Below are 55,492 nucleotides of genomic sequence, written 5' to 3' on the forward strand. Positions count from 1 at the left end.
GTCGTTGCGGCCCACGCGCAGGTTCTGCAGGCCGCTGGCAAAGCCGCTCACCTTGGCATCGCCGTCGAGCTGGCCCACGTAGAGGCCGGCGCGCCAGTTGGGCGTGGCCAGCAGGTCGGTGCCGGCCTGCACGCCGGTCAGGCGTCCCTTGCTGGTGGGCGAGACGGTGCCGCCCTGCTGGATGTCGATGTCGGTGGAGAGCACGCGGGCCCAGGCGCGGCGGCCGGATCCGCCGGCCGGCATGGCGGCCGTGCCTTTCACGTCGTCGTCGCCCACGCGCTTGCGCAGGTCGCCCAGCATCGCGAGGCTGCCCTGGCGCAGCTGGCTCGGCAGCGCGGCATAGAGCGAGGCCTCGGCGCGGTAGGTGGGAACGACCACGGGTGGCGTGGCCGGAGGCGTCACGGGAGTCACGGGAGTCACGGGAGTCACGGGATCGACTGGCGGGACCACGTTCGTGGTCGAGCGCAGGTACCAGTTCTCCCCTGCCCCGTTCGCGTCGGCGGCATGCAGGCGGTACTCGTAGGCGCCCGCATCCACATGGCTGCCCGCGAGCGAGAAGGCGCTCTTCGTGGTCTGTGCGGTGGTGGTGGCGCCGTTGCGTGCGCTGATCACCTCGATGCCGTTGCCGCTGGTGAGCGCCCCCAGTCCGCTCAAGTTGACGATCTGCACCGTGGTGCTGCCGCTGGCGATGGCGGTGGACCCATCGAGTACCAGCCGGTCGCTCGCGCTGCCATCGGCGCCCAGCGCGGTGCCCAGGCGCAGCACGCCGTTGTTGCCGGCGTAAGGTCCGTTGACGGTCAAGGTGGTGCCCGGCGTGGTGCCGATGAGCGAGACAGTGCCGCTGTTGGCGAGCGAGGCCACGGTCTGGCTGAAGCCCGCGAGGTCCAGCGTGGCGCCGGCCGCCACGCTGTGCGCGGAACTCGCGCTGAAGGTGTTGGCCGCACCGGCGCGCAAGGTGCCCTGGGCCACGTTGGTGGCGCCGGTGTAGGTGTTGGCGCCGGTCAGCGTGAGCGTGCCGCTGCCCTGCTTGGTGATGAAGCCGCCGCCCGTGATGGCGCCGCTGAGCGTTTCGCTGAACGCGCCGGTGTCGATGACGGGGTCGTTGCTCCCGGTCAGCTCGATGGCGTTGGCGATGGTCAGTCCGTCGGCGCTGAAGCCGAGCGTGGTGCCGTCGTCCATCGCCAGCGTGCCGGTGCCCAGCGCCTGGCTGTGGCCCAGGTCGAGGCGGCCCTGCTTCAGCGCGGTGCCGCCGGTGTAAGTGTTGGCGCCGGACAGCGTCAGCGTGCCGGTGCCGACCTTCACCAGCGAGCCGCCGGTGCCGCCGTTCTCGCCGCCGTCCTCGACCGTACCGGCAAACTGCGAATCGCGTCCGCCTGCACCGAGCGAGACTGCATTCGCGCCCAGCAGCAGCCGTCCCTGGCCCGACAACGCCCCGATGCTCAGCGCACCCGTGTGGTAGGACGCATCGACGCGGCCATTGCCGTCGTTCACCAGGGTGGCGCTGTCTGCGCTGCTGCTGCCGATGAAATAGGTGACGCCGCCGGAGCGGTTCGTGATGGTGGCGGATCCGGCCGTGCTGCTGTCGTAGAAGCGTGCCTGCCCGCCGTTGTTGTCGATGACGGCGTTGCCCGCCGAGCCGTTCTGGATGAAGAAGGTGGCCGCGCCGCCGCCGTTGTTCACGATGTGTGCGTCGGCCGAGCTGGTCGTTTCGCGAAAGTACGTGAACCCGCTCTGGTTGTTGATGATTGTGGATGTGCCGCCGCTGCTCGTGCCGTAGAAATCCGTGCCGCTGGCATTGTTGTTGGTAATGAGCGATTGCCCCGCCGTGCTCGCGCCTCGGAAGGTCGTGAAGCCATTCTGGTTCGTGATGGCCAGTGCCTGCGCATCGACCCCGTCCAGGAACTCCAGCGCGGCATTGACCGTGACCGCGCCGCTGCCGAGCGCGCCGGTTGTCGCCGCCTGCAGGAGTCCCGCGCTCACCAGCGTGCCGCCGCTGTAGTTGTTGACGCCGCCGAGCACCAGCGTGCCGGCCCCGGTCTTTTGCAGGCTGCCGCTGCCGGAAAGCACGCCGTTGAGCGTCAGCGCCTGCGCAGAAACCACCTCGAAAGCCGCACCGCCCGATCCCAGCGTGACATTGCGCGTACCGGTGGTCGTTCCGGTGGCGCGCAAGGTGCCGCCGTCCAGCGTGAGCGTGCCGGCCGAGTTGCCGAGGGCGCCGTCGTCGGCAATCGCGAGCGTGCCGCCGAGCACGTTCCAGGGCGTCAGCTCGGTGGTGGTGCCGGTCAATGTCCAGGTGCTGGTGCCTGTCTTCTCGTAGCGGTCGAAGCCGCGGTAGGTGGCAGCGGCGAGCGACGTGGTGGCGCCGCCCAGTGCACCGGACAGGCGCAGCAGATTGCCAATGCCGTTCGCCACCAGCGTCCCGCTGACCACCGAGCCGCTCTGCAGTTCGATCGAGTTGTCGTTGCCGGTGATGCGCACCGCATCGCCGGGCGTGCTGCCGTCGCCGCCGGAGCCGCCGATCAGGGCGCCGGTGTTGACGATGGTGTTCGCGTTGCCGCGGATGCGCAGGCCTGCGCCTCCCACACCGTTGACCGCGCTGCTTCCGCCGGCACCGCCCGCACCTCCCACCAACGCGCCGGTATTGAGCACCGAGTTGCCGCTGGACTCCAGCGCCAGGCCGGCACCGCCTTCGCCGCCACCCCCGTGTAAGCCGGCAAAGGAGGTGCCGCCATCGCCGCCCCGCCCGCCGGTAGCGGTGCCGCTGTTCGTGACCGTGGCGCCCCCGCTCTGCAGCACCATGCCATCGCCGCCACCGCCGCCGCCGCCAGCCCATTGGCCCGGGCTCCCCGCCCCTCCTTGGCCGCCCGTCATCTGTCCCGCGTTGCTGACCGTGGCATTGGCCGCCACCGACTGCAGGCCCGCGCCGCCGCCGCCACCGCCGCCCGACAGGCGCCCGGCGCCCCCGTTGCCGCCATTGCCACCCAGGAGAATGGTGCCGGACGTTGCCGTGATCGCGGTGTCGCTGGTGTACACCGCGGCCCCACCTCCTCCGCCGCCACCGGCCCCGTAGACCGGATCGGGGTCGGCCACGCCGTCGGTTCCCGACGCTCCGCTGACCGAGCCGGTGACGCTGGTCGCGCCCACCGCGCCCCCCGTACCGCCAGCCCCGGCCGCTCCGTTGCCGCCGGCACCGCCGGTTCCTGCCGTCGGGGCCTGTCCATTGCTGGTGGGGTACATGCCGATATTGCCGCCCCCCGCCCCGCCGCCATTCCCCACGCCGCCGCGGCCGCCGGTGCCTCCTCCCACCATGGCCGCGCCGCCGCCGGCGGCCTGCGCCCAGGCGCTTCCCGGAAGGTTGGCCAGCGCCAGCAGGCAGGTCGCCGCCGCGACCGTCGAAGAAGCACTCCGCCCGTGCCGGCGTGAAAGCTCCGAAACGGCCACCCAGGTACCCAGCGCAGCGTTCCAGACGCTGCAATGAATTTTGTTCATGCCCTCGATCCTCGTGTTGATTGGTATTCGCTATGCGGAACCTGTGGCGAAGATCGCGTCAATGCCAAGCCCTAGGAGAGCCCCTCGACGGAAAAACGCCGAGGCTATTGAAACAATAGTTGACATATGAAGACACTTCTTCACAACTCCAGGCTTTATGCCAGAGTGCGTGTCTTCTTTCAACTGGGGGCGGCAAGGCGCAGGCGTGCGCCGCCGGCATCGTGGAGCCGGCGGCGCGACGGAGGAAAAGGGGACGCCGAGACCTATCGCTTGGCGTCGGGGTCGCGGCCTTCCTGGGCCTTGTCCTGCGGGGCCTTCGGGAGCTTGACCTTGGTCACGGTGACGGACACCGGGTCGCTCGCGGGAAAGGATTCCTCGACCCCGCTGTCCAGGGCCTCCTCGCTCGGCGCCTGTTCGGTCGGCTTGGCAGGTTCGGCGGGCGGTTTGCCGTGGTTCTTGGAGGTGGGAAAGGGAAAGGCTTTTTCCGAAGAAGTCATCTTGGGCTCCTCAGCCATCCAAGCGCTCAGGGCTTGGACGGCTCCTGGTTGGTCTTGGGCCGGAGGTCTTCCCGCAGCCCGAAGGCTGCGGAATCGTCGTGGCGCGAGGCTTGCGCGTCCTTGCGCTTGCGCGCCATGCCTTCGGCTGGCGCCGGTGCCGAGTCCGGCTCGCCGGCGGCCGAGGAACTGCCCGCGAACTTTTCGCCCGCGCCGATGTTGTCCACGCCGCCATCCGTGGTGGGCCGCGATCCGTCGCCTGAACCGAGGCTTCCGGGTGCTCTGGTCATGTGGATCGACTCCTCTCTGTTCGCCTTGGGGCGCCTTGGGAACACAAGCTGGTACGAACCCATTCTGGGAGGTACCCCGGTCCCGCACGTAGGACGAGGCCAGCGTCCCTTAGTCGGAAGCTTCCTCGCCCCGGCACCGCCGTTGCATTGTTGAATGTTGCTGAAGTGTTTCGTTAAAGGCGCAACACCTTGTCGGCGGCGCTCGAATGGATCAGCATCGAATGCCCACTATTCACATTTGTATGTGATAAATTCACATAAATAACATCGTGAAACATTGATGGCCAGCTGAATGAAAAAGCACTCGTTCCCGCGCAAACGCAATGGCTTCACATTGATCGAATTGATGATCACGGTGGCGGTCATTGCCATCCTGGCGTCCATCGCGTATCCCAGCTATCAGCAATACATCATCCGGTCCAAGCGCTCGGCGGCGCAGGCGCAGATGATGGACATCGCCAATCGCCAGCAGCAGTTCCTGCTGGCCAACCGCAGCTACGCCACCAAGGACGCCCTCACGACCAGCGGCTACACGCTGCCCGCGGAGGTTGCGGCCAACTACGGCTACACCATCACGCTGCAGGACGCCAGCACAGCGGTGCCCAGCTTTCTCCTGACCTTCAGTCCTACGTCCACGGGAAGCCAGAGGGGAGATGGCGACCTCACCCTCGACAACCAGGGCGTCAAGACGCCGGCGGGCAAATGGTGAAGCGCCGCTCACCCGCCGCATCCCACGCACGCGCCCAGCGCGGTGCCACGCTGCTCGAGGTGCTGGTCACGCTGCTGATCGTCTCGTTCGGGCTTTTCGGGCTCGTGGGCCTGCAGGCGCGGCTCCAGTCGTCGGAGATGGAGTCCTACCAGCGCTCGCAGGCGCTGATCCTGCTCAACGACATGGCCAGCCGCATCGAGACCAACCGCCGCATGGCCTCCAGCTACGTCACGACCGCGCCGCTGGGCGCGGGAGCCACTTGCCCGACAGCCACCGCCACGCGCTTGCAAGTCGACGTGAAGGAGTGGTGTAACAGCCTGCAGGGCGCGGCCGAAACGTCGAGCGGCACCAAGCTCGGCGCGATGATCGGCGGCCGCGGCTGCGTGCAGGACCTGGGCAACAACGAGTACCTGATCACGGTCGCCTGGCAAGGCCTCGTGCCTACTGCCGCGCCGCCCGAGGGCGTGCCCTGCGGCAAGGACATGTACGACGCGGCCGCCCCGGCCTCGGCCAGCGAACCGGCGCTTGCCTGTTCCAGCGACAGGTGCCGCAGGACCGTGACGACGCTGGTGCGCATCGGGAATCTCTCATGAGCCGGGCCTGCTTCGCGACCGCGGTTCAGCGCCCTGCCCGGCTTGCGCGCGTCTCGCTGCGCCAGCGGGGGCTGACGCTGATCGAGCTGATGGTGGCGATCACCATCATGCTGATCGTCGTGGCTGCGCTGCTTGCGCTGTTCCTCAACGTGAACAACACCCAGCGCGAAATGGTCAGGGTCAATCGCCAGATGGAGAGCGGCCGCCTCAGCATCTTCGTGCTGGAGAACGAGATCTCGCACGCCGGCTTCTGGGAAAACTACATGCCCGAGTTCGACGACCTCACGGTCACCACGGTGCCCCAGAAAGTGCCCACGGGCACGGCGCCCGATCCGTGCCTGGCCTACACGGCGGCCAACTGGACCGACGACTACAAGCGCAGCCTGCTCGACATGCCCGTGCAGGCCTATGACGCGGTGCCAGCCTCTTGCGCGACGCTGCTCGCGAACCAGAAGGCCGGCACCGACGTGCTGGTGGTGCGCCATGCCGAGACCTGCCTGCCGGGCGCACCGAACTGCGAAGCCGACACGCTCGGCAAGCTGTACTTCCAGTCGTCGTTCTGCGGCACGCAGAAGCCTTCTGACTTCGACCTCAGCACGGCCGGCTTCGCCACCATGCTGGCCAAGAACTGCACCGCGCCGGCGCCCAAGCGGAAGTTCATCTCCGACATCTACTACGTGCGCACCTACGCCGAGACCGTGGGCGATGGTATTCCGACCTTGGCGCGCTCGCGCTTCGACCTCTCAGCCACCGGCCTGGCGCAGCAGCCGCCGGTGCCGCTGATCGAGGGCATCGAAGGCTTCCGCGTGGAACTGGGCCTGGACACCGCGAGCAAGACCGGCGCGCTGGTGAACTACGCCCAGGCCATCAACTGGGCCGACTCGGCCAATAGGTCCACGCCCACCAATCGCGGCGACGGAAGCCCCGACGGCGACTTCGTGCACTGCAGCACGGCCTCGCCCTGCACGGCCGACCAGCTGATCAACGTGGCGGCAGTCAAGCTCTACGTGGTCGCCCGCAGCCTGGAGATTTCGCCGGGCCACACGGACACGCGCACCTACAACCTGGGAAGCGGAACGCTCGGCCCCTTCAACGACCATTACAAGCGGCATGCGTTCACCACCGCGATCCGCATGACCAATGTGACAGGCCGCAGGGAAACGCCGTGAAGATGCCATCGACACATTCCGTGCGCCGGCAGGCCGGCGCGGCACTGATCGTCGGGCTGATCATGCTGCTTCTGATCACGCTGGCTGTGACGGCGGGGTTCACGCTCAGCAACACCAACCTCAAGTCGGTGGGCAACATGCAGAACCGCAACGAGGCCGTGGCCGCTTCGAACCGGGCGATCGAGGAAGTGGCCGCCTCGCTGCTGCTGCCGGGCGTCGATGGCTCGCCTTCGCTTACGGCGCCCCAGGGCACCGTGAGCCTGGTGGACATCAACAACGACGGCACGATCGACTATCGGGTGCAGATTGCACCACCCACCTGCGTGCGCGCCACCAAGTCGACCGGCACCGGCGGCGGCGGCGCCGTCGGGCCTGGCGGCATCGGCGGCGGGGCATCCACTACCGGCTCGGGGCTCAACGCCGTGCCCGACCAATACAACTCGGTGTGGGACATCAGCACCAGCGTGACGGATGCCGCCAGCGGCACGGTCACTTCGGTTCGCCAGGGCGTGCGCGCGTTGCTGAGCAAGGAACAGTTCCTGGCGCTGTGCTCCTAGCAAAGCGCCTCCCCCGAATGATCACGACGATGAACGGATCGCCACCATGAAAAAGAACTTCTTCCGATCGCTTTGCGCCACTGCGATGCTGATGCTCGGCCTGGGCTCGGCCCAGGCGGAAGACATCGATCTGTTCGTCGGCTACAACCAGACCACGACATCCGCGCCGAACGTGCTGTTCGTGGTGGACAACACGGCCAACTGGACGCCGCTATTTGCCGCCGAGATGAACGCGCTGGCCAGTGCCTTCGAGAGCCTGCCCACGAGCAAGTTCAGGGTGGGCGTGATGATGTTCAGTGAAACGGGCGGAGGCAACTCGAACATCGACGGCGCCTACCTGCGCGCGGGCGTGCGCCTTCTGAACGATGCCAACAAGCTCAATTACGGCGCGCTGATTCGCAGCTTCAATGTGAATGACGACAAATCCAATGGCGGCAAGGCCGGCAAGATGATGGCGGAGGTGTACCGCTACCTGAGCAGCGGCGCGCCCTTGGGCGGCAACAACAAGGCAAAGGCCGACTACGCGGGCAATGTCTTCGGAACCGCTGCATCCAAGGCGATCTACGCGTTGCCTGGCAACCCTCTGGCAGCAATCAACAGCAGCACCTATCTCGGTCCGAGCACCGCCAATTGCGCCAGAACCTATGTCATCTACATCAGCAACGGGGCCGCGCAGGACAACAGCAGCGACACCACGATTTCCCTCAATGCATTGCGCACCGCCGGGGGCGACACGAGCACAATCACGCTGAACCCGAGCGGCTCGCAGGACAACATGGCCGACGAATGGGCCAGGTTCCTGAAGACCAGCATGGGCGTCAACGTCTACACCATCGAAGCGGCCACGGCCACGGGAGGCCAGGGACCGGGCTGGACCGCCTTGCTCCAGAGCATGGCCAAGGTCAGTGAAGGCGGGTACTACGACGTCCATGCGGAGGCCAATCTGGGCACAGCGCTGGCTGGCGCCTTCGACGACATCTTCAGCAAGATCCAGTCCGTCAACAGCGTGTTCTCGTCGGTGAGCCTGCCCGTGAGCGTGAATACACAGGGAACCTACCTGAACCAGGTGTTCGTCGGCATGTTCCGCCCTGACGATTCCGCCTATCCCCGCTGGAACGGCAATCTCAAGCAGTACAAGCTCGGGGTGGACGCCCAGACCAAGCAACTGGTCCTGCAGGACGCGGACAGCGTTGATGCTGTCAACAAGGAAACCGGCTTCATCACGCCGTGCGCACGAAGTTTCTGGACTCCGACCCAGCTCAACGACTATTGGAGTTTCAATCCTTCCGGCGACTGCATACGCACCGACCCGATCACCAACCTGCCCGTCAGCGGACTTGCAGCTTCGGACACTCCCGACGGCAACGTGGTCGAAAAAGGCGCGCAGGGCTACATGCTGCGGCAGGTGCTCACCGCCGACCGCAACGTCAAGACCTGTACGCCGGGCGCCTGCACGGCCCTGACAAACTTCGTTGACGGTAACACGGCGGATATCACGTCGACGGCCCTGGGCGTACAGACCACCACCGAGCGAACTGCGCTCATCAACTGGCTTCGCGGCCTGAACAACAGGGGCGACGAGACGAAAGACACCGCCGGAAAATTCACGACCTCCACCACCGCCATGCGCCCCTCGGTGCACGGCGACGTGGTGCATTCGCGGCCGGTGGCGATCAACTACGGCACCGACGCAGCGCCACAGGTGGTGGTGTTCTACGGTGCCAACGACGGCGTACTGCGCGCAGTCAACGGCAACCAGGCCGGTTCGATCGGATCGGCGGCGCCTGGCAGCGAGCTATGGTCCTTCGTGCCGCCGGAGTTCTATGGCAGCATCAAGCGGCTCTACGACAACACGACGCGCATCAATTTCCCCGGCGTGCCCGTCAGCGTGGGCGCCACCGCACCCAAGCCCTACGGCATGGACGGCCCGATGGCAGCCTACCGCCAAGGCACCTCGGCCTGGCTCTATGCGAGCATGCGCCGCGGCGGCCGCCTGATCTATGCTTTTGACGTGTCCAACCCGGCGGCACCCAGCCTCAAGTGGCGCCGCGGCTGCCCCAACCAGGACAACGACACCGACTGCGACACCGGCATGAGCGGCATCGGCCAGACCTGGTCCGCGCCGAAGATCGTGAAGGCCAGCGGCTACGGCGCCGGCAGCACGCCCATCGTGATGTTCGGCGGCGGCTACGACAAGTGCGAGGACGTCGACGCCACCACGGCGGCCAGTGCCTGCGGCACGGCCACCAAGGGCAACAAGATCTATGTGCTCGACGCGAGCACGGGCGACGTCCTGAAGACCTTCGACACCGTGCGCGCAGTCAGCGGCGAGGTCACCATCGTGAACGACGGCACCGGCCTCGCCAAGTTCGCCTATGCGGCCGACCTGGGCGGCAACGTCTACCGGATCACCATCGGAGCCAGTGCACCCGCCGGCTGGGAGCTGGCCAAGATCGCTTCGCTCGGGTGCGACGACCCCGCGACCTCCTGCACGCCCAACCGCAAGTTCATGTTCGGCCCCGACGTGGTCGAGGACAACGGCATGTACGTGCTGCTGCTGGGCTCGGGCGACCGCGAGAAGCCGCTGCGCTCCTACGCTGCCGCACTCAGCGTTGCCAACCGCTTCTACATGCTGGTGGACAAGCCATCAGATACCACCTGGCTCACCACCGAAGCCACCCGTTGCAACGGCATCTCCGTGCTGTGCCACGGCTCCCTGTTCGCCATCACGGGCAACACGACGCCGTCGGCGACCGAGCTCGCGGCCAAGAAGGGCTGGTACCTCGCGCTTGCGGCCGGCGAGCAGGTGGTGACTTCATCGGTCACAGCCTATGGCACCACGACATTCAACACCCACACGCCGACCGACTCCAGCGTGACCCAGTCGTGCCGAGCGAACCTGGGCACTGCGAACGTGTACAACCTCTCGTATCTCGACGCGACGGGGCAGAACGGCGCGCGCTTCCAGAACGTGGTTGGGGGCGGCCTCGCGCCCTCGCCCGTGGTCGGCCGTGTGATGGTGGGCGACACCTTCCGCGACGTGGTGATCGGCGCCAACCCCGATTCGTTCCTGAGCCCGAAGGGCGCCACGGTCAAGGCCGCCTTCAAGCAGCCCAAGGGCCGGGTCTACTGGTTCATCCAGAAGTAAAAAAGGAAAAAGGGATGGCCATGCCCGGCACGCGCGCCCGCGGTTTCACGCTCATCGAGCTGATGGTCACCCTCGTGGTGCTGATCGTGCTGGTGTCGGTGGCGGTTCCCTCGTTCGATTACATACGGCTTTCGACCCGGCTGAATTCCTACGCAACCGATCTCGTCGCCGGCAGCCAGCTTGCGCGCAGCGAGGCCATCAAGCGCAACGCGCCCGTCACGCTGTGCGCTTCGTCCAACGGCACCAGCTGCGCCACCGACGGGCAATGGGAGGCCGGCTGGATCGTCATCAGCAGCGGTGCGACGCCCACGGTGATCCAGAAGCAGCCCGCGGCCGCCAGCGGCTACCGCATCCGCGACAGCGGCGGCCTCAGCGCGCTCGCCTTCGAGGGCACCGGCGTCGGCGCCACCGCGGCCAACTTCACGATCTGCCGGGCCACCCCCCTGGGTACCCCGAAGCGGCTGGTCAAGATCAGCGCCACCGGCCGTTCCTCGGTCACGCGGACCGATGCAGGAAGCTGCGCCGCATGAATGAGGTCTTTTTTGTGCGATCCTCGGCGACGCGGACAATAGTGCACTGATCGGTGGCCCCGGGGCCCTTCAGTCCCTGCCGCCGCACCGCAATCGCATCAGAAGAAACGCTTCATTTTCATGGAACACCAGCTCGACTGGGCACTGGCCGCCTGCGCCCGCATCCTGCGGCCGGTGGTCAGGCTCGCCCTGGCGATGGGGGTCAAGCACCCGCACCTGGAAGTCCTGCTGCGCGACCTGCTGCTCGAGGAGGCCAAGCGCTCCTGGCGCCAGCAGGGGGTGGCAAAGCCCAACATCAGCCAGCTGTCGGTCACCACCGGGCTCAACCGCAAGGCCGTGACGGCCAAGGTCCGCGACACCGTGGACGCCCTGCCCCACACCGAGATCTCCGCCGCTGCCAAGACCTTCACGCTGTGGCTGCAGATGGTGTCGGAGAACCAGTCCTTCCAGCGCTTGCCGATCACCTCCGAGGGCGACGATGCGCCCTCCTTCGAAACCGTGGCCAGGCTCGGCAGCCGCGGCAACGTGCACCATCGGACCATCCTCGACGAGCTGGTGCGCCTGAACATGGTGGCCGAACAGGACGGCTACGCCGAACTCAAGGCCAACGGCTTCGTGCCGGTGGATGACCTGCAGTCGATGCTGGCATTCCTTGGAGACAACGGCCGCGACCACCTGCTGGCGGCGGTGTCCAACACGCTGGGCGAAGAGCCCCGCATGCTCGAACGCTCCGTATATGCGCGCGGCCTCGGCCTGCAGGATTGCGAAAATATCCACCAGGTGGTGCGCGACCGCTGGGCGGCCCTGCACCTGGAACTGGCGGGCGAGATGAACCGCGCGGTCGACCGGGCGCCCGAAGGCGCCAAGGGGCGCATGCGCGTCGGGATCTATACCTACTATGAAGACGAGGCGGCGCCGGGCGCGCCTCCCGTCCCCGCCCAGCGGGACAAAGGAACACGATGAAGAACCACTACCGATGGATGCGCGGCATCCTCTTTGCCGGGGCCATGGCCTTGCTGCTCTCGTGCGGGGGCGGCGGCAGTGGCGGTGGCGGTTCGGCAGGCAGCCTGGGCGGCATCGCCGGTAGCGGCGCGACGGGCTCTGGGAGCGATGGCGCGGGCACGGGAGGCGGTGGAACCGGTGGGTCCGGCAGTAGTACGGGCGGCACGGGTAGCTCGGGCGGCTCCGACGGCACGAGCACCGCCGGCAACGGCAGCGACGACGGTTCTGGCGTGGGCTCGGGCGGCACGGGCGTGAGCACCGCCGACGCCACCGGCATCGGCTCCGTCGGCGGGCTGGGCAGCATCATCCTGAATGGCGTGCGCTACAACACGGACGCCGCGGCCTTCAGCGTCGAGGACGCCACGAGCGCCAGTGCCAATCCCGCTGAACTCCTGCAGATCGGCATGAGCGTGCGCATTGCCGGCAAGATCGACAGCGAATTCACCGCAGCCACGGCGCAGCAGGTCGAATCGGCGGCCGAGCTGCGCGGCGCCGTGTCGGCCATCGATGCCGGGGCCGGCAGCTTCGCCGTGATGGGCACCACGGTCACTATCGACAACGCCACCATCTGGAGCGGAGCGAACAGCCTGGCCCAGATCGCGATCGGCAGCGTGGTGCAGGTCTGGGGCCTGCCCTCGGCGCCGGGCACCTTGCGCGCCACGCGCGTCGAACTGAAGCCGGTGTCGGGCGAGCCGCTGGTGACCGGCGTGGTGCAGAACCTGGACCGGACCGGGCAACAGTTCATGCTGGGCCAGCTCACGGTCCGGTACGGCAGCGCCGCGTTCTCGGGCGGCATCGACGCCTCCACGCTGGCCGATGGCGCCATCGTCCGCGTGCGCGGCAGCGCCATGCCGGTGCTTGGCACTCTCAATGCAACCAAGGTGCAGGGCTGGTACGCGGTGCCAACGCAGAACGCCGCCGCAGTGCAACTGGCGGGTGTCATCACAAACTACGGCGGGCTCAATGCCTTCAAGGTGCTGGGCACGGCCGTCGATGCGTCCAATGCCATCGTCACGGGCGGCCCGGTGAGTTCGATCGGCGACGGCGTCAAGGTGGAACTCGACGGCTTCATGACCAACGGCGTGCTGGTGGTGAAGAAGCTGCGCATCCGCTATATCCCCGGCACGGGCGGGCCGGTCGCCTTCACGCTGATCGGCGCCATCGGCGACTACGTGTCGCCCTCTAGTTTCGTGGTGAAGGGCCAGAAGGTGAACGCCAGCAGCCCCGCGACGGTCTTCGAGAACGGCAGCGCCGCCGACCTGGCCAACGGCCGCCGCGTCACGGTGGTCGGCAACGCGGTGGTGGATGGCGTGCTGACTGCGCAGACCGTCACGTTCCTGACGCCCTGAACAGGCCGCCCCGGGGCCGCACACCCCGGGAACTCGCGCAGGCCTCCGGGGTACCAACCTGCCAGGGCCGGCGCAGCTCGCCTGCCCTGGCAGGTATGAAAGAAGCGGGAGCACAAAAGAGCACGGGCGCCAGGCTGCGCCGCATCGCCCGGGCGCTCGTCTTTGCGGCGCTTGCAGTCGCGCTTGCCACCTGCTGGGCCGATCCGGCGCGGCTGCGCCAGGCTTTCACGGAACAGGTCGATCGCCGCCTCGAGCCGCCGCCGGAAGAAGCGCAGCGTTACGGCCATCTCGCGCGCGATGAACTCCAGCGCGCAGGCATTGCCGAGGAGCCCTCCCAGTACGCGCTGCTGGTGGACCGCAGCGCCTCGGTCCAGGCCATCTTCGTCTTCTGGCTGCCGGCCGGTGCTGCGCCGGTGCTGGTCGGTGCAGCGCCGGTATCGACCGGGCGCCCCGGCGGATTCGAATACTTCGAGACGCCGCTCGGCGTGTTCGAGCACTCGGTGACAAACCACGATTTCCGCGCGGAGGGCTCGCGCAACGAATTCGGCATTCGCGGCTATGGCGAAAAGGGAATGCGCGTGTTCGATTTCGGCTGGCAGCAGGCACGGCGCCTGTGGGGCCGGGGCGGCACGAGCACGATGCGGCTGCAGATGCATGCCACCGATCCCGACCGGCTCGAACCGCGGCTGGGCAGCGTGCAGTCGAAGGGCTGCATCCGCATTCCGGCCAGCCTGAACCGCTTCCTCGACCGCCTGGGCGTGCTCGATGCCGACTACCTCAGGGCCAAGGCCGAGGGCAGCGCACCGTGGGTGCTGCCGCCGGACCAGGCGCCGGCCGAAGGCGCTGGGCGCTATCTCATCGTGGTCGACAGCGGCCGCTCCGAACGGCCCGCCTGGTCGCCGCCGCCGAAGCCCGGCACACCGCCCGCCGGCGCGGACTCCGCGCCCTAGGCCGTGGGGCCCAGCCCGATCGGCGCCGGCACGATGTTCACGATGCGGGTGAAGAGCGACTCGTACTCCCGCTCCGGCCGGTAGCCGGTGAGCGGATCGCGGTTGCGGCCGAACGCCTCGTCGAGTTCGCGCCAGTCCTCGGGGGTCAGCACCTTCTCGGCGAGCGGAAGGATCTCGCGCTCCTCGATCGCCATGTGGTTGAGGTAGAAGTCGACGTATTGCTCCATCGCGCTTTCGAAGGCCGCCCGCCGCGAGTCGCCCAGCATCTCGAAGGCCAGCATTGCGTGCTCCACGTTGCGGATCTTCCGCTCGCCCCAGGCATGGTCGTTGTCGAGCCGGTCCATCAGTTCGCGCGAGATCGGCGTGCGGGCGCGCAGCTTGGGGAACAGCAGCTCGCTCTCCTTGCGGTGGTGCCGCTTTTCCGGGAATTCGTCCACGTAGAACAGCATGGCGCGCAAGGCCGCGAAGTCGGGCGGGGTTCCCTTGCGGCGGTGCTGTTCGAGCAGCATGATGATGGAGCGCAGCATGGCGGCGAGCGCCGCATGCTCCTGGCGAATGATGCGAACGGTGGCGTGGGTCATGGAATGGCTCCTGTGCGTACCCGAGGATCGCGGGTCCGGGCCCGCACAGGGTTGCTGCAGATCAAATGCCGTGCATGCCGTTCGATGCCTTTCGCCTGCGACGACGCTTTCGCTTGATCCGCATCAAGCCGCGCCTCGCACCGGCCCGGACACTGGCCGCATACCCACCTCAAAGCAAAGCGAGGACACCATGTACCAGCGAATTCTTGTTCCTGTCGATGGAAGTTCGACATCCAGCCACGGCCTGGGCGAAGCGATTCGCCTGGCCAAGGTCACCGCGGGGCGCCTGCGCCTGATCCACGTCATCGACGAGCTCTCCTTTGCCCTGGCGATGGACGCCTACTCGGGCCGGACGGGCGACTGGCTCAACGAGTTGCGCGCAGCCGCCACCAAGCTGCTCGAGGAAGGCAAGGCAAGGGCCGCCGCCGAAGGCGTCGAGGCCGACTCGGTGCTTTGCGACAACTTCAGGGGGGCCGTTCCGGACCGGGTCACGGCCGAGGCGGCTTCATGGCCCGCCGACCTGATCGTGCTCGGCACGCACGGCCGGCGCGGCCTCGGCCGCATGGTGATGGGCAGCAGCGCGGAGCAGATCCTGCGCAGCGCGAGCGTTCCGGTGCTGCTGGTGCGCGCGCCCGAATCGCACGCCAAGGCGGAAGCGGCGCGCTTCACGATGCCGAGCGGCGTTTTGGCGAGCCAGTAACCCGGCCGGCCGCGCTGCGCGGCCTACCCGTCAAGCGGCACGCCGCCGCCGAAACGGCTGGTCCACTGGTCCAGCAGTTCCTGCTGGACGGCCTTGGCCGACTGCTGCCAGGCGGCCAGCATTCCCCACTGGATCTGCTGCGCCTGCAGCACGCTTGCGCCGCAGGCCGCCTGCCAGTCGAGCAGAGAGCGAAAGTAGGCATCGGTCCATGCCGATGCCGGAGTCGCGGAAAGCTTGCTGTCCATGCTGTTCTCCTGTGTTGTCGGGAAACGAAATCGTGCGGGTCGGGCCGGGTCAGGCGTAGGAACGCAGGCGCTTCGAGAATTCGGCCAGGGGCGCGATGCCGCTGGCCTCCGCGCGCTGGCACCAGTCCTGCAATTGCCTGACAAGCTGTTCGCCCGTTGCGGCGGAACGGCCCCACAGCGCCGTCAGCTCGCTGCGCATCGAGTACATCGTATCGAGCGCGCGCGATCCGCGCAAAGCCAGCGCAAGCCGCATGCGCCGCGATTCATCGAGCATGCGCTCGTCCTTGGCCAGCCAGTGCCTCACGGCCCGCAGCGAATGAGCCTCGCTCGGCGACAGGCGGCGCAGCCGGCCGAACTCTTCGGCATAGGCCTGCTTCAGGGAACGCGCATAGCTCGAGAGCACGTCGTAGTGGCACCGGATGACCGCCTGCACGGTTTCCAGGTCGACGGCCGGCTTGGGCGCCGCAAGCCGCGGCGTCGGCGCCAGATGCTTCACGGTGGCAAGGCCGAGCGCCTGCAGCGCGCGGATGTACAGCCAGCCCACATCGAATTCGTACCACTTGCACGACAGCCTGGCCGAAGTGGGAAAAGCGTGATGGTTGTTGTGAAGCTCCTCCCCGCCGATCAGGATGCCGATCGGCGAGATGTTCGTGCTCGCGTCCGGCGCTGGCCAGTTGCGATAGCCCCAGTAGTGGCCGATGCCGTTGACCACGCCGGCGGCCCAGAACGGGATCCACGCGATCTGCGCGAGAAGAATCAACCCACCCGGCACCACGCCGAAGAGCACCATGTCCACGATGCCCATCAGCACGATGCCGAGAATCTTGTGGCGCGAATACAGCCTGCGCTCGATCCAGTCGTCCGGCGTGCCGTGGCCGTAGCGCGCGATGGTTTCCGGCTTGTCGCTCTCGCGGATGTAGAGGAAGACACCGCCCCATAGCACCCGGTTGATGCCCAGCACCTGCGGGCTGTGCGGGTCTTCGGGGGTGTCGCACTTGGCGTGGTGCTTGCGGTGCACGGCGGCCCATTCCTTCGTCACCATGCCCGTGGTCAGCCAGAGCCAGAAGCGGAAGAAATGGCTCGCCGCGGGATGCAGCTCGAGCGCGCGATGCGCCTGGTGGCGGTGCAGGAAGATGGTGACCGAGGCGATGGTGACGTGGGTCAGCGCGAGCGCCACGAGCACGGCGCCCCACCATGGAAGATCGAAGACGCCGGAGAAGAGTACGGACTGCTGCATTTGCACCTCATGGACAACCGCGGCATTCTGCAAAGCGCCCGATGCCCGGGCCTTGATCTGGCGCAAGCCGGCCGCGGCCGCGCGGCCGAAGAATCGTAGCGTTCGGTGCCGGCGTAAGAGATGTGAAAGAACGCGACCGTCGGGGCCCGCTCCCGCTTCGCGCAAAAGACCTGCGGAAAACATTGGAATTGCAGCGCGCAGGCAAGGTGCAAACTGTGCGCGCCGATAGTGTCGGCAAGGAGCGCGTTGCGAATCACGCTGCGGACGCCGCGGCAAGAAGCCCCCTCTTCCTCGAAAGGTTTGAAATGAACCCCGATATTCAACTCAGGCACGAGGTCTTCGCCCAGCTGAACTGGGACCCGGCGGTGTGCAGTTGCGACGTCGACGTGCGCGTGGCCGACGGCGTGGTCACCCTGCAGGGCCGGCTGGCCAGCGAGGATCTGAAGAGCGCCGTCGAGCGCGCCGTGCGCCGCGCCGAAGGCGTCAAGCGGATCATCAACCAGCTGACCACCGCGGAATGCGCAAACAATGGCTGAACACGACGACTTCGCACTGCTGGACGCCTGGTGGCGCGCGGCCAATTACCTGTCCGTGGGCCAGATCTACCTGATGGACAACCCGCTGCTGCGCGAGAAGCTGAGCCTTTCGCACATCAAGCCGCGGCTGCTCGGCCACTGGGGCACGACGCCGGGCCTGAACTTCATCTACGCGCACATGAACCGCGCCATCGCGGCGCGCGAACTCGACGCCATCTTCATTGCGGGTCCCGGCCACGGCGGCCCGGGCGTGGTCGCCAATACCTATCTCGAGGGCACCTACAGCGAGGTCTACCCCGCCATCGGCCGGGATGCGGAAGGCATGAAGCGGCTCTTCACGCAGTTCTCGTTCCCGGGCGGCATTCCGAGCCACGTGGCGCCCGAAACGCCGGGTTCGATCCATGAAGGCGGCGAACTCGGCTATTCGCTGCTGCACGCCTATGGCGCGGTGTTCGACAACCCCGCCCTGCTCGCCTGCTGCGTGATCGGCGACGGCGAGGCCGAAACCGGCGCGCTGGCCGCAAGCTGGCATTCCAACAAGTTCCTGAACCCCGAGAGCGACGGCGCCGTGCTGCCGATCCTGCACTTGAACGGCTACAAGATCGCCGGCCCCACGGTGCTCGCGCGCATTCCGGACGAAGAGCTGGCGCAGCTGCTGCGGGGCTACGGACACGAGCCGTATTTCGTTGCCGGGCACGAACCCGCGCAGATGCACCGGCTCATGGCGGCCGCGCTCGACAAGGCGCTCGACGATATCCACGCCATCCAGGCCAGCGCCCGCAAGAGCGGCTTCCGCGAGCGGCCGCGCTGGCCGATGATCGTGCTGCGCTCGCCCAAGGGCTGGACCGGGCCGCGGCAGGTGGACGGCGTGCCGGTCGAGGGCACCTTCCGCGCGCACCAGGTGCCGCTCACCGGCTTTTCCGCCAAGCCGGAGCATGTGGGCCTGCTCGAAGACTGGATGCGCAGCTATCGGCCCGAAGAACTTTTCGATGCGGCCGGCGCGCTGCGTCCCGAGATCGCGGCGCTCGCGCCCAAGGGAACGAGGCGCATGAGCGCCAATCCGCATGCCAACGGCGGCCTGCTGCTCCGCGACCTGGCCATGCCGCCCTTCCGCGAGCACGCCGTCACGGTCACGGCGCCGGGCGCCGCGGATGCGGAGGCCACGCGCATCGCCGGCCGGTTCCTGCGCGATGTGATGCGCCGCAACGAGGCGGCGCGCAACTTCCGCGTCATGGGGCCGGACGAAACCACGTCGAACCGCCTGGACGCGCTGTTCGAGGTCACGGCGCGGAATTCCACCGCCGAGATCCTTGCCGGCGACGACCATGTGTCGCCCGAAGGCCGCGTGATGGAGGTGCTCAGCGAGCACCTTTGCCAGGGCTGGCTCGAAGGCTACCTGCTCACCGGACGCCATGGCTTCTTCTCGTGCTACGAGGCCTTCATCCACATCGTCGATTCGATGTTCAACCAGCACGCCAAGTGGCTCAAGGTGGCGCGCGGCATCGGCTGGCGGCGCCCGATCGCCTCGCTCAACTACCTGCTCACCAGCCATGTCTGGCGGCAGGACCACAACGGCTTCAGCCACCAGGACCCGGGCTTTCTCGACCACGTGGTGAACAAGAAGGCCGAGGTGGTGCGCGTGTACCTGCCGCCCGACGCCAACACGCTGCTGTCGGTGGTCGACCATTGCCTGCGCAGCCGCAACTACGTGAACGTGATCGTCGCGGGCAAGCAGCCGGGCCCGCAGTGGCTGGACATCGAATCCGCGGTGCGCCATTGCACCGTGGGCCTGGGCATCTGGACCTGGGCCAGCAACGACGAAGACGCCGCGCCGGACGTGGTGATGGCCTGCGCCGGCGACGTGCCCACGCTCGAGACGCTGGCCGCGGTCGACCTGCTGCGCAGGATGCTGCCCGAACTGAAGGTGCGCGTGGTGAACGTGGTCGACCTGATGGCGCTGCAATCGCCAGATGCGCATCCGCACGGGCTGCCCGACGCGGAGTTCAACGCCGTCTTCACCACCGACCGCCCGGTGATCTTCGCGTTCCACGGCTATCCCTCGCTGGTCCACCGGCTCACCTACAAGCGCACCAACCACGACAGCTTCCATGTCCACGGCTATTGCGAGGAAGGCACCACCACCACGCCCTTCGACATGACCGTGCTCAACCGGCTGGACCGGTTCCACCTGGCCAGCGACGCCATCGCACGGGTCGAGCGCTTTCGCAACAGCGCGGGCCATGTACAGCAGCATCTGCGCGACAAGCTGCTGGAGCACCGCGCCTACATCACCGTTCACGGCAAGGACATGCCGGAGATAGAGGACTGGCGCTGGGCGAACTGAGCACGCGGCGGCAGGACCCGGCGCGCGCCGCTCAGCGGCACCAGTCCGCGATCCGATGGCCGAGATCCGACCAGAGCGCCTGCAGCGCCACGGCCGCCAGCAAGACGCCGGCAAGACGCGCGCCCCAGGCCTGGGGCCGCCCGGAGCCGCTCCACCGCAACCGCTGCCACAGCCACGGCGCCAGCACCAGGGAGATGCCGCTGCCCATGGCGAACAGCACCATCGCCAGGCCGCCCTGCAGCGGGCCATTGCCCAGGCTGGCCAGCAACAGCGCCGAATAGAGCAGCCCGCAAGGCATGGCCACCCAGAGCGCGCCCGCCGCCAGCACGCCCAGCGGCGTGCCTCCGGCAAGCGGCCGAAGGCGCGCTTCGAGCGTGCGGCCGATGCGCTGCGCCCACACTGGCTGCCGGCCCGCGACGGCCAGCATGGCACCCCACGCAAACACGAACACGTGCAGCAGCATCCAGAGCGGCCTGAGGGCGGCGATCTGCGTGCTGGCCTGGGCCAGGCTGTCCGCGCTTGCGGCTGCAATGGCGCCTGCCGCGGCGTAGCTCGCGATGCGGCCCAGGTGAAAGGCCGCCGGGGCCGCGAACGCAGCGCCACCGCCGGTGCGGGCGCCCGCCGGCACGGCGACCGGCACGATGCGGATCACCGCCGCCGAGGCCGCGCCGCACATGGCCACGCAGTGCGGGCCGCCTGCGAGGCCCATCAGCAAGGCGGCGCCGGCCAATGCGGTCTGCATGCCCGGACCTCAGACCACGCGCGAAAAGCGGGTGCGGTTCTCGCGGCAGTAGCGATCGAACACCATGGCAATGGCGCGCACCACGAACCAGCCCTGCGCCGTGACCTCGATGTCGTGATCGCTGACCCGCACCAGCCCCTGGGCCGCGAGCGGCCCGAGCGCCGCGAACTCGGCCGCGAAGTAGTGCCGGAAGTCGATGCGGTGCGCCTCGCCGATGGCGTCGAACACCACCCGCCCCCTGCACATCACCGCCATGATGACCGCGCGCCGCAGCACGTCGTCGCGCGACAGCGCAAGGCCGCGGACCACGGGCAGGCGGCCCTGGTCGAGCAGGTCGTAGTAGCTGTCCAGCGTCTTGGCGTTCTGGCTGTAGGTGGCGCCGATGCGCCCGATGGCGGAAACACCGAGCGCCACCAGGTCGCCCTCCGGCTGCGTGCTGTAGCCCTGGAAGTCGCGCTGCAGCCGCCCCTGCCGCTTGGCCACCGCGAGCGGATCGTCCGGCAGCGCGAAGTGGTCCATGCCGATGTAGACGTAGCCGGCATCGCTGAGCGTGGCAATGGCGCTGGAGAGCATCCGCACCCGCGCCGCGGCGTCGGGCAGCTCCTCCGCGGCAATGCGCCGCTGCGGCTTGAAGCGCTCGGGCAGGTGCGCATAGGCATAGAGCGCGATGCGGTCGGGCCGAAGCTCGCAGACCTGGGCCATCGTGCGCTCGAAGGAGGCGTCGTTCTGGCGCGGCAGCCCGTAGATCAGGTCGGCATTGATCGACTTGAAGCCCAGCGCGCGCGCATCGGCCATCAAGCCGAACACCTGGTGCGCGGGCTGGATGCGGTGCACGGCCTTCTGCACCTCGGGGTCGAAGTCCTGCACGCCGAAGCTCAGCCGGTTGAAGCCCAGCGCCGCCAGGCTGGCGAGCCGTGCGGCATCGACGGTGCGCGGATCGATCTCGATGGACCATTCGCCGCCGGCTATGAAGTCGAAGGATTCGCGCAGCATGGCCAGGAGTTCACCGAGCTGCGCGTCGCTCAGGAAGGTGGGCGTGCCGCCGCCCAGGTGCAGCTGGCTCACGGCGGCGCGGCGGCCGAGCTGCGCGGCCTGCAGCCGGGTCTCGCGCGCCAGGTAGGCCAGGTACTGGGTGGCCCGCTCGCGGTGCCGCGTCACCACCTTGTTGCATGCGCAGTAGTAGCACAGCGATTCGCAGAACGGAATGTGCACATAGAGCGACAGCGGCGGCGCCGAAGCGCCCGCATCGCGCCGCTCGCGCAGCGCCGCCGCGTACTCGTCCGCGCCAAAGGCCTCGATGAACCGGTCGGCCGTGGGATACGAGGTGTAGCGCGGGCCGGCGACGTCGAACTGCCGCAGCACGGCGGCGGACAAGGGGGCGGCAAGGGGCGCCTCGATGGAGGCGGTGCAGGGCTGTGTCATTGCGCGGGCTCGGCAGGGTCGCGGGACGGCGGCATGGCCAGCAGCGCGGTGAACGCGCTCGAAGCCGCCGCCATGCCCCAAAAAACGAAGAAGGCCACGGTGTAGACGCCCTGGCGCGACATCCGCAGCGCCTCGCCGCCCCAGTGCAGGTCGGAAGGATCGACCATCGCGAAGACCAGGATTTCGATGGCGCAGGCCAGCAGGAACGCGGGCCACAGGATGCCGATCAGCTGGCGCGGCCCGCTCATGGCGCGGCCCCGCGGCGCGGTCCCGGCACGGCCTCGGCCGGCGTCGCCGCATGGTTGCGGCCGTTGACCGCGGGCATCAATGCCTTGTCCGCCAGGGTCTTGTTGATCTCGACGCCGCGGCGGTAGTAGTCCTCGGACACCAGCGGGTCGGGGCTGTCCCAGGCGTACCAGAGGGTCACGAAGCTCGCGACCACCACCAGCGCGGGGCCGGCGATCACCATCCAGAGCAGCGGATGCCGCCACCACGCGTCGCGTGGGGCCGGCGGCGGGCTTGTTGTCGTTGCGTTCATCGTCTCGGCTCCTTCAGCGCGGCACTAGAAAGGCCGCTTTTTCCGACACCTGGACACCGCTGCGCTCGTCCCGGATGTCGAAATGCACCGTGTGCGAACCCGCGGGCACCACGCCGTAGGGCACCTGCAGCCGCACCGCGACCCAGCGCGACTGCGCCGCACCGATCGTGACCGGTTCGCCCGGCGAGACGGTCAGGCCCTCGAGGCCGTGGGCGGCAATGCGGTAATCGCGCGCCTCCTCGGTGGCGTTCATGATCTGCAGCCGGTAGACGTTCTCGAGCCGGCCGTCCTCGACGATGCGGGCCAGCGATGCGCGGTCGCGCACCACGTCCACCTTCAGCGGCATGCGCGTGACGAGGCTCGCGAGCAGCCCGATGACCAGCAGCGCCAGGATCGCGGTGTAGACCAGCACGCGCGGGCGCAGCACGCGGCGCAGCAGCTGGCCGCGCGTCCATCCGGCCTCCATGCCGTTCTGCGTGTCGTAGCGGATCAGCCGCGGCGCATAGGCCATCTTCTGCATCACGGTGTCGCAGGCGTCCACGCACAGGCCGCAGCCGATGCACTCGTACTGCAGCCCCTTGCGGATGTCGATGCCCGTCGGGCACACCTGCACGCAGAGCCCGCAGTCGATGCAGTCGCCGAGCGCCATGCTGTGCGGGTCGACGCCTTTGCGCCGGGGCGCACGCGGCTCGCCGCGCTCCGGATCGTAGGTGACGATGAGCGTGTCGCGGTCGAACATGGCGCTCTGGAAGCGTGCATAGGGGCACATGTACTTGCAGACCTGCTCGCGCATGAAACCGGCATTGCCATAGGTCGCGAAGCCGTAGAAGAAGACCCAGAACACTTCCCACGAACCCATGCGGGTCTGCAGGAAGGCCAGCCCCAGGTCGCGGATCGGCGTGAAGTAGCCCACGAAGGTGAAGCCGGTCCACAGCGCGATGCCGATCCACACCAGGTGCTTGAACCATTTCTTCACCAACTTCTCGAGTGACATCGATTCGGCGTCCAGCCGCATGCGCGCCGTGCGGTTGCCTTCGATCCTGTGCTCCACCCACATGAAGATCTCGGTGTAGACGGTCTGCGGGCAGGCATAGCCGCACCACAGCCGCCCGGCCACCGCGGTGAAGAGGAAGAGCGCCAGCGCGCTGACCACCAGCAGTCCCGAAAGGTAGATCAGGTCCTGCGGATACAGCACCAGCCCGAAGATGTAGAAGCGGCGTGCAGCCAGGTCGAACAGCACCAGCTGCCGCTCGCCCCACTCGGCCCACGGCAGGCCGTAGAACACCAGCTGGGTCAGAAAGACCATCGCCCAGCGCCAGCGCGCGAACATGCCGCGCACGGTGCGCGGATAGATCTTCTTCGAGGCCTCGTACAGGCCCACCGAGTCACTCTCGACCGGAACGATGGGAATGGTCTTGCGCGCGCCGGGGCTGGCCGGTGTCGATGCAGAGGAGGAAACGGGGGCGGATGAGTCCATGACGGCCGGTCGGTGTCAGGGCCCGGTGGCAGGGTTGGAGAAACCCCAGACATAGGACGCGAGCAGCTTGATCTGGGCCTCCGTGAGCCGACCCTCCTGCGCGGGCATCTCGCTGTGCTTGCCGGCGTTGACCATCTGCACGATGGCGGCCTCGCCGTAGCCGTGCAGCCAGATCTTGTCGCTGAGGTTGGGGGCGCCCACGGCCTGGTTGCCCACGCCGCCGATGCCGTGGCAGGCAGCGCACACCGTGAACTTCGACTTGCCGAGGCCGGCGCGCACCGAGTCGTGCGGCGCGCCCGAAAGGCTCAGCACATAGTTCGCCAGGTTCTTGACGTCGTCCTGCGAGCCCACCGCCGCCGCCATCGGCGGCATCGTGCCGACGCGGCCCTTGGTGATGGTCTCGACGATCTTCTCGGGCGTGCCGCCGTGCAGCCAGTCCTTGTCGGTCAGGTTGGGAAATCCCTTGCTGCCGCGCGCATCGGAGCCATGGCACTGGGAACAGTTGTTCATGAACAGGCGCTCGCCGATGGCCATGGCCTTGGGCTCGCGCGCAATGTCCTCCAGCGGCATGGCGGCGTAGCCCGCATAGACGGGCGCCAGCGCCTTGGTGGCCTTGGCGACGTCCTCGTCGTACTCGGTCCTGGTGCTCCAGTTCGCCTGGCCGGCGAAGCTGCCCAGGCCGGGAAAGACCACCAGGTAGCCCACCGCGAAGAAGATGGTGAGCACGAAGAGGCCGATCCACCACATGGGCAGCGGATTGTTGGCTTCGCGCAGGTCCTCGTCCCAGACGTGGCCGGTGGTGTTGTCCGCATCGGACGGCACGCGCTTGCGGGCCGTGAGCCACAGCAGCAGCATGCATCCGAGGATGCTCAGCACCGTGCCGGCGGCAATGTAGTTGGACCAGAAGTTGTTGACGAAATCGCTCATCGTGGGCCCCTTTTGTTCTTCAGTCCTGCTCGAACGGCAGCTGCGCGGCTTCCTCGAAGCGCGGCGCATTGCGGCGGGCATAGGCCCAGGCCACGATGCCGAGGAAAAGCACAAAGCAGGAAACGGTGGCGGCGACGCGCAAGGTGGTGATGTCGATCATGGTTCGGTGCTCCCTACTTGAGCGCGAGGCCCAGCGATTGCAGGTACGCCACGGTGGCGTCCATCTCGGTCTTGCCGCGCACGTCGTCGGCGGAACGGGCGATCTCCTCGTCCGTGTACGGCACGCCGACCTGGCGCAGCGCGCGCATGCGGCGCGGAATGGCGTCGGCATCGACCTGGGTCCTGTCCAGCCAGGCATAGGCCGGCATGTTCGATTCGGGCACCAGGTCGCGCGGGTTGTTCAGGTGGATGCGGTGCCACTCGTCGCTGTACTTGCCGCCCACGCGGTGCAGGTCGGGGCCGGTGCGCTTGCTGCCCCACTGGAACGGATGGTCATAGACGAACTCGCCGGCCACCGAGTAGTGGCCGTAGCGCAGCGTCTCCGAGCGGAACGGCCGGATCATCTGCGAATGGCAGTTGTAGCAGCCCTCGCGCAGGTAGACGTCGCGGCCGGCCAGCTGCAGCGCGGTGATCGGCTTCAGGCCCTGGATCGGCTCGGTGGTCGACTTCTGGAAGAACAGCGGCACGATCTCGACCATGCCGCCGATGGCGACCACCACGAGAATCAGCACGATCATCAGCAGGTTGTTGGTCTCCACCTTTTCATGGGTGAAGCCGCTTTGGGAGGGGGTCTTCTGCGTCATGGCGCTTCCTCAGGCGTGGGCAATGGCAACGGGCGGGATGGCGGCCCTCACGGAGCGCCCGGAGATGACGGTCATCCACACGTTCCACGCCATCACCAGCATCCCTGCCAAGTACAGCAGGCCGCCGGACAGCCGCACCACGTAGAACGGGAAGGTGGCCTTCACGCTCTCCACGAAGGTGTAGGTGAGCGTGCCGTCGGGGTTCACGGCGCGCCACATCAGGCCCTGCATCACGCCGGCGATCCACATGGCGGCGATGTACAGCACGATGCCGATGGTGGCCATCCAGAAGTGCGCCTCGATGGCCTTCACGCTGTACATGGCAGTGCGGCCGTACATGCGCGGAATCAGGTAGTAGAGCGAGCCCATCGTGATGAAGCCCACCCAGCCCAGCGCGCCGGAGTGCACGTGGCCGACGGTCCAGTCGGTGTAGTGGCTCAGGGCATTGACGGTTTTGATCGACATCATCGGGCCCTCGAAGGTCGACATGCCGTAGAACGACAGCGCCACGATCAGGAAGCGCAGGATCGGATCGGTGCGCAGCTTGTGCCAGGCGCCCGAGAGCGTCATCACGCCGTTGATCATGCCGCCCCAGCTCGGCGCGAGCAGGATCAGCGAGAACACCATGCCCAGCGACTGCGTCCAGTCCGGCAGCGCCGTGTAGTGCAGGTGGTGCGGGCCGGCCCACATGTAGGTGAAGATCAGCGCCCAGAAGTGGACGATCGAGAGCCGGTACGAATACACCGGCCGGCCGGCCTGCTTGGGGATGTAGTAGTACATCATTCCGAGGAAACCCGCGGTGAGAAAGAAGCCCACCGCGTTGTGGCCGTACCACCACTGCACCATCGCGTCCTGCACGCCGGCATAGGCCGAGTAGCTCTTCATCCAGCCCGCCGGAATCTCGGCGCTGTTGACGATGTGCAGCAGCGCCACCGCGATGATGAAGGCGCCGTAGAACCAGTTGGCCACGTAGATGTGGCGCACCTTCCGGATCCCGATGGTGCCGAAGAACACCACCGCGTAGGCCACCCACACCACCGCAATCAGGATGTCGATGGGCCATTCGAGCTCGGCGTATTCCTTGCCCGTGGTGTAGCCCAGCGGCAGGCTGATGGCGGCGGCCACGATCACGGCCTGCCAGCCCCAGACCACGAACGACGCGAGCGCCGGCGCGAACAGCCGGACCTGGCAGGTGCGCTGCACCACGTGGAAGCTGGTGGCCATGAGCGCGCAGCCGCCGAACGCAAAGATCACCGCGTTGGTGTGCAGCGGCCGCAGCCGCCCATAGCTGAGCCACGGAATGCCGAGGCTGAATTCGGGCCAGGCGAGCTCGGTGGCGATGATCACGCCGACCAGCATGCCGACCACGCCCCAGACCACGGACATGAGGGCGAGCTGCCGTACGGCGGTGTCGTCGTAGACCGCTGCGGGAGGATTGGGTTCTTGCATCGTGGTGCCTCTTGATGGACTGCGGGCAGTGTCCCCGCGCCCTCCTCCCGAGGGTTTGATGCAGATCAATCGCCGCGCAGGATGCGGTCGCCCTCGATCTCGATGTCTTCGAACTGGCCGCGCTCGATCGCCCACCAGAGGCCGCCGAGGATGGCGAGCACCAGCACGACCGACAGCGGGATCAGCAGGAAGAGGATGTCCATCAGCGCACCGCCCTGCCCGCGGCGGGGGCCGCGAGCCGCGCCGCGTTGAGCACCACCACCAGCGAACTCGCCGCCATGCCCAGCCCGGCCAGCCAGGCGGGCAGCCAGCCCATGACGGCCAGCGGCACGCACAGCGCGTTGTAGCCGGCCGCCCACGCGAGGTTCTGCCGCACCACGCGCAGCGTTCGCCGCGCCTGCGCGATGGTGCGCGGAATGGCCGCGAGCGCATCGCCCGGCACCACGAAGTCGGCCCGCGCGCGCGACAGCGGCACGGCGCGCCCGAAGGCGAAGGAGGCGTTCGCGCGCGCCAGCGAAGGCCCGTCGTTCAGGCCGTCGCCCACCATCGCCACCTGCCGGCCTTCGGCCTGCAGGCGCCACAGGACCTCGAGCTTGTCTTCGGGCGTGCAGCCGCCCTGCGCAAATTCGATGCCGGCGCGCGCGGCGATCTCGCGTGCGGCGCTGTCGCGGTCGCCCGACAGCAGGCGCACCGTGACGCCTTCGGCCTGCAGTGCCGCCACCGCGGCGGCCGCGTCCGGACGCAGTTCCTCGGCCAGCACGAAGCTCGCGATCCAGCCCTGCTCGTCGCTGAGGTGCACCTGCGGCGCCTCGACCTGCAGCGGTGCCACATTGCAATGGCTCGCCGAGCCCAGCCGAACGCGCCGCGCAGGCCCGCCCGCATCGCCGCTTCGGCGCAGCAGGCCTTCGAGCCCGAGTCCGGCCAGCTCGGCCGGCTGCGCCACTTCCCAGGCGGGCGGCGAGCGGAATTGCGCATTCCACGCATTCACGAGAGCCCGCGCGCCCGGATGCAGCGAGTGCGCGCCCAGCGCGGCGCCGATCTCCAGCGCGTCGCCGGGGCGCAAGCCCTGGCGGCAGTACACGCGTTCGAGGCGCGGCGTCTCGCCGGTCAGCGTGCCCGTCTTGTCGAAGATCACCGTGTCGACCGAGGCCAGCGCCTCCAGCGCCTGCAGGTTGGACGTCAGCACGCCGCCGCGCGCCAGTGCGCCCGCGCTCGCGAGCATGGCGGCCGGCGTTGCGAGCGACAGCGCGCACGGGCAGGTCACGATCAGCACCGCCACCGCCACCATCAATGCCTTGCCAGGATCGACCGGCCACCAGAAGGCCGCGGCGCTGCCGGCCGACAGCAGCACCAGCACGAGGAACGGCCGTGCGATCCGGTCGGCCAGCCGAGCCAGCCGTGGCTTGCCCAGCGCGGCGCTTTCCATCAGCCGAACGATCTGCGCAAAGCGCGTGCCCTCGCCCACCGATTCGATGCGCACCTGCACCGTGGCCGACAGGTTGTGGCTGCCCGCCAGTACGCGCTCGCCGCGCGCCCGCGCCACCGGGCGGGATTCGCCAGTCAGCAGCGCTTCGTCGGTGCTGGTGCCGCCGTCGATCAGCATGCCGTCGGCCGGAAAGGCCTCGCCCGGCCGCACCCGCACCACGTCGCCCGCGGCCAGGCGCCGCACCGCCACACGCTCCCAGCCGCCCGCGGCATCCAGGCGCTCGATGCTGTCGGGCAGGCGGTTCATCACGGCCTCGAGTGAGCCGGCCGTGCGGTCGCGCAGCCGCGCTTCAAGCCAGCGGCCCGTGAGCAGGAAGAACACGAACATGGTGAGCGAGTCGAAATAGACCTCGTGCCCCAGCGCGCCTGCGCTGTCGAAGGTGGCCGCGGTGCTGACCGCGAATGCGATGGCGATGCCGAAGGCAACCGGCACGTCCATGCCGATGCGTGCATGGCGAAGATCGCGCCACGCACTGCGAAAGAACGGCCCGCAGGAGAAGAACAGCACCGGCAGCGTCAGCACCCAGGAGGCCCAGCGAAGCAGCTGCGCGGCGTCCGGCGTCATTTCGCCGGGCTGCGCGATGTAGGCCGGGTAGGCATACATCATCACCTGCATCATGCAGAAGCCCGACACCAGCCAGCGCCAGAGCGCGAGCCGCAACTCGCGCGAACGGCGCTCGCGCGCGGAGCTGTCCGCGGCGGGCACCAGCCGGTAGCCGGCAGCTTCGCAGGCCTCGAACCAGCGCGAAGGCCGCGTCTGCGCGGCGGACCAGACCACGCGGGCGCGCTGGCTCGCGGCGTTCACCTGGACCTCGAGCACGCCTGCCACGCGCAGCAGCGCCGCCTCCACGGCGAGGCCGCAGCCCGCGCAGTGCATGCCTTCCACCGCCACCTGCGATTCCCAGCGCACGGTGCCGGCATCGCCGCCATCGAGCGCATGGCCGAACGCAGGCCATTCGGCGGGATCGTCGAGCGCCTGCCACTCTTCACGGGGTGCCCGTGGAAGCGCGGCGGCCGGGGAAAAGGGGGCGAGCGCAGCTTGCATCGGGCAAGGCTAAGTGCCGGGCCCCCGTTCCCGTTTGATCTGCATCAAGTGACGAAAGCAGCCTGCGGCCTAAGCTCGCGGCACACCTCCCCGGACAGAAAACCATGTACAAGCGCATTCTCGTGGCCACCGACGGCTCCACACTCTCGAAGAAAGCGGTCACGAGTGCGATCGCCCTGGCGAGCCGGCACGATGCCGACCTCGTGGCGCTCACCGTGGTGCCGCGCTACCCCAAGAGCTACTTCGACGGCGCGATGTCCTTCTCGCCCGAAGACATCGCCCGGGTCGAAAAGCAATGGGCCGACAAGGCGCAGGACATGCTCGACGGCGTAGCGGCGCGCGCGGCGGCGAGCGGCGTGCCGTTGAAGAAGGCCATCGCCAATTCGGACCTGGTGGCCGAATCGATCGTCGCCGCCGCGAAGAAGCACAAGTGCGACCTGATCGTCATGGCCTCGCACGGCCGCAAGGGCATCAAGCGGCTGCTGCTGGGCAGCGAGACGCAGCACGTGCTGACGCACTCCGCGCTGCCCGTGCTGGTGCTGCGCTGACCGCCCGGCGGGCCTGCTTCAGGCGGCCTGCATCGACCCCGCGCCGAGCGCGTCGTTCTCGGCTTCGCTGAGCCAGCGGCGCTTGTCGCGCAGCGGCGGCGCGCCGAACATGCGGCTGTACTCGCGCGCGAACTGCGACGGGCTCTCGTAGCCCACGCTGTGCGCCGCGCTCGACACGTCCACGCCCGCCATCAGCATCTGGCGGCGCGCCTCCTGCAGGCGCAGCTGCTTCTGGTACTGCAGCGGGCTCATGGCCGTCACGGCCTTGAAGTGATGGTGGAACGACGACACGCTCATGTGCACCGCGCGCGCCATGTCCTCGATCCGCAGCGACTGCGAATAGTTGATGCGCAGCGCGCTGATCGCCTTGGCGATGCGCTGGGTGTGGCTGTCCTGCAGCGCGATCTGCCGCAGCCGCGCGCCCTCTCCGTTCACCAGCAGGCGGTACATGATCTCGCGCTTGATGAGCGGCGCCATGATCGGCACGTCCTCGGGCGACTCGACCAGCCGCAGCAGCCGCAGCACCGGCTCCAGCACCGGCATGCCGATGCGGTTGACGTACATGCCGCGCGAGGCGGGCGCGTTGGCCTTCGCGGGCAGCTTCTCGTCGCCGATGAGCTTGCCGATCTCGTCGATCGCGAGCTCCAGCCGCAGCCCGAGGTAAGGCTCGTTGTCGCTCGTCAGGCGCACCTGGCCGCACACCGGCAGGTCGACCGAGGTCACCAGGTAGTGCATGGGGTCGTACACATAGATGTCGTCGCCCACGATGATCCGCTTGGAGCCCTGCGCGATCAGCCCGAGCGCCGGTGTCGCGAAGGCGTGCTTGGGGCCGTCGGGCTTGCTGATGCAGAACACCTGCAGGCCGGCCACCGGCGTTTCCACGGTGCCGTCCTGGCCGCGCGTGATGCGGTTGATCAGCGCGACCAGTTCCTTCCTGGCTTCGTCGAGTTCGGGCTCCAGCGGCATCGGCTGGGCGATGGCGGCAGCGATTTCGGATGTGTCTTGGGGCATGTTCGGGGGGCCTTGTCACGGGTTGGGCCGCGGCGGCGGCCGGCGTGGAGGATCGGGTGGTTCAAAGCTTAGCGCCACGCCAACGAATCTGCACGGCCCGCGCAGGAGGTCTGGAGAAATAGGCAAGGACTTTGCAGGAACGCGCTCGCCATGCCCGGCGCCGCGGCCGGATACTTTTGCGGACGGCCGGGGCCTTCCGGCCCTCTTCTCGCGCCACCCACCCAAAGGACATCTCTCATGCAGTACCGCAAATTCGGCCGCACCGGCCTGTTCGTTTCCGAACTCTGCCTCGGCACCATGACCTTCGGCGGCTCCAGCGGCATCTGGGGCCAGATCGGCAACCTCCAGCAGTCCGAGGCGGAAGGCCTGGTCGGCCGCGCACTCGACGCCGGCATCAACTTCATCGACACCGCCGACGTGTACTCCGAAGGCCTGTCGGAAACCATCACCGGCCAGGCGCTGAAGAACCTCAAGGTGCCGCGCGAAAACGTCGTGGTCGCCACCAAGGTGTTCGGCGAAACCGGCAAGACCGCCAATGCGGCCGGCGCCTCGCGCTACCACATCATGGACGGCGTGAAGGCCAGCCTCAGGCGCCTGCAGCTGGACCACATCGACCTCTACCAGATCCACGGCTTCGACCCGGTCACGCCCATCGAGGAAACCGTGCGCGCGCTGGACAACCTGGTGCAGCAGGGCCACGTGCGCTACGTGGGCGTTTCCAACTGGGCGGCCTGGCAGATCATGAAGGCGCTGGGCATCGCCGAACGCCAGGGGCTCGCGCGCTTCGAATCGCTGCAAGCCTACTACACCATCGCGGGCCGCGACCTGGAGCGCGAACTGGCGCCGATGCTGCAGAGCGAAAGCCTCGGCCTGATGGTCTGGAGCCCGCTGGCGGGCGGCCTCTTGAGCGGCAAGTACGGGCGCGGCACCGAAGCCGAGAAAGGCAGCCGCCGCGCCAGCTTCGACTTTCCGCCGGTGAACGTCGAGCGCGCCTACGACTGCATCGACGTGATGCGCCAGCTGGCCGAAGCGCGCAAGGTGTCGGTGGCGCAGATCGCGCTCGCGTGGCTGCTGCACCAGCCGGTGGTGACCAGCGTGATCGTCGGCGCCAAGCGCGTCGCGCAGCTGGACGACAACATTGCCGCCACCGCGATCCGGCTTTCCGCCGATGAGCTGGCCGCACTCGGCAAGGTGAGCGCCCTGCCCTCCGAGTACCCGGGCTGGATGCTCGAGCGCCAGGGCGGCGCGCGGGAGAAGCGCCTCGCCGAATCAGGCCAGCGCGGCTGACCGGCGCGCAGCGTGGGCCGCGGTGGCGCGCAATGCGCGCAGGTCGAGGTGCCGCGCGGCGCTTGCCGCACAGGGCTCGGCCATATGCGGCACCACGCCGAGCAAGGGCGCGCCGAGCCGGTCGCGCAGCGTCTGGAGATTGGCCTCGGGTGCCAGCATCTCCGGCTCGATGGTGCTCGCGATCCACCCCGCCAGCATGAGCCCGCGCGTGCGGATCGCTTCAGCCGTGAGCAGCGCATGGTTCAGGCAGCCCAGGCGCAGCCCGACCACCAGGATCACCGGCAGTCCCAGCGCCACGGCCAGGTCGGCGCTGTCGATGTCGTCGCCGAACGGCACGCAGAAGCCGCCCACGCCTTCGACCACCACCGCGTCGGCGCACTGCGACAACGCCGCGAAGGCCGACAGCAGCGGCGGCAGTTCGATGCGCGCGCCCTCTTCGCGCGCCGCAAGATGCGGCGACATCGGCGCACGCAGCAGGTACGGGCAGCGCAGGGCCAGGGGCGCATCGACGTTGCCGGCCGCGCGCAGCTGCTCGACGTCCTCGTTGCGCCAGGCGCCATCGATGAGTTCCAGCCCCGCGGCCACCGGCTTCATGCCCACCGCGCGCAGGCCCGATGCGGCCAGCAGGCTCAGCATTGCGCCGCTGGCCAGCGTCTTGCCGACGCCCGTATCGGTGCCCGTGACGAACCAGCGGCGGTGTGTCATGGGTGCACCCGGCGCGGCGCTCATGCGGCTTTCTTCCACGGCTGCGCCAATGCTTCACCCAAGGCGTCGAGCAGCCGTGCCACGTCGTCCTCCGAATGGCTGGCCGACAGCGTGATCCGCAGCCGTGCGGTGCCGGCGGGCACGGTTGGCGGGCGAATCGCACCGACGCGCAGGCCGCGGGCATCGAGCTGCGCCATCGTCTGCATCGCGCGTGCGTTGTCGCCGACGATCAGCGGCTGGATCGCGGTCGGCGAATCGGGCAGCCAGGCGCTGCCGTCCGCCGGCAGGATCGCCTCGAGGCCGCGGCGCAGCTGGGCGATGCGCGCATGCAAATGGGCGCGGCGCACGTCGCCTTCTTCGCCCTCGATCAGCGCCAGGCTCGCGAGCAGCGCATGCGCGATGGCCGGCGGCGCGGCGGTGGTGAAGATGTACGGCCGCGCGCGCTGCACGAGGTAGTCGATCACGGTGCGGTGCGCCGCCACGAAAGCGCCCGACACCCCGGCCGCCTTGCCGAGCGTGCCGACGAGCACCAGCCGCTCCGAGCGCAGCTCCATGGCCTGCAGCACGCCGCGGCCCGTGGCGCCCAGCACGCCGAAGCCGTGCGCGTCGTCCAGCACCAGCCAGGCGTCGTGGCGCTCGGCCAGCGCGAGCAGCTCGGCCACGGGCGCGATGTTGCCGTCCATGCTGAAGACCGCATCGCTCACGATCAGCTTGACCGGCGCATCGCAGGCGCCGAGCTGCGCATCGAGCGCGGCCACGCCGCAATGCGGATAGCGCTCGACCCGCGCCTTGGCCAGCCGCGCCCCGTCGATCAGCGACGCGTGATTCAGCGACTCCGAAAAGATCACCGCCTCCGCGCCGCCGAGCGCCGACAGCACTGCGAGGTTGGCCATGTAGCCCGTGCAGAAGAACAGGCTTTGCGCCTCCGGGATGAACGGCGCCATCCAGCCGGCCAGCCGCTCCTCGAGTTCGGCATGCGCGCGCGAGTGGCCGAGGATCAGGTGCGACCCGCCGCTGCCCGTGCCGTAGCGTGCCGCGCCTTCGGCCAGTGCGGCGGCCAGTGCCGGATGCGCGGCGAGGCCGAGGTAGTCGTTGCTGCTGAAGCCGAGCATGGTGCGCGGCGCGCTCGCGCCGGCCAGCGTCAGCGATTGCCCGGGGGCGCAGGCGGTTTCGGCGATCTGCCGGCGGCGGCGCATCGACTGCGCGTCGAGCGCGGCGATCTCGTCCTGCAGGCGTTCAAGCAAGCGCGGCATCGTGGCTTCCTTCTACGTGATTTGCGTGGTCTGCATGGGCGGAGGCGGCCACGGCCTGCAGCGTGGCCAGCGTGCCGTCGACCAGCAGGTCGATCTCGTCGTCGCCGATCGCATACGGCGGCATGAGGTAGACGGTCGCACCGATGGGACGCATCAGCAGTCCGTTCGCTCGTGCGGCAAGGTGAAAGCGCTCCGCGAATCGGGCGCCGGGCTCGCGCACGTCGAAGGCCGTGATCATTCCGCGCTGGCGCAGATGCTCGACGGGCACGCCGTGAAGCCCCTCGCGCAACCGGTCGATCAACCGTTCGGCACGGGCGCGGTTGCGGCGCAGCGCGTCCTCGCGCTCGAACAGGTCGAGCGTCGCGAGCGCCGCGCGGCAGGCCAGCGCGTTGCCGGTGTAGGAATGGGAATGCAGGAAGCTGCGCGCCACGTCGTCGTCGACGAAGCCCTGGTAGATCGCATCGCGCGTCATCACCAGCGCCAGCGGCAGGTAGCCGCCGCTGATGCCCTTGGAAAGGCACAGAAAATCCGGCCAGATGCCGGCCTGCTCGCACGCGAAGAAGCTGCCGGTGCGCCCGCAGCCCACCGCAATCTCGTCGGCGATGAGGTGCACGCCGTAGCGGTCACACAGCGCGCGCACGAGCCGCAGGTAGTCGGGGTCGTGCATCGCCATGCCGGTGGCGCATTGCACCAGCGGCTCGACGATCACGGCAGCGATCGATGCATGCCTTTTCGCCAGCAGCGCTTCGAGTTCGGCCGCGGCGCGGCGCGCCACGGCGACGGCGTCTTCGCCCGGCTGCGCGGCCCGGGCGTCGGGCGATGCCACGAGGTGCGCATTCGCGAGCAGCGGCGCGTAGGCGTCGCGGAACACCGGCACGTCGGTCACATGCAGCGCGCCCAGCGTTTCGCCGTGATAGCCCCAGCGCAGCGCGACGAAGTCCTGCTTGCCGCTTCGGCCTGCATTGCGCCATGCATGAAAGCTCATCTTCAACGCGATCTCCACGGCCGAGGCGCCGTCCGAGGCATAGAAGCAGTGGCCCAGCGCATGGCCCGTCAGCGCGGCGAGCCGCTCGGCCAGCTCGACGGCCGGCGCATGCGTACAGCCCGCGAGCATCACATGCGAGAGCGTGTCGAGCTGGTCCTTGAGAGCGGCGTTGATGGCCGGGTGCGCATGGCCGAAGAGATTGACCCACCACGAGCTCGTCGCGTCGAGGTAGCGGCGTCCGTCGTGGTCGAACAGCCAGACGCCCTCGCCCCGCGCGATCGGCAGCGGCGGCACGGCTTCGAGCCGGATGCTCTGCGTGCACGGATGCCAGACGTGGCGCCGGCTGCGCTGCTGCCAGCCGGCGTTTTTGGACGCGGCAGGCGTCGAGGGAGAAGCAATCGTTGGCGGCATCCGCGCATTCCTTTGGGGGCAAGGCGCGGGATCGTATCGGTGCAGGTCCGGCACGGCAAACCGCCGGTGCGGGCATCGAAATGCAGGCACTTGAGCGACGTTGGCCGGGATAGAACACCCGTTCGGATCAACCTCGTGCAACCGGGCCGCTTGATGTGCAGAGGCCGGCCCCGGAAGCCATTGCAAGTTGTCTTGGGGGCGACAAAGATTTCCGCGGAGTATCGAGTTCTCACCCCGATCGAGGTGGTGAATCTCCGGATCGGACAGCCGAATGGCAGATATCGGCTATTGGCAAATCCCCGGCCCCGCCGTGCCCGCGCATGAGGCTTGGACGACGCCCGCGGTGGGCCAATTCCGACACCAGCGGGCATGCGCGGCGCGGACAAATAAATGTCCAACCATCCATTCATTCGAAGGAGCAGCCCATGTCCAAGACGAACCCCAACACGCCCGACGAGCGTGGTTCGTTGCCTCCCCAGCACAACAAGGCCGGCCACCAGAGCCCGACACCGCGCAACGAGCCGCGCCGCACCACCGAGAGCCGCCACGACCGCGAAAGCCACATCGGCGGCAGCAACCAGAGCCAGTCGCGGCGCGGCGGTGGCGGCGGTTCCACGCATTGAGGGTGGTGGCCGCTTGAACCCCAACGGCGCACCGGAGCCGGCCCATGTCCCAGCGCAACGAGGCCACGGCAGCGCTGAAGGCCCTCAGCATCGCGACCGACGCCTGCCGCGAATGCCCGCTGGGCGCGCATGCAACCCAGTCGGTGTTCGGTGAAGGCCCGGTTGGCGCGGCGCTGATGGTGGTGGGCGAGCAGTCGGGCGACAAGGAAGACCTGGTCGGCCGCCCCTTCGTGGGCCCGGCCGGCAAGCTGTTCGACCGTGCGGTGGCCGAGCTCGGCTGGTCGCGCGAGAAGCTCTACGTGACCAATGCGGTGAAGCATTTCAAGTACGAGCCGCGCGGCAAGCGCCGCATGCACAAGACCCCGGGCCAGCGCGAGGTGGAAGCCTGCCACCACTGGCTCGAAAGCGAGATCGAACTCGTGCAGCCGCGCGCCTGCATCGCGCTCGGCGGCACGGCCGCGCGCTCGCTGCTCGGCCGACCGGTCGCGGTGATGAAGGAGCGCGGCCACTGGATAGAGAATGCGCAGACAGGCCGCCGCGTGCTGGTCACGCTGCATCCCTCCGCCCTGCTGCGCGGCGATCCGCTGCAGCGCGAAGCAGCCTGGGAAGCCTGGCTCAAGGACCTGTCGGTGGCTTCGGAGCTGATGAAGAAAGCCCGGGCCAGGCGCTCGGCCGAAAAACAGGCCGCCGCGGAAAAGTCCGCGGCCAGGCCCGCCGCGAGTCATGCGCGGCGCCGCGTGCGCATGGTGATGGAATAGCGCAGCGCCTCGGTCGGCGCGATGCTGTGCTGCCAGGCCCAGCGCGCTTCGCCGCGCAGCATGTAGATGGAGCGCGGCTCGATCAGCAGCTGGAGGCTGGCGGGCGCGGTGGCGCTGGCCGGTGGATAGGGCCGCAGCTGCATCACCGCGCTGCTGCGCAGCGAAACCCCCACTATGTCCTCGAAGTCCGGCACGTCGCGGTGCCAGCCGAGCGGCGTGCCGGGCCGGTATTCGGAGATCAGCACATGGGCGAAATCGTCGGGCGCCATGCCCATCCATGCCGCCACCCGCGCACGCAGCGGGTGGAGCGCGGGCGGCATGGCCGTGCCCGGACGCAGCTGGTGCTTGTCGAAGTCGTAGCTGCCGCCAAAGCTGATGCCGCGGCGGCGCGCGGTGTATGCCTTGTAGCGCATCTCGCGCAGCTCGAAGCCCTGCACGAGGTGCAGCAGCTCGGCTTCCTCGGTGCGGGTGAGGAATTCGCGCTCGTAGCGCAGGCCTTCGATGGCGGCCGCGGGCGCCTCGCCGAACAGGTCGGGCTCGTCGGCGAGCTGGATGTGCCTAGCGGAGCGCATCGAAGAAATCCTCCCCTTCATCGGCATGCGCCGGCCCGCCCAGGTGCAGCTCCCACCAGGGCGGCAGCAGCTGCCGGATCTCGGCGCGCGCGAAGCGGTCGTCCAGCAGGTGCAGCACGCCGCTGTCCTGCTCGGTGCGGATGACGCGGCCGGCCGCCTGCACCACTTTCTGCAGGCCCGGATAGAGGTAGGTGTATTCGTAGCCCTTGCCGAAGCGCGCCTGCATGCGCTCGCGCGTGATCTCGTTGAGCGCGTTGTGCTGCGGCAGGCCGAGGCTTGCCACAAAGGCGCCGATCAGCCGGCTGCCGGGCAGGTCGATGCCTTCGCCGAATGCGCCGCCGAGCACGGCAAAGCCGATGCCCTGGCCGCCCTCCTCGAAGCGCGCGAGAAAGCCGTGGCGATCGGCCTCGGCCATGCCGCGCGTCTGGGCCCACACGGGCACGCCAGGGTGCCTGGCCAGGAAGGCCGCGCAGGCTTTTTCAAGGTAGTCGAAGCTGCTGAAGAACGCGAGGTAGTTGCCCGGCATGCGCTCGAACTGGTCGCCGATGATCCCGGCCACGCGAGCGAGCGAGCCCGCGCGGTCGCGAAAACGCGTCGACACGTTCATGGCCACCTCCACGTGCAGCTGCTGGCTGCGGAATGGCGAGGCCACATCGAGCAGCATGGTCTCCGGCGGCAGCCCCAGCGCGTCGCGGTAGAACTCGAAGGGCGACAAGGTGCCGGAAAAACAGGTGACCGATGCGGCATCCGCGAAGCGCGGCTCGAGGAATGGCGCCGGCACCAGGTTGCGGATCGCGAGGCTGCGCTGCTGATGGTCGTGCGCAGGGCCCAGCGTGCGCTCGAAGATCGAGTGGTCGTCGAAGGCATCGGCCAGCCGGGCAAACTGCAGCGCATCGAAGAAGAAGCGCTGCAGCGGACCTTGCGCCGCGTCGGGCGTGGCCGCGAAGTACTCGCCCATGGCCGTGTTGGCGGCCTGCAGCGTGCGAGCGAAGCGATCGGGAATCTCGTCGGCCGTGTCGTAGGGTTCGGTCTGTGCCTGCTGCACCGTGTCCCATTCGCGGTACAGCCGGCCGAGCGCGCCGCGCACCGAGGCGGGCGCCACGCGGTGCGCGTCTTCCAGCGCCAGGCCGTCGAGCCGCGCGGTGTACATGCCGCGCGCGCGCTCCAGCAGGTTGTGCGCCTCGTCCACCAGCACCGCCGCGCGCCATTCGGCGTCCTTCATGGTGGCGTAGAGAAAGGCGCTGCCATCGAAGTAGTAGTTGTAGTCGCCCACGATCAGGTCGCACCAGTGCGCCATTTCCTGCGCGAGGAAATAAGGGCACACGGTGTGCGCCAGCGCAATTCTTCGCAGCGCCTGCCGGTCGAGCCTGGCGGCCTGCGCGGCTTCTTCGCGCGCGGCGGGCAGGCGGTCGTAGAAGCCCTTGGCGAGCGGGCAGGCATCGCCGTTGCAGGCCCGGTCGGGGTATTCGCAGACTTTTTCGCGCGCGGTGAGCTCGAGCACCCGCACCTGCGCGCAGTCCTTGCCCAGCACGCCGACGGCCTCCAGCGCCACGGCCCGGCCCGAGGTCTTGGCGGTCAGAAAGAAGATCTTGTCGATCCTGCGCGCGGCCCGCGCCTTCAGCAGCGGAAAGATGGTGGCCAGCGTCTTGCCGATGCCGGTGGGCGCCTGCGCCATCAGGCAGCGCGCGTTGACGGCGGCGCGATAGACGGCCTCGGCCAGTTCGCGCTGGCCGGGCCGGAACGAGCCATGCGGAAACGCCAGCTGGCCGAGCGCCCGGCCGAGCGCCGCATGGTGCGCGGCCTCGCTCTGCGCCCAGGCGCTGTAGCGCGCGCACAGAAGCCCGAAATGCGCCTGCAGCTCGGCCCGCGCGTGCGGCTCTTCCAGCACGGTTTCCTCGCCGGTGCCGAGGTCCAGGTACACCAGCGCCACGGTGATGTGCTCGTAGCCGTGCATCTCGCAGAGCATCCAGCCGTAGCAGCGGGCCTGGGCCCAGTGCAGCGCCCGGTGGTTGCCGCGGATGGCATCGAAGTCCCCGCGGAAGGTCTTGATTTCCTCGACGCGGGGTTCGCTCGGGTCGTGCCCGTCGGCACGGCCGCGAACTGTGAGCGCGCCGCATTGCGAGCGCAGCGGCACTTCGCTCTCGTAGCCGTCGCCACGCCGGCCTTGCACCAGCGCGTGGCCGGCCATGCCTTCGAGCGCGCTGGGCGCAGGCACGAAACGCAGGTCGAGGTCGCCGGCCTTGGCACCGAAGGCGCACAGGGCCTTCACGGAGACGGTGCGAGCATCGGGCGCCGGTGCCGGCGACTTTGGAGGAAGATCCGTGGTCACGCTGATGCTGTACAAAACAACAGTATAGCGAGGCCGCGCCTGCCCACGCGCGCCAAAAGCGGTATCGGGGCCTTCTCCGACAGCCGGTGCACCGAAATTCGGCAAAACTTCAAAGGTTTTGCTTACAAATATTTGATGGAATGAAGATGCCGACCGCGATCGATCCCGACGACTTCGACCGCCTGCTGAGCCGCAACCTGAAATGGCCGCTGCTTGGCGGGCTGGTCGGCGCGCTGGTGTTCGTCAGCTTGATCGTGTTCCTGCTGGTAACCATCAGCCGGGTCGAGCAAACCGACCAGGTGACGCGCAGCGCCAGCGAACTGCAGGCCCGCAGCATCGACATGGAAACCGGCCTGCGCGGTTTCCTGATCACCGGCGAGGAAAGCTTTCTCGAGCCCTACCAGAGCGCGCTGCCCCGGATCAAGAGCGACACCGCCGCGCTGCGCGAACTGGTGCTGGACAACCGGCAGCAGGCCGAGCGGGTCGAGCGCATCGCGGCGCTGCAGGAGGCCTGGAACGGGTTCGCAGAAGACTTGATCGCGCTGCGCCGCGCCGGGGGCAACTACCCGCAGGCGGTGCGCCAAGGCCGGGGCAAGCAGCTGCGCGAGGACATGCGCACCGAATTCACGGCCTTCATGGACACCGAGGAAGGCCTGCGCTACCAGCGCAATGAAGAGGTCAACCGCACGGCCTGGCTGGTGGTGGCCGTGTTCCTGCTGTTCACGCTGGTGTTCACCGGCATGGTGGCCTACTTCGGCCGCCGGCAGCTCGTGCGGCTTTCGAACAGCTACGACGCGGTGCTGCGGGACCAGGCCACGCACGCCGAGCGGCTGGCGCAGCAGGCCTGGCTGCGCAGCGCGCAAACCGAACTGGTGGGCGAACTGGTGGGCGAACTGAATGCCAACGACCTGGGCCGCAAGGTCCTGGCCTTTTTCTCGCGGCACCTGGGCAGCGCGGTCGGCGCGCTGTACGTGCGCGAGCGGCAGGGCACGCTGCGCCGCGCGGCGAGCTACGGCTTCTCGATGGAAGCCGAGGCTTCGCCGCAGGTGTTCTCGCCGACCCAGAGCCTGGTCGGCCAGGCGGCCGCGGAACGGCGCCGCATGCTGGTGGAGCCGATCCAGGCCGACTACCTGAAGGTCAACTCGGGCCTGGGCGAGATGGCGCCCACGGCGGTGCTGCTGGTGCCGGTGTCGAGCGACGGCGTGGTGAACGGCGTGGTCGAACTCGGCCTGCCGGCCGTGCCCGATGCGCGCACCAACGAGCTGCTCGACCTGGTGGCCGAGGACATCGGCGACTCCCTCGCGGCGGCGCGCTACCGCGAGCAGCTGCAGGACGCGCTGGCCGAAACGCAGCAGCTGAACGAGGAACTGCAGGTGCAGCAGGAAGAGCTGCGCACCGCCAACGAAGAACTCGAGGAGCAGTCGCGTGCGCTGCGGGCTTCGCAGGCCATGCTGGAGAACCAGCAGGCCGAACTGGAACAGACCAACAGCCAGCTCTCCGAGCGCACCGAGGCGCTCGACCAGCGCAATGCGGCCCTGCGCCGCGTGCAGCGCGACCTGGAAGACCGCGCCGACGAACTGCAGCGCGCCAGCCGCTACAAATCGGAGTTCCTGGCCAACATGTCGCACGAGCTGCGCACGCCGCTCAACAGCGCGCTCATCCTGGCCAAGCTGCTCGCCGACAACCCGCAGGGCAACCTGAGCCCCGAGCAAGTGAAGTTCGCGGAATCGATCTACGCGTCGGGCAACGACCTGCTGGTGCTGATCAACGACATCCTCGACATCTCCAAGGTCGAGGCGGGCAAGCTCGAAGTGGTTGTCGAAGAGGTGGCGCTCGGCAAGCTCGCGCAGAGCCTGGAGAGCACCTTCAGGCCGCTGGCCGCCGAGAAGCAGCTGGCCTTCCGCCTGGAGATGCGGCCCGGCACGACCGCCACGCTGGCCACCGACCGCCACCGCGTCGAGCAGATCCTGAAGAACCTGCTCTCCAATGCGATCAAGTTCACCAACAGCGGCGAGGTGGCGCTCACGGTTTCCGCGGCTGCGAACGGCGGCGCGGTCTTCGCGGTGAGCGATTCGGGCATCGGCATTGCGCCCGAGCAGCAGGAGCTGATCTTCGAAGCCTTCCAGCAAGCCGACGGCACCACCAGCCGGCGCTACGGCGGCACCGGCCTGGGACTTTCGATCTCGCGCGACCTCACGCGCCTCCTGGGCGGCACGCTCACGCTGCAAAGCCGGCCCGGCCAGGGCAGCACCTTCACGCTGCAGCTGCCGGCCGCCGCGCCGCAGGTCTCGCCACAGGCCCCGCAACAATCAGCTCGGCCCCCTGCTCCGGCGCCCGCCAGCTCCGCCGCGGCGCGCACGCCCTTCCCTGCCGCGCGCCCCACGCCCGCCGCACCATCGCTGCCCGCTGCCGTGCCGCCGCCCTCCTTTGCCGACGACCGCACGCTGCCGCCCGACCAGGTGCGCCGGGTGCTCGTGATCGAGGACGAGCCGCAGTTCGCGCACATCCTCTACGATCTGGCGCACGAACTCGGCTACCGCTGCCTGGTGGCCCATGGCGCGGCCGACGGCTTCGAGCTCGCGCACCAGTTCCAGCCCGATGCCATCCTGCTCGACATGCGCCTTCCGGACAGCACCGGGCTCGGCCTGCTGCAGCGCCTGAAGGATTCGCCGCAGACGCGCCACATTCCGATCCACGTGGTCTCGGCCGCCGACGACGCGCAGGCCGCCGCCCTGCACCTGGGCGCCATCGGCTATGCGCAGAAGCCGGCCACGCGCGCCGAGCTGATGCAGGTGTTCGCCCGGCTCGAGGAAAAGCTCGCGCAGAAGGTCAAGGCCGTGCTGCTGGTCGAGGACGATGCGCTGCAGCGAGAAAGCGTGATCCGGCTTATCGGTGACGAAGACATCGAGATCGCCGCCGTGGGCTCCGGCGAAGAGGCGCTCGAACTGCTGCGCAGGCGCGTCTTCGACTGCATGATCACCGACCTGCACCTGCCCGACATGCAGGGCAGCGAGCTGCTCAAGCGCATGGCGTCGGAAGAGATCGTCTCGTTCCCGCCGGTGATCGTCTACACCGGGCGCAACCTCACGCGCGACGAGGAAGCCGAGCTCCAGCGCTATTCGCGCTCGATCATCATCAAGGGCGCACGCTCGCCGGAACGCCTGCTGGACGAGGTCACGCTGTTCCTGCACAAGGTCGAGGCCGAGCTGTCCAGCGAGCGCCAGGGCATGCTGAAGGCGGCGCGCGGGCGCGACCGCATCTTCGAGGGCCGCACCATCCTGCTGGTGGACGACGACGTGCGCAACCTCTTTGCGCTCACGAGCGCGCTGGAGCAGCGCGGCGCGGCGGTCGAGATCGGCCGCAACGGCCGCGAGGCGCTCGAAAAGCTCGACCAGGCGCGCGAGATCGACCTGGTGCTGATGGACGTGATGATGCCGGAGATGGACGGCCTGGAGGCCACGCGCCGGCTGCGCGCGGACCCGCGCTTCGAGAAGCTGCCCGTGATCGCCATCACCGCCAAGGCCATGAAGGACGACCGCGAGCAGTGCCTGGCCGCGGGCGCCAGCGACTACCTGGCCAAGCCTGTGGATTTGGAGCGCCTGGTCTCGCTTCTGCGCGTGTGGATGCCCAAAATGGAGCGGCTGTGAACCCCAATGCCGCTGCCCTGTCCCTGACCTCCGCGTTGAGCAACACGGAGATCGAGCTGCGGCTGCTGATGGAAGCCATCTACCTGCGCTACAGCTACGACTTCCGCAACTACACCGTGGCTTCGCAGAAGCGCCGCGTGCTGCACGCGCTGGCACAGCTCGGGCTGCCGAGCATTTCGGCGTTGCAGGAGAAGGTGCTGCGCGATCCGCTGCTGTTCGGCCGGCTGCTCGAGTACTTGACGATTCCCGTAAGCGAGATGTTCCGCGATCCGGCCTACTTTCTTGCGCTGCGCCGGCACGTGGTGCCGATCCTGCACACCTATGCATCCCTCAAGGTGTGGGTGGCGGGCTGCAGCACCGGCGAGGAAGTCTTTTCGCTGGCCATCCTGCTGCGCGAGGAAGGCCTGCTCTCCCGCACGCAGATCTATGCCACCGACATCAACCCCGGCTCGCTCGAGAAGGCGCGCCAGGGCATCTTCCCGATCGAATCGATCCGCGGCTACACGGCCAACTACCAGCGCGCCGGCGGCCGCAGTTCTTTTTCCGACTACTACACTGCGGCCTACGACGCCGCGCGCTTCGACCCCGCGCTGTGCGCCGACGTCATCTTTGCCGACCACAGCCTGGCCACCGACAGCGTGTTTGCCGAAACGCAGCTCGTGTCGTGCCGCAACGTGCTCATCTATTTCAACCGCGAGCTGCAGGACCGGGCACTCGGGCTGTTCCACGAGTCGCTCTGCCACCGCGGCTTCCTGGGCCTGGGCGCGAAGGAGAGCATCGACTTCTCGAGCTATGCCGATCGCTTCGACGTCCATTCGCAGCCAGAGCGCATCTACCGAAAGGCCACATGAAGCCGAATGCTCGCCAAATCCCTGCGCGGCGCGTCGAAGCCGTGGTGGTCGGCGCGTCTGCGGGCGGCATCGAGGCGCTGCTGGCGCTCCTGCACGGCATTCCGCCGCCGTGGCGGCTTCCGGTGGTGGTCGTCCTGCACCTGCCCGAAGGCCACCAGAGCCACCTGGCCGAGATCTTTGCCGAGCGGCTGCACATGCCGGTGCACGAGGCCGCCGACAAGATGCCGATCGCGCCCGACAGCCTGTATTTCGCGCCGCCCGGCTATCACCTGTCGATCGAGCGCGATCGATGCTTTTCGCTCAGCTGCGAGCCGCCCGTGCACTTTTCGCGGCCGTCGATCGACGTGCTGATGGCCTCGGCCGCCGATGCCTACGGTCCCGCGCTGGCCGGTTTCCTGCTCACGGGCGCGAACGACGACGGCGCCGAAGGCCTCTTGCGCATTCACATGGGCGGCGGCATCACCGCCGTCCAGGACCCGGAGGAAGCCCAGATTCCCACCATGCCCCGGGCCGCCATTGCCCTGCATCGTCCCGACCACGTGCTTGCCCTGCGCGAGCTTCGCACATTGCTGCTGCAACTGGAGTCCGCCCATGCCCATCATTGACGTCGAAAGCAAGCTGCTGATCGTCGATGACCTGCCCGAGAACCTTCTTGCGCTCGAGGCCCTGATCCGGGGCCCGGGGCGCGCCGTGTACCGCGCGGCATCGGCCGAGGAGGCGCTTGCGCTGCTCTTGGACCACGAGTTCGCGCTGGCCATTCTCGACGTGCAGATGCCCGGCATGAACGGCTTCGAGCTGGCCGAGCTGATGCGCGGCACGGAGCGCACGCGGCACATCCCGATCATCTTCGTGACGGCTGCGGGCCGCGATTCGAACTACGCCTTCCAGGGCTATGAAAGCGGCGCGGTCGACTTCCTGTACAAGCCGCTCGATCCGCATGCCGTCACCGGCAAGGTCAACGTGTTCGTCGACCTGTACCGCCACCGCAAGGCGCTGCGGCACGAAATGAATGCGCTCGCGGTGGCCAACCAGAAGCAGGAAGAACTGGTCCAGCAGCTGCGCCACACGCAGCACGAACTCGAACGCGCGGTGCGCATGCGAGACGACTTCATGTCGATGGTCTCGCACGAGCTGCGCACGCCGCTCAACACCCTGTACCTCGAAACGCAATTGCGCCAGGTCCAGGTGTCCAGGGGCAAGCTGGAGTCCTTTTCCGCGGATCGCCTGCCCGCCATGATCGAGCGCGACCAGCGGCAGATCCGCAACATGGTGCGGCTGATCGACGACATGCTCGACGTCACGCGCATGCGAAGGGACGCGCTGTCGATCCAGCCCAAGCCGGTCGACCTTGTCGCGCTCGCGCGGGCCGTGGTGGAGGGCCTCAGGCAGCAGGCCGAGGCCGCGGGCTCGATCATCGCGCTGGAAGCACCGCGCGAGCTGCGCGGCGTGTGGGACGAGTTCCGCATCGAGCAGGTGCTGACCAACCTGCTGACCAATGCACTGCGCTACGGCGGCGGCAAGCCCGTGGAGATGATGCTGTGGGAGCGGGACGGCGCCGCGCACATCACCGTGCGCGACCAGGGCATCGGCATTGCGCCCGAAGACCAGCAGCGCATCTTCGAGCAGTTCGAACGCACCGACGACAGCCGCAAGCATGCGCCCGGCCTTGGGCTCGGGCTCTACATCACGCGCAAGATCGTGGGCCTGCACGGCGGGCGCATCGAGGTGGAGAGCCGGCCCGGCGAAGGTGCGCTGTTCCACGTCGAGCTGCCGCTGCAAGCCGCCGCGAAGACTGCGACGCAAGTGCGGGCGTAGGCGCCCTCCTACTGCGCGGAAGGCGATTGGCCGGGATACTGGGTGGATACAAATTGCTTGAAAGCCACCTCCCAGTGAACGTGCTGATCGTCGACGACAACGAAGCCGCGGCTGACCTGCTGCAGGAACTGCTGACGCTGCAGGACCATACCGTCCGCTGCACCTACACGGCGCAACAGGCCATGGATGCGGCGGCCGACGAGCGCTTCGACGCGGCGCTCATCGACCTCACGCTGCCCGACTTTCCCGGCACCGAGGTGGCGCGGCGGCTGCGTTCGGTCGCAGCGGACCGCGGCCCTCGGCTGCTCGTCGCCATTTCGGGCTTTTCGGAGGAAGAGGCGGCCGGCGCCGCAGCGCAGAGCCTGTTCGACCACCACCTTCAGAAGCCCATCGACATGGGCGAACTCTCCGCCATCCTGTCCGCGCCGCGCTGAGCGAGGCACCTGGCCGTTCAGTCCCGGTCTTCGTAATCCCGGTCGTTGTCCCATTCGTCGCCGTTCGGCGGGCGATACGGGTAGCCCGGCCCGTAGTAGATCCGTCCGGGCGGCGGCGCATAGACGGGTGCCGGCCGGTAGTACACGGGCGGCGGCGGACGGTAGTAGACCGGCGGGGCCGGCGCGTAGTAGATCGGCGCCGGATAGTAGGCAGGCGGCGGCACGTAGTACGGCGCCGGATAGTCACCCGCCCCGATCTGCACCGACCAGCTGCCGCGCGCGCTGGCCGCGCCCGCGGCGAGGAGCGCACTGGCCGTCGCGCCAAGGGCCACCCATTTGAAGACAGAAGAACGCTTGTTTTTGACTTTCACTGCAGCTCCCTTGAAAAGGCGCTGACGGCCAGCACCCATGGTGGTTGCAACGTCCGACGCACTCTGCGAGTGCACCTGCCGCCTCGCCGGATCGTTGCCAAACGTCACTGCGCGGCCGATGCCGCTCAGCTCGTGATCTCGCGGCGCGAAAGCTGCACTTCGGCGCCGGCGGTATTGAACGCAATCGTCGGTGCGGTGAAATCGCTCAGCGGCGCGCCCAGGCCGATTTCGCCGCGCCCGTGCAGCACGCATTCCTCGCGCCTGAGCGCCACTTCCTGGCTCGGCCCGCCGTTGCCGTGAAACCGGACCCAGGTGCCGTAGGTGCTTAGGTCGGTCAGCACGCAGCTGCCATGCCGCAGCTCGATGCGTGCATGCAGCCTGGAGACGCGCGGATCGTTGACCACGAACTGCGCATCGCTCACGCGCCCGAGGTGGATCGGCAGTTCTTCGGTGCGGAAGGTGGACCGCACATCGAGCCACGCCAGCTCGATCTGCCCCAGTGAAGAATCGGGCAGCCGCAGCGGCGTCAGCGCGGCCGGCAGCGTGAGGAACGAAGTCATTTCCTCCTGCCAGTCGATGCGGTGGACGGCCGACATCTCGCTGCGCCCGCGAATGGTGATGAGCCCCAGGTCGCGATGCCGAACGCCGGTTTCGCCCAACTGCGCGATCGCCGCATCGGTGGCCCAGATCTGCCCGGGCCCCGCCAGGTCGCTCAGACGCGACGCCAGGTTGACGGCATCGCCGAAGCAGTCGCCCTCGACCTCGACCACCTCGCCGCTTGCAACGCCGATCTGCAGCGCCATGCGCAGCGGCACGGGCCAGGTCATGAGGCGCTTCTGGTGATGGCGCTGCAGTTCGATCACTGCCTGCATGGCGGTGGCCGCGTTCGAAAAAATGGCGAACACGCCATCGCCGAGCGACTTCACGACCCTGCCGCCGTGTGCCTGGCAGACGCCGCCGATCCATTGGGTCAGCCGCGTCACCGTGTCGGTGGCGCGTGCATTTCCCATGGCTTCGAAAACCCTGGAGCTTCCGGTCAGGTCTGCGAATACGACTGTGGAATTGACGTCCATGCTGTGACAGCGGCCTGTTTATATTACTTTTGTACTCAAACCCTTATGGCAGCTTTAAGTGCAACGTAAAGTGTGTTGTTTACAAACAAGAAACAGTGTTTCAGAACTTGTGATTCGCGCGCCCGAGGCTTAAGGTAGCGACCGTCCTGGCTCCCGGCAATACGCCTTTAGTCCACATGCTGCCTCTTCGTCGTTTTTTCCGCCTCCTCGGAATTCCCGGTATCGGGTCTCCCCGGGTGGGAGAGAACCAGCTGGGACGCATCCGGGCCGCCATGCTGTCGGTGCTGCAGGCGCATGGCGAGCACTCGGTCCAGCGCGTGGCGCAGCGCGTGCGCTTTGCATCCGATGTGGAAGCGCTCTGGTACCTGCGGCAGGACGTGATGGTTGCGCTGAGCGCCATCGACGGCGAAGCCGCAGCCCGCCGCCAGATGAAAGCCATCAACAGCATGTTCAAGGGCGGCCTGCCCGGCTCGATGGGCCCGCGCGCCCATCAGCGCTTCACCCACTGAAGGATACCGCGGCAGCTCGCGTTCAATGCGCATGGCCGTGGTCGTGGCCGTGGCCGCCATGCCGGTGGCCCCACACCATGAAGACGTCGCGTCCTTCGGCAGCCAGCTCGACCTTCGCGCCCACGGGCAGCAGCACCTTGGTCGGCACGTGCCCGAAAGGCAGGCCCGTGAGCACGGGCACCTTGAGCGTGGCTCGCAGCCGGTCGACCACCGCTTCGAACCCGAAGCCGCGGTCGTAGCCCGGCACCTTGCGCATGCCCGTGAACTGGCCGAAGACGATGGCGCGCTGCCTGGCCAGCACGCCGGCCATACGCAGCTGGTCGAGCATGCGCTCGATGCGGTAGGGATGCTCGTTGACGTCCTCGATGAAAAGCACGCCCTTCTCCACTGCGGGGAAATAAGGTGTTCCGAGCAGGCTCGCGAGCACGCACAGGTTGCCGCCCCACAAGGTGGCGTCGTGCACGGGCTTCAGCTTCAGGCCGGCATCGCGCACCGGCATGCGCCAGCCGGTGCCTTCGCCCTGCCCGCTTGCCAGGTCGCCGAAGCAGGCTTCCATGATGTCGTCCGCGCCGCCTTCGGCACCGAAGTCTTCGCCGACGGCGGGGCCGGCCCAGGTCACGGCGCCGGTCTTGGCCAAGAGTGCGCACTGCAGCGCGGTGAAGTCGCTGAGGCCGACGAATTCGGTGCCGCGCCCGATCGCCTTGGCCACGGCCTTGTAGGGAATCGCGTCGAGGATGCGCGTGAGTCCGTAGCCGCCGCGTGCGATCAGTGCAATGTCGGCGCTGCTTGCGGCAGCGCGGCTGATGGCGGCGAGGCGCGTGGCGTCGTCGCCCGCAAAGCGCTGGTGCACGGCCAGCGCGGCTTCGTCGATTTCGACCTCGTAGCCCAGCGCCTTGAGTCTTGCCACGCCGCGCCGGAAGGCGGCCTTGTCGCGAATCGCGCTGGAGGGGGAATAGATGTAGATGTGTTTGCTCACGGCGTCGAGTATCCCATTGCGTTGCGCACCTCCTGGGCGAGCAGCGCAGCCTGCTGCGCATTCGGGCCGGACGAGGACGCCATGGGGCCGAGCGCGCGCAGCGCGGCCTGGTAGCCGCGGTCGGGGAACGGCGTGCGCCATGCATCGCCCACCGGCTCGCCGCCTTCGGGCGCGAGCAGCACGGCTGCAAACAGGCCGCCCCTTCCGGCCTGCAGCCGTGTGGCCAGGGCGGTGGCCGCGGCGCTGTGCACCAGCACCATCGGCGGCGGCTGCAGGCGGTCGAGCCATTCGTTCAGGACCTGGCAGTGCCATTCGATGCGGTGCGCCGCTTCGCGCTTGGGCTTGTCGCTCTTGCCGAAGCCGATCAGGTCAGGCACCAGCGTGCGCAGCCCGGGCGCCCCGACGAGGTGGCGAAAGAAGTAGCCCCATTCGCCCGGACCATGAAGGCACAGGCAGGCGGCGGCCGAACCGTCCTGCGGCCCCTCGTCGAGGTAGTGCATGCGCCAGCCCTGCAGGCTGGCCAGGTCATGGATGTAGCGCGGCTCGAAGGCGTAGCCGGCGAGCGCATCGAAACGCTCGGGCGGCGTGCGCAACGCGTCGTCGCGCAGGGGCTCCGCCTGCTCGCGCGCCGCATCGCGGCGCTGCTGGAAGAAGCCTTGCAGCAGCGCGCTGCACTCCGCGGCCAGCACGCCGCCCTGCACCTGCGTGCGGTGGTTCAGCCGGGGTTCGGCAAACAGATCGAGCACCGAGCCGGCCGCGCCGGTCTTGGGGTCGGCCGCACCGAACACCACGCGCGCGAGCCGCGCATGCAGCATGGCACCTGCGCACATCGCGCAGGGCTCGAGCGTGACGAACAGCTCGCAGCCGTCGAGCCGGTAGTTGCCGAGCGCGGCGGCGCCGGCGCGCAGCGCGTTGATCTCGGCATGGGCGCTCGGGTCGTGCTGCGCGACCGGCGTGTTGCGACCGGTGGCGACGAGCTGCCCGTTCCTGACCAGTACCGCGCCGACCGGCACCTCGCCTGCCTCGGCCGCAAGGCGCGCCTCGGCCAGCGCGAGCGCCATCCAATGCGCATCGTCCATGGGCTTGGAAGCGGACTCAGTTGTCATCCGGCATCTTGCGCGCCTGCGCCGCGGCGTCGAGCGCTTCCTTGACCTGCTTTTGCACCTGCTGGGCCTGCGTGCGCGCATCGGCGGGCGCCTCGCCGGCCGCGGGCGCGGCAACGCTGGTGAGCTGCTTCTTCGCCACCACCCCGGCGATCACGAGCGCCAGCAGCAGGCCGAGCAGTCCGAACATGCGCATCTCAGCCTCCTTCCGCCACGGGCGCTTCGGCCGTCATGCCCAGGCGCTCCATCCACACGGCCAGCGCCTTCTCGTCGGGCGTGCCGGCGCTGTAGACGGCATGCATGGCGGCGTGCGATTCGCGCCGGTGCTGGTTCAGCTTGACCTTGCATTGCAGTGCGCTCACGCGCAGCTCGAATCCGACGATCCCGGCCAGCATCTTGAGCTGGAACTCCTCGCCCAGGTCGCGCCATTGCTGCGCATAGCCGGGCTCGTGCTCGCCGATGAGCTTCTTGAGCAGCGCGTCCTTGGCCGCGGGCTCCTCGATCAGCCGGGCCTGGACGGTGCAATGCACCACCAGGTAGTTCCAGGTCGGCACGCGCGCGAGGTCCGGATAGACCGAGGGCGACAGGTAGGCATGCGGACCGAGAAAGGTGGCCACCGCCTGCGGCCGCGCCTGCAGATGGCGCCAGTGCGGATTGGGCTTGGCGCAGTGGCCCAGCAGCACCAGCTGGCCGCCCTCCTGCTGCTCGGCCACCAGCGGCAGGTGGGTGACGTAGGGCAGGCCTTCGTCGTCGGTCGAGATCAGGCTGGCGAAGGGATGTGCGCGCATCAGCTCCAGCGCGATGGCCGGGTCCTTGGCGTTGAATTGCGGCGGCATGTACATGGGGCAATTTCCTCGTGGTGAGGCTCGATTGTCCCCGAGCCGTCCTATCGTGCGCGCGGCGTTTCCAGCAGCTTCACCATGGCCGTGTAGCCGCGGGCCCGGGCCAGCTGGAGCGGCGTGTTGCCTTGCCGGTCCGCCAGCGAGAGGTTGGCGCCCGCATCGATCAGCGCGGCCAGCGTGCGTTGGTGGCGCGGGCCGCCGTCGCCGAGCACGATCGATTCGATCACTGCCGTCCAGTGCAGGTTGTTGACATGGTCGAGCGGCGCGCCGGCCGCGATCAGCTGGCGCACCACTTCGTCATGGCCCAGGTGCGCGGCGGCAATGAGCGCGGTGCCGTCGTAGCGGCTCGTCACCTGTCCAGCCTTTGCGCCGAGCGACAGCAGCAGCGCGAGCGTCGCGGCGTCGTCGGCCACCGCGGCGATGGTGACGGCGTCGTAGCGGTCGTCGTCGAGCAGGTCGAGGTTTGCGCCGGCCTTGGCAAGCAGCTTCACCGCCTCGCGCTGCCGGGCATGCGTGGCAACGTGCAGGGGCGTGCGGCCCCGCGCATCGCGCGTGTCGAGATTGGCGCCGGACGCGATCAGGCCCTTGAGCCTGGGCAGGTCGCCCTGCCAGGCCACGCGGTGCAGCCCTTCATAGGCCAGCAGCTCGGCCGCCTGTGGCGGCACCTGGGCCGACGCACCAGCCGATGCGCCCAACCCAAGCGCGACTGCCAGCAGCCCGGACCAGATGCCATGCTTCATCATCAGCCCAGCTGGCCCTTGACCTTCTCGATGGCGGCGTTGGCGCACTGGTCGTCCAGGTGGCCGCCCGGCGCACCGCCGACGCCCACGGCGCCGATCACTTCGTTGCCCGACTTCACCGGCACGCCGCCGCCCAGCAGCAGGAAGCCCGGCAGGTACACCAGGTTGGCGGCGCCCGGATTCTTCTGCGCACCTTCCATCATGGCCTGCGTCGCGCTCTTGGCCGATGCCGAGGTCCATGCCTTGCGCTCGCTCGACGCCAGCGTGTGCGGGCCGGCGTTGTCGGCGCGCTGCATGGCGCGCACGGTGCCGGCGCGGTCGACCACGGTGGCGGCCACGTTGTAGCCGTTGGCGGCGCAGGCGGCCACGGCTTCGGCCGCGATCTGGTTGGCCAGCGCGAGCGAGATGTTCTTTTCGGTGCGCACCGCGGGTGCTGGCGCCTGGGCCTGGACGGCCGATGCAGCGAGCAGGATGGCGAGGGCGCCGAAGCGAAGGTTGGGGCGCATTTTTCGTTTTCTCCAGTGAATGCAGGGTGAATGGCGCCGGCCGTTTGCCGGCGGCTGCGCCACTGTAGAAAACACTGCCCGCCGCAGCCATTCGTACGGCTACGCCCGGGGCTCCGTAGTTCTACGGAGCGCCCACGTTCAGCCTTCGCCGGCCGCCAGCACCGCGTAGCGCCGGATCAGCTGCGCGAGCGAATCGCAGTCGAGCTTGGCGAACAGGTTGGCGCGGTGCGTCTCGACCGTGCGCGGCGACAGCGCAAGCGTGCGCGCAATCTCCTTGTTGGTCAGGCCCTGCACGATGAAGGCAAGCACCTCGCGCTCGCGCTCCGACAGCTGCGCCACGCGCTCGCGCGCTGCGTTGTCGGCCTGCGAGCGTTCGCGCGAACGCACATGCTGGCGCACCGCCTGCTGCAGGGCTTCGAGCAGTTGCTCGTCGTCCACCGGTTTCTCCAGGAACTCGGCCGCGCCGGCCTTGAAGGCGCGGCGGCACATCTCGACCGTGCCGTGGCCCGTGAGCATGATCACCGGCTGGTCGACGCCCTGCGCCATGAGCCGGTCGAGCACCGTGAGGCCGCTGATGCCGGGCATGCGCACGTCGAGCACGATGGCGCCGACGCTCGCGCGGTCGAAGCCGTCGATGAAGGCCTGCGGATCGGCCCAGCCCTGCACCCGCAGGCCGACCGTGCCGATCAAGAGCGACAGGCTGTCGCGCACCGCCTGGTCGTCGTCGATGAGATGGATCAGCGGCGATTGCGGCTGGTGGATGGCCGAGGTGTTGTTCATGCCATGCGCTCCGTGGATGCTGCCACCAGCGGCAGCAGCAGCGTGAAGCGTGCGCCGCGCGGCGCCGCGTTGGCCGCGGACAGGCTGCCGCCCATGCCGCTCGCCAGCGTTTCGCTGAGGCTCAGGCCAAGGCCCAGGCCGCCTTCGCGAGTGCTGAAGAAGGGCTCGAAGAGGCGCGGCATGGCTTCGGGCGCGATGCCGCGTCCGTTGTCGGTCACGGTCAGCACGCCCTCCTGGCCGTTGCGACCGACAGAAACGGAAAGGCGGCGTTCGGACGCAGGCACCAAGTCGAGCGCCTGCAAGGCGTTCATCAGCAGGTTGTGCACGATCTGCTCGAGCGCCACCGCTTCGGCCTGCACGCGCACCGGCGCCTGCGCGGTGGCGTCGAACTGCGCCGCAACGCCGCGCTGCGCGAACTCGGGCGCCAGCAGGTGCATGGCGCTGCGTACCACCTCCTGCAGCACCAGTGGCTTCACGTCGCCGCCGGCTTCGGGGCGTTCGATGACGCGGCGCAGTCGCCCGACCACGCCGGCCGCGCGGCGCGCCTGCTCCACGGCTTGCCCCATGGCATTGCGCGCCGTGGCCAGGTCGGGCGGATCGTCGTCGAGCAGCCGCCGTGCGGCCTGCGCATTGGCCAGCACGGCCGTGAGCGGCTGGTTCAGCTCGTGTGCCAGCCCCGCCGAAAGCTCGCCCAGGGCATTGAGCCGCGCCACCTGGCCGAGCCGCAGCAGCTCCTCGGCCCGGCGGCGCGCGATGCGCTGGCGCTGCGCGGTCCACAGGCCGGCCAGCAGCAGCGCCGTCGCCACGCCCCAGCCGCCGATGCTGCGCCATGGCAGCTCGGCCCAGCCCACATGGCGCTCGGCCACGAGGTCGAAAGGCTGGCTCGGCGAGGCCAGGGGTTTGGTGAGGCCGAAGCGCCAGCCTCCCGCGTCCGCTTGCGCCGCCTGTCCCGGCTGCAGCACGAACTGCTGCGCGCCGCGCTGCAGGCTCACGCGCACCGGGCTGTGCTTCGGGTCCATCGGCCAGTCGCGCCACGGCACCGAGCCGGCCAGGTCGATTTCGAGGGCGTAGCTGACGGGCGTCGCGCCCATCACGAGCTGGTAGCGGCCCTGTGCGAGGTCCAGCCCCGCCAGTTCGGCGCGGCGCTCGCTGCGCGAACGCGCTTCAGCCGCGGCCAGCGCACCGGCCTGCTTCTCGTCGCGCCAGGCCTCATCACGTTCGCGCCGCTGCACGCGCAGGATCGACGGATAGACCGATGGCAGGCGCTGCTCCGGGCGGTCCGCACCGTCGCCGGGTTCGAGCAGCGCGAGCGTGGCCAGCACCGCGTCGTACTGCACCACCTGCTGGCTCATGAGCCGGTGCGCGATGCGTGCGTCGGTCTCGAAATCCCGCTGCAACTGCGCGAGCTCGGTGCGCGCGAGCCACGCCGCGCCCACGGCCGTGAGGGCCAGCCATGCCAGCCACCAGCCACCCTGCGTGCGCAACCACTGTTTCATGGCGCGGATTGTGCCCGGCGCGGCGAGGCCGTCCGATGTTGGCCGAGAATGCGGCC

Annotated in this window: 55 protein-coding genes (1 of these 55 running past the window's edge); 22 read left to right on the forward strand and 33 right to left on the reverse strand. The window is 68.6% G+C overall.

Annotated elements, in window-relative coordinates; all coding sequences use genetic code 11:
- The 3 genes from ACAM54_RS12900 to ACAM54_RS12910 form a co-directional block, all read right to left on the reverse strand.
- Positions 1–3,489, reverse strand: partial view of an autotransporter outer membrane beta-barrel domain-containing protein gene (locus tag ACAM54_RS12900; protein ID WP_369650928.1) — the 5' portion only. 606 nt of this gene lie to the left of the window's left edge; the window shows 3,489 of its 4,095 coding nt (coding positions 1–3,489); the start codon lies at positions 3,487–3,489; its stop codon lies off the left edge, out of view.
- A 263-nt stretch (positions 3,490–3,752) separates the two neighbouring features.
- Positions 3,753–3,986, reverse strand: a complete 234-nt coding sequence (locus ACAM54_RS12905; protein WP_025569719.1) for a hypothetical protein — start codon at positions 3,984–3,986, stop codon at positions 3,753–3,755.
- A 26-nt stretch (positions 3,987–4,012) separates the two neighbouring features.
- Positions 4,013–4,273: a hypothetical protein gene (locus ACAM54_RS12910; protein WP_369650929.1), complete on the reverse strand. Its 261-nt coding sequence runs from the start codon at positions 4,271–4,273 to the stop codon at positions 4,013–4,015.
- A gap of 292 nt (positions 4,274–4,565) precedes the next feature.
- Here ACAM54_RS12910 and ACAM54_RS12915 point away from each other — a divergent pair, with 292 nt between their 5' ends.
- From ACAM54_RS12915 to ACAM54_RS12955, 9 genes are all read left to right on the forward strand, one after another.
- Complete coding sequence (locus ACAM54_RS12915) at positions 4,566–4,982, forward strand: type IV pilin protein (RefSeq protein ID WP_369650930.1); 417 nt, start codon at positions 4,566–4,568, stop codon at positions 4,980–4,982.
- A complete protein-coding gene (locus ACAM54_RS12920) occupies positions 4,976–5,575 on the forward strand; it encodes a prepilin-type N-terminal cleavage/methylation domain-containing protein (RefSeq protein ID WP_369650931.1) in 600 nt (199 codons plus the stop codon). Before ACAM54_RS12915 ends, ACAM54_RS12920 begins: the two co-directional genes overlap by 7 nt.
- The gene (locus ACAM54_RS12925; protein ID WP_369650932.1) at positions 5,572–6,744 is read left to right on the forward strand and encodes a PilW family protein; all 1,173 of its coding nucleotides are present in this window, start codon (positions 5,572–5,574) and stop codon (positions 6,742–6,744) included. The genes ACAM54_RS12920 and ACAM54_RS12925 overlap by 4 nt, the downstream gene beginning before the upstream one ends.
- A 2-nt stretch (positions 6,745–6,746) precedes the next feature.
- The gene (locus ACAM54_RS12930) at positions 6,747–7,301 is read left to right on the forward strand and encodes a hypothetical protein (protein ID WP_145747330.1); all 555 of its coding nucleotides are present in this window, start codon (positions 6,747–6,749) and stop codon (positions 7,299–7,301) included.
- A 46-nt stretch (positions 7,302–7,347) separates the two neighbouring features.
- Positions 7,348–10,449 (forward strand): pilus assembly protein, encoded by a 3,102-nt coding sequence (locus ACAM54_RS12935; protein WP_369647824.1) that lies wholly within the window; start codon positions 7,348–7,350, stop codon positions 10,447–10,449.
- Positions 10,450–10,463: 14 nt separating this feature from the next.
- Entirely contained in the window at positions 10,464–10,979 is a 516-nt protein-coding gene (locus tag ACAM54_RS12940; protein WP_192323898.1) for a GspH/FimT family protein, read from the forward strand.
- 120 nt (positions 10,980–11,099) lie between these two features.
- Positions 11,100–11,942 carry a DUF6502 family protein gene (locus ACAM54_RS12945; protein ID WP_192323896.1) on the forward strand — a complete coding sequence of 281 codons (843 nt, stop codon included), beginning with the start codon at positions 11,100–11,102 and terminating at the stop codon, positions 11,940–11,942.
- The gene (locus tag ACAM54_RS12950; RefSeq protein ID WP_369647825.1) at positions 11,939–13,330 is read left to right on the forward strand and encodes a DUF5666 domain-containing protein; all 1,392 of its coding nucleotides are present in this window, start codon (positions 11,939–11,941) and stop codon (positions 13,328–13,330) included. The genes ACAM54_RS12945 and ACAM54_RS12950 overlap by 4 nt, the downstream gene beginning before the upstream one ends.
- A 95-nt stretch (positions 13,331–13,425) precedes the next feature.
- Complete coding sequence (locus ACAM54_RS12955) at positions 13,426–14,280, forward strand: L,D-transpeptidase (protein ID WP_369647826.1); 855 nt, start codon at positions 13,426–13,428, stop codon at positions 14,278–14,280.
- On the opposite strand, the gene ACAM54_RS12960 is transcribed toward ACAM54_RS12955, so the two are convergent.
- Positions 14,277–14,861: a hemerythrin domain-containing protein gene (locus tag ACAM54_RS12960; protein ID WP_369647827.1), complete on the reverse strand. Its 585-nt coding sequence runs from the start codon at positions 14,859–14,861 to the stop codon at positions 14,277–14,279. The genes ACAM54_RS12955 and ACAM54_RS12960 overlap by 4 nt on opposite strands.
- A gap of 190 nt (positions 14,862–15,051) precedes the next feature.
- On the opposite strand from ACAM54_RS12960, the gene ACAM54_RS12965 reads away from it, so the two are divergent.
- On the forward strand, positions 15,052–15,561 hold the full coding sequence (locus tag ACAM54_RS12965; protein WP_369647828.1) for a universal stress protein: 510 nt from the start codon (positions 15,052–15,054) through the stop codon (positions 15,559–15,561).
- 23 nt (positions 15,562–15,584) lie between these two features.
- On the opposite strand, the gene ACAM54_RS12970 is transcribed toward ACAM54_RS12965, so the two are convergent.
- Entirely contained in the window at positions 15,585–15,806 is a 222-nt protein-coding gene (locus ACAM54_RS12970; RefSeq protein WP_145747338.1) for a hypothetical protein, read from the reverse strand.
- Between the two features lie 49 nt (positions 15,807–15,855).
- Positions 15,856–17,043 (reverse strand): fatty acid desaturase, encoded by a 1,188-nt coding sequence (locus ACAM54_RS12975; protein ID WP_369647829.1) that lies wholly within the window; start codon positions 17,041–17,043, stop codon positions 15,856–15,858.
- A 122-nt stretch (positions 17,044–17,165) separates the two neighbouring features.
- Between ACAM54_RS12975 and ACAM54_RS12980 the strand changes: the two genes are divergently transcribed.
- Both ACAM54_RS12980 and ACAM54_RS12985 read left to right on the forward strand, forming a co-directional pair.
- Positions 17,166–17,579, forward strand: a complete 414-nt coding sequence (locus tag ACAM54_RS12980) for a BON domain-containing protein (RefSeq protein ID WP_369647830.1) — start codon at positions 17,166–17,168, stop codon at positions 17,577–17,579.
- Positions 17,572–19,923 (forward strand): phosphoketolase, encoded by a 2,352-nt coding sequence (locus ACAM54_RS12985; RefSeq protein ID WP_369647831.1) that lies wholly within the window; start codon positions 17,572–17,574, stop codon positions 19,921–19,923. The genes ACAM54_RS12980 and ACAM54_RS12985 overlap by 8 nt, the downstream gene beginning before the upstream one ends.
- A 31-nt stretch (positions 19,924–19,954) precedes the next feature.
- Here the strand turns inward: ACAM54_RS12985 and ACAM54_RS12990 are convergent, their stop codons facing one another.
- The 11 genes from ACAM54_RS12990 to ACAM54_RS13040 form a co-directional block, all read right to left on the reverse strand.
- Positions 19,955–20,665: a sulfite exporter TauE/SafE family protein gene (locus tag ACAM54_RS12990; protein ID WP_369647832.1), complete on the reverse strand. Its 711-nt coding sequence runs from the start codon at positions 20,663–20,665 to the stop codon at positions 19,955–19,957.
- 9 nt (positions 20,666–20,674) lie between these two features.
- Entirely contained in the window at positions 20,675–22,087 is a 1,413-nt protein-coding gene (gene hemN, locus ACAM54_RS12995; RefSeq protein WP_369647833.1) for an oxygen-independent coproporphyrinogen III oxidase, read from the reverse strand.
- Entirely contained in the window at positions 22,084–22,335 is a 252-nt protein-coding gene (locus ACAM54_RS13000) for a hypothetical protein (RefSeq protein WP_369647834.1), read from the reverse strand. The genes hemN and ACAM54_RS13000 overlap by 4 nt, the downstream gene beginning before the upstream one ends.
- A complete protein-coding gene (locus tag ACAM54_RS13005) occupies positions 22,332–22,625 on the reverse strand; it encodes a FixH family protein (protein WP_145747344.1) in 294 nt (97 codons plus the stop codon). Before ACAM54_RS13005 ends, ACAM54_RS13000 begins: the two co-directional genes overlap by 4 nt.
- Before the next feature lie 13 nt (positions 22,626–22,638).
- Positions 22,639–24,102: a cytochrome c oxidase accessory protein CcoG gene (gene ccoG, locus ACAM54_RS13010; protein WP_369647835.1), complete on the reverse strand. Its 1,464-nt coding sequence runs from the start codon at positions 24,100–24,102 to the stop codon at positions 22,639–22,641.
- A gap of 15 nt (positions 24,103–24,117) precedes the next feature.
- Positions 24,118–25,029: a cytochrome-c oxidase, cbb3-type subunit III gene (ccoP, locus tag ACAM54_RS13015; protein WP_369647836.1), complete on the reverse strand. Its 912-nt coding sequence runs from the start codon at positions 25,027–25,029 to the stop codon at positions 24,118–24,120.
- Positions 25,030–25,048: 19 nt separating this feature from the next.
- Positions 25,049–25,189 carry a CcoQ/FixQ family Cbb3-type cytochrome c oxidase assembly chaperone gene (locus ACAM54_RS13020; protein WP_012747922.1) on the reverse strand — a complete coding sequence of 47 codons (141 nt, stop codon included), beginning with the start codon at positions 25,187–25,189 and terminating at the stop codon, positions 25,049–25,051.
- 13 nt (positions 25,190–25,202) lie between these two features.
- Positions 25,203–25,832 carry a cytochrome-c oxidase, cbb3-type subunit II gene (ccoO, locus tag ACAM54_RS13025; RefSeq protein WP_369647837.1) on the reverse strand — a complete coding sequence of 210 codons (630 nt, stop codon included), beginning with the start codon at positions 25,830–25,832 and terminating at the stop codon, positions 25,203–25,205.
- 9 nt (positions 25,833–25,841) lie between these two features.
- Positions 25,842–27,281: a cytochrome-c oxidase, cbb3-type subunit I gene (ccoN, locus tag ACAM54_RS13030; RefSeq protein ID WP_192323878.1), complete on the reverse strand. Its 1,440-nt coding sequence runs from the start codon at positions 27,279–27,281 to the stop codon at positions 25,842–25,844.
- Between the two features lie 65 nt (positions 27,282–27,346).
- A complete protein-coding gene (gene ccoS, locus ACAM54_RS13035; RefSeq protein WP_012747919.1) occupies positions 27,347–27,484 on the reverse strand; it encodes a cbb3-type cytochrome oxidase assembly protein CcoS in 138 nt (45 codons plus the stop codon).
- Positions 27,484–29,811: a heavy metal translocating P-type ATPase gene (locus ACAM54_RS13040; RefSeq protein ID WP_369647838.1), complete on the reverse strand. Its 2,328-nt coding sequence runs from the start codon at positions 29,809–29,811 to the stop codon at positions 27,484–27,486. Before ACAM54_RS13040 ends, ccoS begins: the two co-directional genes overlap by 1 nt.
- 104 nt (positions 29,812–29,915) lie before the next feature.
- Between ACAM54_RS13040 and ACAM54_RS13045 the strand changes: the two genes are divergently transcribed.
- Positions 29,916–30,359, forward strand: coding sequence for a universal stress protein (locus ACAM54_RS13045; protein WP_145747351.1), 444 nt, complete (start codon positions 29,916–29,918; stop codon positions 30,357–30,359).
- An 18-nt stretch (positions 30,360–30,377) separates the two neighbouring features.
- Here ACAM54_RS13045 and ACAM54_RS13050 read toward each other — a convergent pair whose 3' ends face one another.
- On the reverse strand, positions 30,378–31,370 hold the full coding sequence (locus tag ACAM54_RS13050) for an AraC family transcriptional regulator N-terminal domain-containing protein (protein ID WP_369647839.1): 993 nt from the start codon (positions 31,368–31,370) through the stop codon (positions 30,378–30,380).
- 237 nt (positions 31,371–31,607) lie between these two features.
- Between ACAM54_RS13050 and ACAM54_RS13055 the strand changes: the two genes are divergently transcribed.
- On the forward strand, positions 31,608–32,657 hold the full coding sequence (locus tag ACAM54_RS13055; protein WP_369647840.1) for an aldo/keto reductase: 1,050 nt from the start codon (positions 31,608–31,610) through the stop codon (positions 32,655–32,657).
- Here ACAM54_RS13055 and bioD read toward each other — a convergent pair.
- Genes bioD through bioA form a run of 3 tightly spaced genes read right to left on the reverse strand, consistent with a single transcriptional unit; the run spans position 32,640 to position 36,011 of the window.
- Entirely contained in the window at positions 32,640–33,386 is a 747-nt protein-coding gene (gene bioD, locus ACAM54_RS13060) for a dethiobiotin synthase (RefSeq protein WP_369651877.1), read from the reverse strand. The genes ACAM54_RS13055 and bioD overlap by 18 nt on opposite strands.
- Positions 33,383–34,615 carry an 8-amino-7-oxononanoate synthase gene (gene bioF / locus ACAM54_RS13065; protein WP_369647842.1) on the reverse strand — a complete coding sequence of 411 codons (1,233 nt, stop codon included), beginning with the start codon at positions 34,613–34,615 and terminating at the stop codon, positions 33,383–33,385. The genes bioD and bioF overlap by 4 nt, the downstream gene beginning before the upstream one ends.
- Complete coding sequence (bioA, locus tag ACAM54_RS13070) at positions 34,599–36,011, reverse strand: adenosylmethionine--8-amino-7-oxononanoate transaminase (protein ID WP_369647843.1); 1,413 nt, start codon at positions 36,009–36,011, stop codon at positions 34,599–34,601. The genes bioF and bioA overlap by 17 nt, the downstream gene beginning before the upstream one ends.
- Before the next feature lie 425 nt (positions 36,012–36,436).
- On the opposite strand from bioA, the gene ACAM54_RS13075 reads away from it, so the two are divergent.
- A complete protein-coding gene (locus ACAM54_RS13075; protein ID WP_145747357.1) occupies positions 36,437–36,634 on the forward strand; it encodes a hypothetical protein in 198 nt (65 codons plus the stop codon).
- A gap of 44 nt (positions 36,635–36,678) precedes the next feature.
- Positions 36,679–37,392, forward strand: coding sequence for a UdgX family uracil-DNA binding protein (locus ACAM54_RS13080; protein WP_369647844.1), 714 nt, complete (start codon positions 36,679–36,681; stop codon positions 37,390–37,392).
- Here the strand turns inward: ACAM54_RS13080 and ACAM54_RS13085 are convergent.
- Positions 37,356–37,964, reverse strand: a complete 609-nt coding sequence (locus tag ACAM54_RS13085) for an alpha-ketoglutarate-dependent dioxygenase AlkB (RefSeq protein ID WP_369647845.1) — start codon at positions 37,962–37,964, stop codon at positions 37,356–37,358. The two genes, ACAM54_RS13080 and ACAM54_RS13085, sit on opposite strands and share 37 nt — an antisense overlap.
- Positions 37,951–40,293, reverse strand: coding sequence for a helicase C-terminal domain-containing protein (locus ACAM54_RS13090; protein ID WP_369647846.1), 2,343 nt, complete (start codon positions 40,291–40,293; stop codon positions 37,951–37,953). The genes ACAM54_RS13085 and ACAM54_RS13090 overlap by 14 nt, the downstream gene beginning before the upstream one ends.
- A gap of 140 nt (positions 40,294–40,433) precedes the next feature.
- On the opposite strand from ACAM54_RS13090, the gene ACAM54_RS13095 reads away from it, so the two are divergent.
- The 5 genes from ACAM54_RS13095 (at position 40,434) to ACAM54_RS13115 (ending at position 47,040) form a co-directional block, all read left to right on the forward strand.
- Entirely contained in the window at positions 40,434–43,940 is a 3,507-nt protein-coding gene (locus ACAM54_RS13095; protein ID WP_369647847.1) for a response regulator, read from the forward strand.
- Entirely contained in the window at positions 43,937–44,791 is an 855-nt protein-coding gene (locus ACAM54_RS13100) for a protein-glutamate O-methyltransferase CheR (protein WP_309934873.1), read from the forward strand. Before ACAM54_RS13095 ends, ACAM54_RS13100 begins: the two co-directional genes overlap by 4 nt.
- On the forward strand, positions 44,788–45,396 hold the full coding sequence (locus ACAM54_RS13105; protein ID WP_192323856.1) for a chemotaxis protein CheB: 609 nt from the start codon (positions 44,788–44,790) through the stop codon (positions 45,394–45,396). Before ACAM54_RS13100 ends, ACAM54_RS13105 begins: the two co-directional genes overlap by 4 nt.
- The gene (locus ACAM54_RS13110; protein WP_369647848.1) at positions 45,383–46,606 is read left to right on the forward strand and encodes an ATP-binding protein; all 1,224 of its coding nucleotides are present in this window, start codon (positions 45,383–45,385) and stop codon (positions 46,604–46,606) included. Before ACAM54_RS13105 ends, ACAM54_RS13110 begins: the two co-directional genes overlap by 14 nt.
- A 74-nt stretch (positions 46,607–46,680) precedes the next feature.
- Positions 46,681–47,040, forward strand: coding sequence for a response regulator (locus tag ACAM54_RS13115; RefSeq protein WP_309934869.1), 360 nt, complete (start codon positions 46,681–46,683; stop codon positions 47,038–47,040).
- A 17-nt stretch (positions 47,041–47,057) separates the two neighbouring features.
- Here the strand turns inward: ACAM54_RS13115 and ACAM54_RS13120 are convergent, their stop codons facing one another.
- On the reverse strand, positions 47,058–47,411 hold the full coding sequence (locus ACAM54_RS13120) for a hypothetical protein (RefSeq protein WP_369647849.1): 354 nt from the start codon (positions 47,409–47,411) through the stop codon (positions 47,058–47,060).
- Positions 47,412–47,536: 125 nt separating this feature from the next.
- Positions 47,537–48,484, reverse strand: coding sequence for an adenylate/guanylate cyclase domain-containing protein (locus ACAM54_RS13125; protein WP_192323852.1), 948 nt, complete (start codon positions 48,482–48,484; stop codon positions 47,537–47,539).
- A gap of 236 nt (positions 48,485–48,720) precedes the next feature.
- On the opposite strand from ACAM54_RS13125, the gene ACAM54_RS13130 reads away from it, so the two are divergent.
- The gene (locus ACAM54_RS13130; RefSeq protein WP_261380458.1) at positions 48,721–48,993 is read left to right on the forward strand and encodes a hypothetical protein; all 273 of its coding nucleotides are present in this window, start codon (positions 48,721–48,723) and stop codon (positions 48,991–48,993) included.
- Between the two features lie 22 nt (positions 48,994–49,015).
- Here ACAM54_RS13130 and ACAM54_RS13135 read toward each other — a convergent pair whose 3' ends face one another.
- The 8 genes from ACAM54_RS13135 to ACAM54_RS13170 all read right to left on the reverse strand — a co-directional run bounded on the left by ACAM54_RS13135 (position 49,016) and on the right by ACAM54_RS13170 (position 55,436).
- Positions 49,016–49,969: an LD-carboxypeptidase gene (locus tag ACAM54_RS13135; protein ID WP_369647850.1), complete on the reverse strand. Its 954-nt coding sequence runs from the start codon at positions 49,967–49,969 to the stop codon at positions 49,016–49,018.
- Positions 49,966–51,075, reverse strand: a complete 1,110-nt coding sequence (gene tadA / locus ACAM54_RS13140) for a tRNA adenosine(34) deaminase TadA (RefSeq protein ID WP_369647851.1) — start codon at positions 51,073–51,075, stop codon at positions 49,966–49,968. The genes ACAM54_RS13135 and tadA overlap by 4 nt, the downstream gene beginning before the upstream one ends.
- The gene (locus tag ACAM54_RS13145; RefSeq protein ID WP_369647852.1) at positions 51,065–51,268 is read right to left on the reverse strand and encodes a hypothetical protein; all 204 of its coding nucleotides are present in this window, start codon (positions 51,266–51,268) and stop codon (positions 51,065–51,067) included. The genes tadA and ACAM54_RS13145 overlap by 11 nt, the downstream gene beginning before the upstream one ends.
- A gap of 1 nt (position 51,269) precedes the next feature.
- A complete protein-coding gene (locus ACAM54_RS13150; RefSeq protein ID WP_369647853.1) occupies positions 51,270–51,914 on the reverse strand; it encodes an FMN-binding negative transcriptional regulator in 645 nt (214 codons plus the stop codon).
- Between the two features lie 44 nt (positions 51,915–51,958).
- Positions 51,959–52,657, reverse strand: a complete 699-nt coding sequence (locus tag ACAM54_RS13155; RefSeq protein WP_145747373.1) for an ankyrin repeat domain-containing protein — start codon at positions 52,655–52,657, stop codon at positions 51,959–51,961.
- Positions 52,657–53,160, reverse strand: coding sequence for a heme-binding protein (locus tag ACAM54_RS13160; protein WP_309934859.1), 504 nt, complete (start codon positions 53,158–53,160; stop codon positions 52,657–52,659). Before ACAM54_RS13160 ends, ACAM54_RS13155 begins: the two co-directional genes overlap by 1 nt.
- Positions 53,161–53,298: 138 nt before the next feature.
- Positions 53,299–53,940 carry a response regulator transcription factor gene (locus ACAM54_RS13165; protein ID WP_192323844.1) on the reverse strand — a complete coding sequence of 214 codons (642 nt, stop codon included), beginning with the start codon at positions 53,938–53,940 and terminating at the stop codon, positions 53,299–53,301.
- Positions 53,937–55,436, reverse strand: coding sequence for a sensor histidine kinase (locus ACAM54_RS13170; protein WP_369647854.1), 1,500 nt, complete (start codon positions 55,434–55,436; stop codon positions 53,937–53,939). Before ACAM54_RS13170 ends, ACAM54_RS13165 begins: the two co-directional genes overlap by 4 nt.
- Between the last annotated feature and the right edge of the window lie 56 nt (positions 55,437–55,492).

Source organism: Variovorax sp. V93, assembly GCF_041154485.1.
Lineage (GTDB): Bacteria > Pseudomonadota > Gammaproteobacteria > Burkholderiales > Burkholderiaceae_C > Variovorax > Variovorax beijingensis_A.

Coding starts and splice junctions, on each gene's coding strand:
- ACAM54_RS12905 (WP_025569719.1), bottom strand. CDS start 3,986: ATGACTTCTTCGGAAAAAGCCTTTCCCTTTCCCACCTCCAAGAACCAC.
- ACAM54_RS12910 (WP_369650929.1), bottom strand. CDS start 4,273: ATGACCAGAGCACCCGGAAGCCTCGGTTCAGGCGACGGATCGCGGCCC.
- ACAM54_RS12915 (WP_369650930.1), top strand. CDS start 4,566: ATGAAAAAGCACTCGTTCCCGCGCAAACGCAATGGCTTCACATTGATC.
- ACAM54_RS12920 (WP_369650931.1), top strand. CDS start 4,976: ATGGTGAAGCGCCGCTCACCCGCCGCATCCCACGCACGCGCCCAGCGC.
- ACAM54_RS12925 (WP_369650932.1), top strand. CDS start 5,572: ATGAGCCGGGCCTGCTTCGCGACCGCGGTTCAGCGCCCTGCCCGGCTT.
- ACAM54_RS12930 (WP_145747330.1), top strand. CDS start 6,747: ATGCCATCGACACATTCCGTGCGCCGGCAGGCCGGCGCGGCACTGATC.
- ACAM54_RS12935 (WP_369647824.1), top strand. CDS start 7,348: ATGAAAAAGAACTTCTTCCGATCGCTTTGCGCCACTGCGATGCTGATG.
- ACAM54_RS12940 (WP_192323898.1), top strand. CDS start 10,464: ATGGCCATGCCCGGCACGCGCGCCCGCGGTTTCACGCTCATCGAGCTG.
- ACAM54_RS12945 (WP_192323896.1), top strand. CDS start 11,100: ATGGAACACCAGCTCGACTGGGCACTGGCCGCCTGCGCCCGCATCCTG.
- ACAM54_RS12950 (WP_369647825.1), top strand. CDS start 11,939: ATGAAGAACCACTACCGATGGATGCGCGGCATCCTCTTTGCCGGGGCC.
- ACAM54_RS12955 (WP_369647826.1), top strand. CDS start 13,426: ATGAAAGAAGCGGGAGCACAAAAGAGCACGGGCGCCAGGCTGCGCCGC.
- ACAM54_RS12960 (WP_369647827.1), bottom strand. CDS start 14,861: ATGACCCACGCCACCGTTCGCATCATTCGCCAGGAGCATGCGGCGCTC.
- ACAM54_RS12965 (WP_369647828.1), top strand. CDS start 15,052: ATGTACCAGCGAATTCTTGTTCCTGTCGATGGAAGTTCGACATCCAGC.
- ACAM54_RS12970 (WP_145747338.1), bottom strand. CDS start 15,806: ATGGACAGCAAGCTTTCCGCGACTCCGGCATCGGCATGGACCGATGCC.
- ACAM54_RS12975 (WP_369647829.1), bottom strand. CDS start 17,043: ATGCAGCAGTCCGTACTCTTCTCCGGCGTCTTCGATCTTCCATGGTGG.
- ACAM54_RS12985 (WP_369647831.1), top strand. CDS start 17,572: ATGGCTGAACACGACGACTTCGCACTGCTGGACGCCTGGTGGCGCGCG.
- ACAM54_RS12990 (WP_369647832.1), bottom strand. CDS start 20,665: ATGCAGACCGCATTGGCCGGCGCCGCCTTGCTGATGGGCCTCGCAGGC.
- hemN (WP_369647833.1), bottom strand. CDS start 22,087: ATGACACAGCCCTGCACCGCCTCCATCGAGGCGCCCCTTGCCGCCCCC.
- ACAM54_RS13000 (WP_369647834.1), bottom strand. CDS start 22,335: ATGAGCGGGCCGCGCCAGCTGATCGGCATCCTGTGGCCCGCGTTCCTG.
- ACAM54_RS13005 (WP_145747344.1), bottom strand. CDS start 22,625: ATGAACGCAACGACAACAAGCCCGCCGCCGGCCCCACGCGACGCGTGG.
- ccoG (WP_369647835.1), bottom strand. CDS start 24,102: ATGGACTCATCCGCCCCCGTTTCCTCCTCTGCATCGACACCGGCCAGC.
- ccoP (WP_369647836.1), bottom strand. CDS start 25,029: ATGAGCGATTTCGTCAACAACTTCTGGTCCAACTACATTGCCGCCGGC.
- ACAM54_RS13020 (WP_012747922.1), bottom strand. CDS start 25,189: ATGATCGACATCACCACCTTGCGCGTCGCCGCCACCGTTTCCTGCTTT.
- ccoO (WP_369647837.1), bottom strand. CDS start 25,832: ATGACGCAGAAGACCCCCTCCCAAAGCGGCTTCACCCATGAAAAGGTG.
- ccoN (WP_192323878.1), bottom strand. CDS start 27,281: ATGCAAGAACCCAATCCTCCCGCAGCGGTCTACGACGACACCGCCGTA.
- ccoS (WP_012747919.1), bottom strand. CDS start 27,484: ATGGACATCCTCTTCCTGCTGATCCCGCTGTCGGTCGTGCTGGTGCTC.
- ACAM54_RS13040 (WP_369647838.1), bottom strand. CDS start 29,811: ATGCAAGCTGCGCTCGCCCCCTTTTCCCCGGCCGCCGCGCTTCCACGG.
- ACAM54_RS13045 (WP_145747351.1), top strand. CDS start 29,916: ATGTACAAGCGCATTCTCGTGGCCACCGACGGCTCCACACTCTCGAAG.
- ACAM54_RS13050 (WP_369647839.1), bottom strand. CDS start 31,370: ATGCCCCAAGACACATCCGAAATCGCTGCCGCCATCGCCCAGCCGATG.
- ACAM54_RS13055 (WP_369647840.1), top strand. CDS start 31,608: ATGCAGTACCGCAAATTCGGCCGCACCGGCCTGTTCGTTTCCGAACTC.
- bioD (WP_369651877.1), bottom strand. CDS start 33,386: ATGAGCGCCGCGCCGGGTGCACCCATGACACACCGCCGCTGGTTCGTC.
- bioF (WP_369647842.1), bottom strand. CDS start 34,615: ATGCCGCGCTTGCTTGAACGCCTGCAGGACGAGATCGCCGCGCTCGAC.
- bioA (WP_369647843.1), bottom strand. CDS start 36,011: ATGCCGCCAACGATTGCTTCTCCCTCGACGCCTGCCGCGTCCAAAAAC.
- ACAM54_RS13075 (WP_145747357.1), top strand. CDS start 36,437: ATGTCCAAGACGAACCCCAACACGCCCGACGAGCGTGGTTCGTTGCCT.
- ACAM54_RS13080 (WP_369647844.1), top strand. CDS start 36,679: ATGTCCCAGCGCAACGAGGCCACGGCAGCGCTGAAGGCCCTCAGCATC.
- ACAM54_RS13085 (WP_369647845.1), bottom strand. CDS start 37,964: ATGCGCTCCGCTAGGCACATCCAGCTCGCCGACGAGCCCGACCTGTTC.
- ACAM54_RS13095 (WP_369647847.1), top strand. CDS start 40,434: ATGAAGATGCCGACCGCGATCGATCCCGACGACTTCGACCGCCTGCTG.
- ACAM54_RS13105 (WP_192323856.1), top strand. CDS start 44,788: ATGAAGCCGAATGCTCGCCAAATCCCTGCGCGGCGCGTCGAAGCCGTG.
- ACAM54_RS13110 (WP_369647848.1), top strand. CDS start 45,383: ATGCCCATCATTGACGTCGAAAGCAAGCTGCTGATCGTCGATGACCTG.
- ACAM54_RS13125 (WP_192323852.1), bottom strand. CDS start 48,484: ATGGACGTCAATTCCACAGTCGTATTCGCAGACCTGACCGGAAGCTCC.
- tadA (WP_369647851.1), bottom strand. CDS start 51,075: ATGACAACTGAGTCCGCTTCCAAGCCCATGGACGATGCGCATTGGATG.
- ACAM54_RS13145 (WP_369647852.1), bottom strand. CDS start 51,268: ATGCGCATGTTCGGACTGCTCGGCCTGCTGCTGGCGCTCGTGATCGCC.
- ACAM54_RS13150 (WP_369647853.1), bottom strand. CDS start 51,914: ATGTACATGCCGCCGCAATTCAACGCCAAGGACCCGGCCATCGCGCTG.
- ACAM54_RS13155 (WP_145747373.1), bottom strand. CDS start 52,657: ATGATGAAGCATGGCATCTGGTCCGGGCTGCTGGCAGTCGCGCTTGGG.
- ACAM54_RS13160 (WP_309934859.1), bottom strand. CDS start 53,160: ATGCGCCCCAACCTTCGCTTCGGCGCCCTCGCCATCCTGCTCGCTGCA.
- ACAM54_RS13165 (WP_192323844.1), bottom strand. CDS start 53,940: ATGAACAACACCTCGGCCATCCACCAGCCGCAATCGCCGCTGATCCAT.
- ACAM54_RS13170 (WP_369647854.1), bottom strand. CDS start 55,436: ATGAAACAGTGGTTGCGCACGCAGGGTGGCTGGTGGCTGGCATGGCTG.